The organism is Enterovibrio norvegicus FF-33, assembly GCF_000286835.2.
Classification (GTDB): Bacteria; Pseudomonadota; Gammaproteobacteria; order Enterobacterales; family Vibrionaceae; genus Enterovibrio; species Enterovibrio norvegicus_A.
Map to the genome: position 1 here is coordinate 393,071 of NZ_AJYD02000038.1, position 50,845 is coordinate 443,915.

At 46.5% G+C, this 50,845-nt stretch carries 44 protein-coding genes and 2 pseudogenes; 15 read left to right on the forward strand and 31 right to left on the reverse strand.

What is annotated here, in order from left to right:
• The first annotated feature begins 115 nt into the window (after positions 1–115).
• The 3 genes from A1OO_RS10025 to A1OO_RS10035 all read left to right on the forward strand — a co-directional run bounded on the left by A1OO_RS10025 (position 116) and on the right by A1OO_RS10035 (position 3,973).
• Positions 116–811 carry an aspartate/glutamate racemase family protein gene (locus A1OO_RS10025; protein WP_016962346.1) on the forward strand — a complete coding sequence of 232 codons (696 nt, stop codon included), beginning with the start codon at positions 116–118 and terminating at the stop codon, positions 809–811.
• A gap of 12 nt (positions 812–823) precedes the next feature.
• Positions 824–1,330 carry a GNAT family N-acetyltransferase gene (locus A1OO_RS10030; RefSeq protein WP_017002939.1) on the forward strand — a complete coding sequence of 169 codons (507 nt, stop codon included), beginning with the start codon at positions 824–826 and terminating at the stop codon, positions 1,328–1,330.
• Positions 1,331–1,657: 327 nt separating this feature from the next.
• On the forward strand, positions 1,658–3,973 hold the full coding sequence (locus A1OO_RS10035; RefSeq protein WP_017002940.1) for a methyl-accepting chemotaxis protein: 2,316 nt from the start codon (positions 1,658–1,660) through the stop codon (positions 3,971–3,973).
• Positions 3,974–4,068: 95 nt separating this feature from the next.
• Here the strand turns inward: A1OO_RS10035 and mukB are convergent, their stop codons facing one another.
• From mukB to cmoM, 4 genes are read right to left on the reverse strand one after another with little or no spacing between them, the layout of a single operon-like run.
• Positions 4,069–8,529 carry a chromosome partition protein MukB gene (gene mukB, locus A1OO_RS10040; protein WP_017002941.1) on the reverse strand — a complete coding sequence of 1,487 codons (4,461 nt, stop codon included), beginning with the start codon at positions 8,527–8,529 and terminating at the stop codon, positions 4,069–4,071.
• Positions 8,526–9,260, reverse strand: coding sequence for a chromosome partition protein MukE (gene mukE / locus A1OO_RS10045; protein ID WP_017002942.1), 735 nt, complete (start codon positions 9,258–9,260; stop codon positions 8,526–8,528). The genes mukB and mukE overlap by 4 nt, the downstream gene beginning before the upstream one ends.
• Positions 9,241–10,563, reverse strand: a complete 1,323-nt coding sequence (gene mukF / locus A1OO_RS10050; RefSeq protein WP_016962353.1) for a chromosome partition protein MukF — start codon at positions 10,561–10,563, stop codon at positions 9,241–9,243. Before mukF ends, mukE begins: the two co-directional genes overlap by 20 nt.
• Before the next feature lie 26 nt (positions 10,564–10,589).
• A complete protein-coding gene (gene cmoM / locus A1OO_RS10055) occupies positions 10,590–11,372 on the reverse strand; it encodes a tRNA uridine 5-oxyacetic acid(34) methyltransferase CmoM (RefSeq protein WP_026023799.1) in 783 nt (260 codons plus the stop codon).
• Positions 11,373–11,484: 112 nt separating this feature from the next.
• Here cmoM and elyC point away from each other — a divergent pair, with 112 nt between their 5' ends.
• Positions 11,485–12,330 (forward strand): envelope biogenesis factor ElyC, encoded by an 846-nt coding sequence (elyC, locus tag A1OO_RS10060; protein WP_017002943.1) that lies wholly within the window; start codon positions 11,485–11,487, stop codon positions 12,328–12,330.
• Positions 12,331–12,469: 139 nt separating this feature from the next.
• On the opposite strand, the gene kdsB is transcribed toward elyC, so the two are convergent.
• The 5 genes and pseudogenes from kdsB to A1OO_RS10085 all read right to left on the reverse strand — a co-directional run bounded on the left by kdsB (position 12,470) and on the right by A1OO_RS10085 (position 18,528).
• Positions 12,470–13,222 (reverse strand): 3-deoxy-manno-octulosonate cytidylyltransferase, encoded by a 753-nt coding sequence (gene kdsB, locus A1OO_RS10065; protein WP_016962358.1) that lies wholly within the window; start codon positions 13,220–13,222, stop codon positions 12,470–12,472.
• Entirely contained in the window at positions 13,219–13,401 is a 183-nt protein-coding gene (locus A1OO_RS10070; RefSeq protein ID WP_016962359.1) for a Trm112 family protein, read from the reverse strand. Before A1OO_RS10070 ends, kdsB begins: the two co-directional genes overlap by 4 nt.
• Positions 13,382–14,413, reverse strand: a complete 1,032-nt coding sequence (lpxK, locus tag A1OO_RS10075; RefSeq protein ID WP_017002944.1) for a tetraacyldisaccharide 4'-kinase — start codon at positions 14,411–14,413, stop codon at positions 13,382–13,384. Before lpxK ends, A1OO_RS10070 begins: the two co-directional genes overlap by 20 nt.
• 3 nt (positions 14,414–14,416) lie before the next feature.
• Positions 14,417–16,171: a lipid A ABC transporter ATP-binding protein/permease MsbA gene (gene msbA / locus A1OO_RS10080; protein ID WP_016962362.1), complete on the reverse strand. Its 1,755-nt coding sequence runs from the start codon at positions 16,169–16,171 to the stop codon at positions 14,417–14,419.
• A gap of 35 nt (positions 16,172–16,206) precedes the next feature.
• A pseudogene (locus tag A1OO_RS10085) lies at positions 16,207–18,528 on the reverse strand (DNA internalization-related competence protein ComEC/Rec2).
• Between the two features lie 32 nt (positions 18,529–18,560).
• Between A1OO_RS10085 and A1OO_RS10090 the strand changes: the two are divergent.
• Positions 18,561–19,118, forward strand: a complete 558-nt coding sequence (locus A1OO_RS10090; protein ID WP_016962364.1) for a DUF2062 domain-containing protein — start codon at positions 18,561–18,563, stop codon at positions 19,116–19,118.
• Between the two features lie 187 nt (positions 19,119–19,305).
• Here the strand turns inward: A1OO_RS10090 and lolE are convergent, their stop codons facing one another.
• The 3 genes from lolE to lolC are packed head-to-tail and all read right to left on the reverse strand — an operon-like array spanning position 19,306 to position 22,440.
• The gene (lolE, locus tag A1OO_RS10095; protein WP_017002947.1) at positions 19,306–20,550 is read right to left on the reverse strand and encodes a lipoprotein-releasing ABC transporter permease subunit LolE; all 1,245 of its coding nucleotides are present in this window, start codon (positions 20,548–20,550) and stop codon (positions 19,306–19,308) included.
• A complete protein-coding gene (gene lolD, locus A1OO_RS10100) occupies positions 20,547–21,251 on the reverse strand; it encodes a lipoprotein-releasing ABC transporter ATP-binding protein LolD (RefSeq protein WP_016962366.1) in 705 nt (234 codons plus the stop codon). Before lolD ends, lolE begins: the two co-directional genes overlap by 4 nt.
• Complete coding sequence (gene lolC / locus A1OO_RS10105) at positions 21,244–22,440, reverse strand: lipoprotein-releasing ABC transporter permease subunit LolC (protein ID WP_016962367.1); 1,197 nt, start codon at positions 22,438–22,440, stop codon at positions 21,244–21,246. Before lolC ends, lolD begins: the two co-directional genes overlap by 8 nt.
• 341 nt (positions 22,441–22,781) lie before the next feature.
• Here lolC and A1OO_RS10110 point away from each other — a divergent pair, with 341 nt between their 5' ends.
• The 5 genes from A1OO_RS10110 to A1OO_RS10130 all read left to right on the forward strand — a co-directional run bounded on the left by A1OO_RS10110 (position 22,782) and on the right by A1OO_RS10130 (position 31,030).
• Positions 22,782–23,348, forward strand: a complete 567-nt coding sequence (locus A1OO_RS10110; protein ID WP_016962368.1) for a PilZ domain-containing protein — start codon at positions 22,782–22,784, stop codon at positions 23,346–23,348.
• A 10-nt stretch (positions 23,349–23,358) separates the two neighbouring features.
• Positions 23,359–26,823, forward strand: a complete 3,465-nt coding sequence (gene mfd / locus A1OO_RS10115) for a transcription-repair coupling factor (protein ID WP_016962369.1) — start codon at positions 23,359–23,361, stop codon at positions 26,821–26,823.
• A gap of 36 nt (positions 26,824–26,859) precedes the next feature.
• Entirely contained in the window at positions 26,860–27,672 is an 813-nt protein-coding gene (locus A1OO_RS10120; RefSeq protein WP_016962370.1) for a peptidoglycan binding protein CsiV, read from the forward strand.
• Between the two features lie 97 nt (positions 27,673–27,769).
• Positions 27,770–28,348, forward strand: coding sequence for a GNAT family N-acetyltransferase (locus A1OO_RS10125; RefSeq protein WP_016962371.1), 579 nt, complete (start codon positions 27,770–27,772; stop codon positions 28,346–28,348).
• A gap of 285 nt (positions 28,349–28,633) precedes the next feature.
• On the forward strand, positions 28,634–31,030 hold the full coding sequence (locus tag A1OO_RS10130) for a bifunctional diguanylate cyclase/phosphodiesterase (RefSeq protein ID WP_017002948.1): 2,397 nt from the start codon (positions 28,634–28,636) through the stop codon (positions 31,028–31,030).
• Positions 31,031–31,071: 41 nt separating this feature from the next.
• On the opposite strand, the gene A1OO_RS10135 is transcribed toward A1OO_RS10130, so the two are convergent.
• The 8 genes from A1OO_RS10135 to hinT all read right to left on the reverse strand — a co-directional run bounded on the left by A1OO_RS10135 (position 31,072) and on the right by hinT (position 37,965).
• A complete protein-coding gene (locus A1OO_RS10135) occupies positions 31,072–32,364 on the reverse strand; it encodes an NAD(P)/FAD-dependent oxidoreductase (protein ID WP_016962373.1) in 1,293 nt (430 codons plus the stop codon).
• Positions 32,365–32,757: 393 nt separating this feature from the next.
• A complete protein-coding gene (gene ycfP, locus A1OO_RS10140) occupies positions 32,758–33,300 on the reverse strand; it encodes an alpha/beta hydrolase YcfP (protein ID WP_017002949.1) in 543 nt (180 codons plus the stop codon).
• Between the two features lie 137 nt (positions 33,301–33,437).
• Positions 33,438–34,292: a DUF6279 family lipoprotein gene (locus A1OO_RS10145; protein ID WP_016962375.1), complete on the reverse strand. Its 855-nt coding sequence runs from the start codon at positions 34,290–34,292 to the stop codon at positions 33,438–33,440.
• Positions 34,293–34,313: 21 nt separating this feature from the next.
• Entirely contained in the window at positions 34,314–35,156 is an 843-nt protein-coding gene (locus tag A1OO_RS10150) for a phosphotransferase (RefSeq protein ID WP_017002950.1), read from the reverse strand.
• A 3-nt stretch (positions 35,157–35,159) separates the two neighbouring features.
• Positions 35,160–35,750 (reverse strand): penicillin-binding protein activator LpoB, encoded by a 591-nt coding sequence (lpoB, locus tag A1OO_RS10155; protein WP_016962377.1) that lies wholly within the window; start codon positions 35,748–35,750, stop codon positions 35,160–35,162.
• A 33-nt stretch (positions 35,751–35,783) separates the two neighbouring features.
• On the reverse strand, positions 35,784–36,170 hold the full coding sequence (locus tag A1OO_RS10160; protein ID WP_016962378.1) for a YcfL family protein: 387 nt from the start codon (positions 36,168–36,170) through the stop codon (positions 35,784–35,786).
• On the reverse strand, positions 36,170–37,615 hold the full coding sequence (locus A1OO_RS10165; RefSeq protein ID WP_017002951.1) for a COG3014 family protein: 1,446 nt from the start codon (positions 37,613–37,615) through the stop codon (positions 36,170–36,172). The genes A1OO_RS10160 and A1OO_RS10165 overlap by 1 nt, the downstream gene beginning before the upstream one ends.
• Complete coding sequence (gene hinT / locus A1OO_RS10170; protein WP_016962380.1) at positions 37,615–37,965, reverse strand: purine nucleoside phosphoramidase; 351 nt, start codon at positions 37,963–37,965, stop codon at positions 37,615–37,617. The genes A1OO_RS10165 and hinT overlap by 1 nt, the downstream gene beginning before the upstream one ends.
• A 440-nt stretch (positions 37,966–38,405) precedes the next feature.
• Between hinT and A1OO_RS10175 the strand changes: the two genes are divergently transcribed.
• The 3 genes from A1OO_RS10175 (at position 38,406) to A1OO_RS10185 (ending at position 42,817) form a co-directional block, all read left to right on the forward strand.
• On the forward strand, positions 38,406–40,409 hold the full coding sequence (locus A1OO_RS10175; protein ID WP_016962381.1) for a methyl-accepting chemotaxis protein: 2,004 nt from the start codon (positions 38,406–38,408) through the stop codon (positions 40,407–40,409).
• Between the two features lie 560 nt (positions 40,410–40,969).
• Positions 40,970–41,845 carry a glycosyl hydrolase family 17 protein gene (locus A1OO_RS10180; RefSeq protein WP_016962383.1) on the forward strand — a complete coding sequence of 292 codons (876 nt, stop codon included), beginning with the start codon at positions 40,970–40,972 and terminating at the stop codon, positions 41,843–41,845.
• Between the two features lie 66 nt (positions 41,846–41,911).
• The gene (locus A1OO_RS10185; protein ID WP_016962384.1) at positions 41,912–42,817 is read left to right on the forward strand and encodes a glycosyl hydrolase family 17 protein; all 906 of its coding nucleotides are present in this window, start codon (positions 41,912–41,914) and stop codon (positions 42,815–42,817) included.
• A gap of 140 nt (positions 42,818–42,957) precedes the next feature.
• Here A1OO_RS10185 and A1OO_RS10190 read toward each other — a convergent pair whose 3' ends face one another.
• The 9 genes from A1OO_RS10190 to A1OO_RS10225 all read right to left on the reverse strand — a co-directional run bounded on the left by A1OO_RS10190 (position 42,958) and on the right by A1OO_RS10225 (position 47,912).
• The gene (locus tag A1OO_RS10190) at positions 42,958–43,260 is read right to left on the reverse strand and encodes a YkgJ family cysteine cluster protein (RefSeq protein WP_083248057.1); all 303 of its coding nucleotides are present in this window, start codon (positions 43,258–43,260) and stop codon (positions 42,958–42,960) included.
• 113 nt (positions 43,261–43,373) lie between these two features.
• Positions 43,374–44,126 carry a DNA alkylation repair protein gene (locus tag A1OO_RS10200; protein ID WP_017002952.1) on the reverse strand — a complete coding sequence of 251 codons (753 nt, stop codon included), beginning with the start codon at positions 44,124–44,126 and terminating at the stop codon, positions 43,374–43,376.
• Between the two features lie 71 nt (positions 44,127–44,197).
• Positions 44,198–44,530, reverse strand: a complete 333-nt coding sequence (locus A1OO_RS10205) for a hypothetical protein (protein ID WP_017002953.1) — start codon at positions 44,528–44,530, stop codon at positions 44,198–44,200.
• Positions 44,531–44,591: 61 nt separating this feature from the next.
• Positions 44,592–44,840: a nucleotidyltransferase family protein gene (locus tag A1OO_RS23880; protein WP_347230838.1), complete on the reverse strand. Its 249-nt coding sequence runs from the start codon at positions 44,838–44,840 to the stop codon at positions 44,592–44,594.
• A gap of 117 nt (positions 44,841–44,957) precedes the next feature.
• Entirely contained in the window at positions 44,958–45,992 is a 1,035-nt protein-coding gene (locus tag A1OO_RS10210) for a hypothetical protein (protein WP_241819086.1), read from the reverse strand.
• Between the two features lie 71 nt (positions 45,993–46,063).
• On the reverse strand, positions 46,064–46,228 hold the full coding sequence (locus A1OO_RS23450) for a hypothetical protein (RefSeq protein ID WP_158008859.1): 165 nt from the start codon (positions 46,226–46,228) through the stop codon (positions 46,064–46,066).
• Between the two features lie 129 nt (positions 46,229–46,357).
• Complete coding sequence (locus A1OO_RS10215) at positions 46,358–46,675, reverse strand: hypothetical protein (protein ID WP_016962390.1); 318 nt, start codon at positions 46,673–46,675, stop codon at positions 46,358–46,360.
• A gap of 130 nt (positions 46,676–46,805) precedes the next feature.
• Positions 46,806–47,186: an MmcQ/YjbR family DNA-binding protein gene (locus tag A1OO_RS10220; RefSeq protein WP_016962391.1), complete on the reverse strand. Its 381-nt coding sequence runs from the start codon at positions 47,184–47,186 to the stop codon at positions 46,806–46,808.
• Positions 47,187–47,537: 351 nt separating this feature from the next.
• Positions 47,538–47,912, reverse strand: coding sequence for a VOC family protein (locus tag A1OO_RS10225; protein ID WP_017002956.1), 375 nt, complete (start codon positions 47,910–47,912; stop codon positions 47,538–47,540).
• A gap of 324 nt (positions 47,913–48,236) precedes the next feature.
• On the opposite strand from A1OO_RS10225, the gene A1OO_RS22995 reads away from it, so the two are divergent.
• Both A1OO_RS22995 and A1OO_RS23000 read left to right on the forward strand, forming a co-directional pair.
• The gene (locus A1OO_RS22995; RefSeq protein WP_241819087.1) at positions 48,237–48,620 is read left to right on the forward strand and encodes a transposase; all 384 of its coding nucleotides are present in this window, start codon (positions 48,237–48,239) and stop codon (positions 48,618–48,620) included.
• Between the two features lie 19 nt (positions 48,621–48,639).
• Positions 48,640–48,969 (forward strand): annotated as a pseudogene (locus A1OO_RS23000) (transposase zinc-binding domain-containing protein); the annotation flags it as partial.
• A gap of 223 nt (positions 48,970–49,192) precedes the next feature.
• On the opposite strand, the gene A1OO_RS10240 reads toward A1OO_RS23000, so the two are convergent.
• Both A1OO_RS10240 and A1OO_RS10250 read right to left on the reverse strand, forming a co-directional pair.
• Entirely contained in the window at positions 49,193–49,726 is a 534-nt protein-coding gene (locus tag A1OO_RS10240; protein WP_016961533.1) for a GNAT family N-acetyltransferase, read from the reverse strand.
• Positions 49,727–50,243: 517 nt separating this feature from the next.
• Positions 50,244–50,693 (reverse strand): hypothetical protein, encoded by a 450-nt coding sequence (locus A1OO_RS10250; protein ID WP_016961536.1) that lies wholly within the window; start codon positions 50,691–50,693, stop codon positions 50,244–50,246.
• Between the last annotated feature and the right edge of the window lie 152 nt (positions 50,694–50,845).

The following is a 50,845-nucleotide window of genomic DNA, read 5'->3' on the forward strand; positions in this document are numbered from 1 at the left end:
TATCAGTGTCTTTTCGGAAATTATATGGTATTTACTACGAAGTGTGAGCTTCATAATCACACTCGAGCAAGGAATCATCAAGGGTTCGCCTAAGCAGAACATAGGGACGCGCACAATGAAAATAATTGGTTTGATAGGCGGCATGAGTTGGGAGTCGACCGCGACCTATTATCGACTCCTCAATCAGATGACCAAAGACACACTGGGCGGCCATCATTCGTCGAAAATAGTGCTCAGCAGTGTCGATTTCGCAGAAATTGAAGCACTCCAGCGCGCAGGAGATTGGGATGCTTCCGCTCAGATTTTGGCGAAAGAAGCGCAAAAACTAGAAGCTGCTGGTGCTGAGTTTGTCATGATTGGCACCAACACCATGCACAAAGTTGCGCCTGCCGTGCAAGAAGCCATTACTGTTCCCTTACTGCACATCGCCGACGCAACCGCGGACAGGCTAAAAATCGACGGCATTCAACATGTAGGATTGCTGGGCACACGATTTACGATGTCTCAGCCTTTTTATAAAGAACGGCTCATTGCGCAAGGGATTAAAGTCACGGTGCCACCGGAGTGGCATCAAGACATCGTTCACGAGATCATCTACCAAGAACTTTGCCAAGGTAAGGTATCAGCGCACTCGCGCAAGCAGTACTTGTCTGTGATGGATGACCTCAAAGCGCAAGGGGTTGAAGCCGTCATTTTGGGTTGCACAGAAATTGGCTTGTTAGTACAACAAAAACACACCTCAATGCCGCTTTATGACACGACCGAATTACATGCAGCAGCGGCTGTAAAGCTTGCGCTAAAAGAACGCTAAGGGAGTAAGAACGTGACAATTAGAAATGCGACTATTGCCGATCTCGACGCGATTAACGCGATTTACAACCACTATGTGTTAGAGACTGCCATTACGTTTGACTATGACACTTGGTCACCAGAGCGACGATTAGCGTGGTTTGAAAAGCTTACGCATAGCGATGGCTATTACCATGTATTAGTGAAGGAAGATCCTGAAGATGAGGTTATCGGGTTTGCATATAACGGCGAATTTCGTGAAAAACTGGCATACAAAATCAGCAGCGAAATGACTATTTACCTCCACCATGAATGTCGTGCGAAAGGGTCAGGTTCTGAGTTAATGACAGCATTGCTGGAAAAAATGGATGCCTCACCTATTCGCCGCGCCTATTCTGTGATTACCCTCCCCAACCCTGCCTCCCTGCGTTTGCATGAAAAGTTTGGCTTTAAACAAGTGGGATTATTAACCGACACTGGCTATAAATTTGAGCAATATTACTCTGTCGCAATATTAGAGAAATCAACACATCATCAGTAAGTTAATTCCTACTTGTTTTAATCTCTTTTATTTCATCAGGCACGTACACTGTAACGTGCCTATTTTAATTGACGACACCACCCAGATTTATCGACAAGCACACAAACAACCCGCCCTCAAAAAATGACAAACTCATATTATTTGTCATTTAAATTCTCATATTGCAATTTTAAAACTCTCACTCATAAAAATAAACACCATGTAATTCATGTTGTTAAATTTCTTCTGTAAGAAAAACCATTGAATCAACAATATTGGGGTAAAAGTTCCCTACAATTACAGAGTGTCACATCTGCAATTTTTGTTTAATTATTAGGGCATGGCAGCATGAACATATCCACAAAAATTAAAACCGCTTTTGTCGCCATGAGCGCTGCAGCCGTCATTGCAACGGCAGCATTACTAACAATTACGGCAAGCGAAACATCAAGCGCTGCGCTTGAACATCAAATCCAAAATCAATTGATGTCCGCTCGTGAAGTAAAAAAATCGGAAATAGAACGCTACTTCAACACCATCTCTCAGCAGCTAACTAACCTCGCGAATTCCACCATGACAGAAGACGCGATGATTCAGTTTTCGACGAGTTTTCAAAGCGTCACGACCGAAGCCGAATTAGTGCCAGATCAAGCCGATACACTTAAAAATTATTATGTGAATGACTTCGGTAGTACCTTCACAGAGACGAACGGTAAGCCATCTAATGCACTTGCAAATCTAGGTGCTATTGGTCTCAATGGGAAGCTGCTTCAACAAGCTTATATCGGACTAAATTCGCACCCTCTAGGTAACAAGCATTTACTGGATAAAGCTGCTGACGGTACGACGTATAGTGAAGTTCATGATGTTTTCCACTCCAATTACCGCACCTTCCTTGAATCTTTCGGTTACTACGATATTTTCATGGTCGACAATTCGGGCAATGTCGTTTATTCGGTGTTTAAAGAACTCGACTACGCCACCAATCTTATTGATGGCCCATACAAAACCAGTGGATTAGCAGAAGCCTTTGCAGGCGCAAGAAACCTTAATAAAGGTGCATTCAACTTTGTCGACTATGCACCTTACTACCCTTCATATGACAGCCCTGCTTCGTTCATCGCCACCCCAGTCGTTCGAAATGGCACCAACATTGGTGTGCTGATATTCCAAATGCCTATCGACAGCATTAACGCCATCATGACCTACGACGGTAATTGGGAGCTCGACGGTATGGGAACCACTGGCGAAAGCTTCATTGTTGGTCCAGATAATCTAATCCGCTCGCAAGCTCGAATGCTGGTAGAAAACAAAGAACGCTACCTCGACATGCTCCGTACTTCGGGTGTTCCCGCGGAGACTGTCAATCGCATCGGTTTAACTGAATCTTCTTCCGGGCAACAAAGTATCCGCTCAGTCCATACCAATGCTGCTTTACAGGGCGAATCAGGCTTTATTTCAGGTCTGAATCACGCCGGGAAACATGTATTCGCTGCTTATCGTCCTATATCGATACTAGGAAAAAACTGGGCGCTAGTAGCTGAAATTGAAACGGCGGAAGCCCTGTCCAGAGTCAATGAGTTGCATACGTCATTGGAGAGAATCGCATTGATGGTTGGAACAGCATTGATACTGCTTTCTCTCATCATTGCCTGGATGATTTCAGGGAGTATTAGCAAACCTATTACTGAGTTGACCACGAGTATTTCACACATTGCCAAAACTCACGATTTGACGATTCGGCTGAAGGAAACAGGAAAAGATGAAATTGCTGAGTTGTCGAAATCCATGAATATGATGTTGGAAGACTTTCTCGACGTCATTAAAGGCGCTGATACCGCAGTCAAAGCCCTAGGGATGGCTTCAGATAACATTCAGAATAACATCAATACCATGCGGAAAGAGGTCGACCTACAAGCCGCTAATTCAAATCAGGTCGCGACAGCCGCCACACAAATGAGCGCGTCGATTACCGAGGTGGCTAGTTTTGCCAATAACGCCTCTGAATCATCAGAAAACGTGGTTCAATCAGTTCGTCAAAGTGCTGATGTGGGGCAGCAATTAGTCAGTGAGATTTCGCAGCTATCTAATCGCATGGGTGATGCGACTGAGTCCATGGAGCAACTGTCGGCGGAAAGTAACTCTATCGGGTCTGTGCTCGATGTGATCCAGGGAATCGCAGAGCAGACAAATCTTCTTGCTTTGAATGCGGCAATCGAAGCCGCCCGCGCCGGCGAACAAGGCAGAGGGTTTGCTGTGGTGGCTGACGAAGTGCGCTCATTAGCTATTCGTACACAAACATCCACAGAAGAGATCCGCGCAAAGGTCGAATCGTTGCAGAAAGAAACCAACAAAGTGGTTACTGGCATTAGTGGCGCCAATCAGTTTGTCGCCAGCAGCGTGGATAATTGCAATAAAAACAATAAGATGCTTGAAGAGATTGCGAGTATGATGACGGGCATTAATGACATGAACACGCAAATTGCCACTGCCGCCAATGAGCAATCTACGGTCACGGAAGACATCACGATTAACGTGAATAATATTGCGCGTTCAGCGGAGTCCGTCTCTGACCGAACCCACGATACCGATAACACCGCTCAAAGCATTAACACGCAGGCGCACAAGTTAACTGAGCAGATTGGTATGTTTAAAATTGCTTAGTCCTAACCAAGAAAATTTAGGACTACGCCAAAAAAAGATGAAAAATAGATAAAAAAAGGCCAGCATCGATGCTGGCCTTTTCGATTTCTAGTGGTCTAGTCAACCGCTTCTAAGGTTTCCTGTATTGGCGAGTTCAACTTAGAGACCTCACCAAAACCGCGCAGGCCCACCACATGTACATGTTCTTTATCGTTAAAGATCTTACGCACCAATTTGTACGTTGTACCTTGCTCTGGGCTGATGTTTTCAGGTGCTGCGATAAGAAGCTGCATGTCTAGACGATGGCATAGCTCGAACAGGGTCGAGATAGACTTCGCATCCAAACGGGCTGCTTCATCAAGGAATAGTAGACGACAAGGAATAACATCTTTACCGCGTAGACGGCGAGATTCCTCTTCCCAACTCTGTACCACCATCAACAAGATGGCCTGACCCGTACCAATCGCTTCACCGGTCGACAACGCACCGGATTCAGCACGTAACCAACCGTCAGTGCCACGGTTAACTTCAATACCGAGCTCAAGATAGTTACGGTAATCCAGCAACTCTTCGCCTAGGATCTGCGGCGAACGCTGACCCATATCGATATGCGGATTCAAACGCTGGAACAACTTCGCCATCGCTTCCGAGAAAGTCAAACGGTTGTTGCCGAACAAATCTTGATGTTGTTCGGCATTTTCAGCCAATCCAGCAAGGAGTTGTGCGTGAGTATCACGAATGGATACGTTAAGACGTACGCCTTTGACCTGACCAAAACCTATGTTCGACAAACCTTGGTTCAACAAACGAATGCGGTTCTGTTCACGCTGAATGGTTTTACGAATAATATTCGCCACCGATTCAGAGCTGATCGCCAAGCGCTTCTCGCGCTGGGTAAGCTCTTCAGTGAGGCGACCCAGTTCCACTTCCATTTCTTCGATCGCTTCGACAGGATCGTCTGTACGGATAATGTCGTGGCGAATGCGCTCACGAAGATGCTGATAAACCGCCACGTAGAACAACACTTTTCGCTCAGGACGTGCCATGTCTTCCGACGCGCGCAATGCATCACGCAATGTTTCATTGTCTGCAACAGCGAGACGCAACGCACCGAGTGATTTATCTGACAATGAACGCAGTTCATCGGCTGACATGTAAGCCATTTCACGGCGGTTAAGTTGCTTTTCAACGCCGCTGCTACGCGCAATTTTAAGTACTTCCACCCAACCCGCTTTGGCGTTAACCACGAAAGTACGCAAGTCAGAATACTCTTTGCTCACTTTCTTCAGCGTTTTGAGCAGCGACTTCATTTCCAGTTCAATGGAAGTGAGGCCTTTTTCAAGTTCACTCTTACGTTGACGAGACTGAGACAGTTGCGCATTCAATTCATCACGACGAATGCGGGCACGTTCTTCTGCTTCAACATCGGCGCGAACACCAAGTTCAACCAATTCACGCTTGAATTCTGCCACCGTTTCTTGCTTCGCTTGATGAGAGCTTTTCAGTGATGCTAGCAGTTGGTTGTATTGGTTAACTTGATCGCGAACCTGTTTAACGTGCTCACGTGAACGAGCACGCGCACGTTCAGCATCAATCAATTTCGCTTTCAGCTGTTCATTCAGCTCACTGCTCTTATCAAGCAGTGCGACGGCATCTTGATAACCGAAGTGATGACGACGCTCGACCAAATCAGACAGCGCAAACAGCTTCTTCTTGAGAAGTTGCAACGCCTGATCAGCCTGCAAATACGATTCATTCAGTGCATCAAATTGTTCTGGGTCAGCGTCCAGAGCCGACACTAGCGGCTCTAGCTCAGCCAGCGCTTTACCGTGTTCACGGGTAAAGTGACGCGCTTCGTCCGCTTGCGACAAACGCAGTACCAACTCTTGAAGGCGCGCTTCAATCGTTTCGTCTTCCAGTGCATTCACCACATGCTGAAGCTTGTTCAGCAGCGCGATGGCTTCTTTTGCACCAGTTAGCTGACTACGAACCTGTTGTTCGTTATCACGCAGTTGACCTAATTGACGCTGAACGCTGTTGCGTTGTTCGCGCAATGCTTTCAATGCGGCTTCTGGATCTTCGTTAAACGCCACGTTCATGTGGTGAGAAACGAACTGGTTAAAACTTTGGCTCAAACGCTGTAGCTTCTGCGCATCAAAAGAGGCTTTTGCGTAGTCTTCTACCAACTCTTCACGCTTCTCACGCAGATTCTCTAGGCGATGTTCACGCGCAGCGCGACCAAACAACGGCACTTTCGGGAAACGAGAATAGCGAAGCTGGCGGTCATTAAGGTGAACGCAAACCGCCCCATCCATTTCGTCTGCATCAAAAACGTTATCGTCAAAACCGTCAGTCTCACCTTCAATCACATAAAGATCATCTGGGCAATCATCGATATCAACCAGTTTCTCTTTAATGCCTTTCAGATCAGGAACCACAATGGCATGACGCGCCGGGCCGTACAACGCAGAAAAGTACGGCGCATCTTCCATCGTGATGTCATCGTAAATCTCAGAAAGCAGCGTACCACCCAGGGTGTCGGCCAGTGATTGCAAACGCGCATCGCCGCTGCCACCCGGTTGTGCCAAACGTTCAATTTCCGCTTCTAGTGCTTGTTTCTCAGCAGCCAGCTTGTCGCGGGTATCCAATGTTTGACGCTCTTTCACCATCACTTTTTGCATTGTGTCGAGAACGGCTTGGTTGTCGTACAAGGTTTCGCCAGACTGATCCGCTAGCTTTTCTAATGCTTCTTGCGCTGCGATCCATGCAGGCGCGACTTTTTCGAAATCAGCGACTTTGACGTTAATTTCGTTCTCGTTTCGTTGCAATTCGCGTACTTTTTCAGCTTGCTCGCCAACCGCTTCTTCAGCTGTCTCTAGACGTGCTTGCTGACGCGCCATTTCCAACTCGGCCAACTCTTCTGACTCAACCGCCGTATTAAACTGACGCTGATATTGCTCAGACAGTGTTTTTGCCTGCTGGAAGCTACGCATTTGACGCTCAAGGTCGCGATGCTGTGCACTCAACTGATCGGTATTGTTAGCAAGGTTTGCAAACTCACGGCCTTTGGTCATCACTTCACGCGCTTTAACACCCGCATCTTGACGTGATACATCACCCGCAATGCTGCGCACTATTGCTAAACCACGTTCAAATTGTTTTGCTGCCGCCGATGACAAATCCAGCTTGTGTTTCAAGCTAAGCAGTTCGCTGGTTTGCGTTTCTTCGTCGGCTTTAAGTGCACCCAGTATTTCAGCGGCATTGTGCTGCTGAAGTGCATCATTGCCTGTCAAATCTTGCGCTTTCTCGAGCGCTTTAACAGCCTGTTGATACTGAAGCGCACGGGTTTGCTGCATATCCAGCGCTTGTTGATAATCCGCCAGTTGCGTTTTTAGGCTATCAACTTCTTCTTCGCTGAGATGGGCTTGCTCTTCGGCGATCGCCAGTTGTTCAGTGGCTTCTTCCACCACCATCATTTGTTCTTCAAGACGAACCGCAAGCTCTTCCAAATCTTCTTGGTAGCGCTCGACTTTCTCTTGTTGGCGAACGGCTGTCTGAACCAATTGCAGGTGATCAGACGCCGCTTGATAATCTTGCTCTAAGTGAGCTTGACCGTCTGTTAACACATCAAGTTCGTCGGTCATGCGACCAAACGTACCTTGAAAATCATTAAGCTGACGACGAGAACCCAGTAGCTCACCACGACGTTGCAATGCCAGCTCGAGTTTCTTACGACGCTCGTTGGCATGACGCATGTAGTCAGACGCCACATAGTTGGTCGATTCAGTGATCAGGTGCTTGAACAAATCACGGTCACGTTGCGTCAGCTTGATGGCTTCTAGCGTCATGCGGTTTTCGCGAAGCGCCACTTCCATATCTTGGAACGCTTTCTTCACACCACCGTTTTGCGGCAACAGATAATCACGCAGTGATTTGGTGATCGCACTTGAAATACCACCATAAAGCGAGGCTTCAATCAGGCGATAGAACTTAGAACGGTCGGTTTGATTACGCAGCTTTTTCGGCAATGCGCCAAGCTCAAACATTTGCGCGTGATAATCAGTCACAGACGTAAACGCTTTGTAGTGCGCGGTTTCGTATTCTGCTAACGAATCTTTGACGTCGTTTAACTGGCGCACACGCACCTGATTAGCCGACACGTTCTCAATCAAAATGTCGGTTGGCTTAACGTGTGAAGGCAAGCCTTGAATGATGAAAGGTTTAATATCGACCTTTTTGTCACGACCCGCTACTTGCTGCAAACGCACACCAAACAGAACGCGTTGATTGCGTGAGTTCACCACATCAAGCGCTGCGTAACAGGCACCCGGTTTGAGTTTGCCGTGTAAGCCTTTATCACGAGACGCCGTTGAACTGCCCGCTTCCGTGGTGTTACGGAAGTGAAGCAGGCTTTGGTCTGGGATCATGGCTGTGATAAATGCGGCCATCGTGGTCGATTTACCGGCACCGTTACCCCCTGACAGCGTGGTGACCAGATTATCAATGTCAAAGGTGCGGGCAAAGAAGCCGTTCCAGTTGACCATGGTCAGCGATTGAAATTTACCGCGCTGGATCATGCTTGAACCTCCTGATCATCGATTGTTGATTCGTCGACTTCAAACTCATCGTTCTCTTCATCATTGAGCAGGCTCGACTGCGCATGTTCTTGCAAGTGAACAACGGCTTCGCCATCTCGAATCAAACGCAATTGCGCTTCACGAGCATCATCACCAGAACGTACGTCTGCACCAAAGCGGAATGTGGCTTCACTAACGCGGAATTTTCCGCTCTCACCAATTGGCACAATCATGCCGAGGCGACGAAGACGGCGCAGTGCCGTTTTCACCTTGTCATACAACTTGTCACGATCAAGGTCTGAACCGCTGGCGCGCAATGTCACCAACTTCATCAGTTTTTTCTCATCCGCCAAGCTGAGGAGTTCATCAAATAACTCTTGGGTGGTGAAAATACCTTCCTGCGCCAAACGTTCAGGGCTCAGGTAAAGGAAACACAACACCTTACCCACCAGCATGTCTAGCTCAGACAGAACACTTCGGCCTATCAATGAAGTAGAACGAGGACGCAGGTAGAAAAAGCCTTCTGGCGCACGCACTAATTCAGCGTTGTAGCGCTGATAAAAATGCTGCAGCGGCATTTCAAACTCAATCAGATAAGCGTGGTTATCCAAATCTTCGCTGGCAATATGGCGGCCAGCACGCAGCGTGCTATCCAATGCAGGAAACAAAGGATTGGCAATCGCTTTCGCCAGTTCCTCTGGCATAAATTCTTCAATATTTATCGATGACATTCGCTTGTACCTTGGCTCCATATTCGTTAATTGCCTGCCAATCCGGTTGGATCGCGTTTAGATCAGATTGTGAATAACCCAGGCGTACGGCCTGATTAATCACGATTCGAGCCAAATCAAAATGGCGTGCTTGTGGGTGTTGAGCCAGATAGTTTTTCAAAACAACGCCCAAATCGATGCCTTCGCCTGTCGTACGATGGCGAGATAACATGTCACCGATTTGATCGCCCAATTGGTCGCTAACCACAGTGAGTTCTTCAAACTCGACCTCTGCGGGCATTTCGCCCATCACTTCGTCATCACGAAGCACTAACGCCTCATCACGCATATCACGTAGGCGCTCGGCATCCGCATAGGTCAGGAACCACGGGCTATCGAAGTATTCTGTCACCGACTGACGTAAACGCTGGCTAAACGCGCGGTTTTTGTCCATGTCGATGGCATTACGAATAAATTTGTGTACGTGGCGGTCGTAACCGATCCACAGGTCAATCGCTTGCTGGCCCCAGTTAATAATGCGATCTAGCTTCATTTGCAGGTTGTAGAGCATGGCATCAACGAAATCGAGATCGTCGCGACCGAGCACTTGTTCCTGAATATTCAGAAGCTGGGTTTGCAATTGATCACCCGCAGATTGCAAGGTGTCTTGCAGTTCACGCAGCGTGCTGGAGGTTTCATTCAGCAATTGCTCACAGTTGGCAATGGCGGCTTGCCAGTCTTGGTTTAACAGCTCAGCAATATCGCTTTTTACTTTCTGCTGCTGTTCGTCCATGGTGCGCTGATTCAAGTCGATACGGTCGAAAATCTCGGCCACAGAGTACTTGAGCACGCCATAAACATTTTTGCGCCAAAAGTCTGCATCGCCATCTTCAGAAGCCGCCGACAATGCTTTGTCGATCTCGTCTGCAACCATTGAAAGCTGAATGGACAGCTTCAATGAGCTGTATTCGCGATGACGCGCGTAATAATCGCTGATACCCAGTGCAAGCGGTGTAAGACGATAGATGCTCGCACCGTCTGTCAGTTCGCTGGTAAAGCGACTGATCAGGCGGCTACGCACCAAATCGTTAATGGCATTGTTCGCGCGAAAGGCAATCGTTTCGCTAGCTTGATCGAATTGGTCACTCACAATGCGAAATGCATCGACAAGTTCCCCTTCCCCTAGCTCCTCCTCATATCGCTCGCTGCTTAAGACTGCAACGGCAAGGAGAAATGCCAGCCGTTCCGGCGGCAGATTGAGAGAGAAGTCGTTCTGTTTCACCCAACCAACCAACTCAGGAACAGTCTGAGAGAATTCGCTCATCCGTAATCCTTGTTGTCTATTTCTAATTATTTATCGAGAGGTCTTTGCGCCCAAACATGGATGTAGCGACCTAACGATATAAAAGGTTCCTGACGGCAGAGCTTTTGCTCCATCGCCACAACCTGTTCAAAGGTGTATTCGCCCATTCTTGTGTCTTTCATATAGTCATGGAACGTGCGTACACCGCTTTTTCCCAAAATAGTAAACCCAGCCTCTTCTATCCACTGGTAAACATCTTCAGGTGGAAGACCTTTTTGAGGCTGAAGCTTGAAGCGTTTTCTGTGCGGCATCCCCTCTTCCACATGGGTGAGGTTGCCGCAAATCAAATTCTTGAACAGCAGGCCATTTTGGTTGTAGAACATCACTGACGCAATGCCACCAGGCTTTACTTGCGAAAGTATGACATTCAGCGCTTCATGCGGATCAGCCAACCATTCCATCACTGCATGAAAAAGCACCAAGTCGGCCTTTTTATCCATATGCTGTGCGATTTCCTGCACGGGCGCATGAACGAAGCGATAGTGCGGCAGAAGCCCTGCCGCATCGATATCTTTTTCCGCCAACTCGAGCATCTGTGAAGAAAGATCACACAAGGTGACGTGATGACCGCGCAGGGCGACTTGCTGCGAAAGCTGCGCCAACCCGCCTCCGGCATCCAAAATGTCCAGTGGTTTGGATTCACCCAGCCGTCTTAAAATTGATTCGAGATCTTGCCAAACAACGGCTTGGCGGATTTCTCCCTTGCCGGAACCGTAAATGTTTTTAACAAATTTGTGGGCAATGTCGTCGAAATTTCTATCCTCAGTCACAGCGCCTTCGTTATCATATTCAGTAAGGGGGTTATTTTCGCATAAGACTGCCGTTAATAAAGGTTTGTTGTACTTATTGGCCCCTGTTTGACTATATTTCGGGCGACATTTCATGTTTGAACTAAAAAAACTCGTATCAACTTTACTGATGCCCCTGCCTGCGCTACTGCTTATCGGATTTTTTGGCCTTTTTTTGATTTGGTTCACGCAGCGTAAAGGGTTCGGCTCGTTCTTAGTATTTGTTTCACTATTGTTAATCGGACTGGTGTCTTTCCAGCCATTATCTTCATCGCTGTTAATGAAGTTAGAAAGACAACACACCCAGTTTCTCGCCCCAGAAGAACCTGTCGAATACGTCATGGTGCTGGGACACGGACATGTTGTAGATGATGAGATACCGCCAACGTCAGAATTGTCACGTGTGGCACTGATGCGATTGGTGGAAGGCATTCGTATTCACTTTATGTATCCAACGTCAAAACTGATCCTATCTGGCTATGATGGCGGATATGAAGTGAGCCATGCTCGTATGCTGGCCCGCGTTGCAATGGCAATGGGTGTGAATAAGAACAATATTCTCTTGCTGGAAACCGCAAAGGACACGTGGGAGGAGGCATTTCAAGCAGCGTCGGTGGTCGGTCAAAGCAATTTGGTGCTAGTGACATCCGCGAGCCATATGCCTCGTGCACTGTATGACTTCCAAACTGCTGGCCTAGATCCTATTCCGGCGCCAACAAATTACATGGCACAGAAAGAGATTCAGCAACCTTGGATAAAATACAGTCCTCGTGCGCAGTATCTCGAACAATTTGAACGCTTCTGGCATGAGCGCTTAGGGCAGTTATGGCAACGTCTACGCGATAAAGTCGCGCAGCAGCAAGATGAGTTTCAGGGTGACCCTGTGACCTCTCCAGAGACTGCTCCTGACCTTCAACTTGAATCCGTGCCAGCAAACTAAATGGTTATAACAAGCTGTAAACGAAAAAAAGAGCTGCCCTGAGGCAGCTCTTTTTTATTGTTAGCCTTGCTTGTGGCTGGCGCGTTTTACGTGTCACACGTTACCCAAAACCTGTTACCCGAAACCTCTGCTGCAGCCTCTAAAGGTTTGCAACGAACTCACGCACTGCTTCAAGATCTTCTGGCGTATCTACCCCTGCTGGCGGCACTTCAATCGCGACATCAACGTGGATTTTTTCGCCATACCAAAGTACGCGCAGTTGCTCCAAACACTCAATGTGCTCAATCGGGCTCGGTGCCCAGTTGATGTAGGTGTTAATAAAGCCTGCACGATAACCGTAGATACCAATATGGCGTTTGAGATTATGGTGAATTTCAGCAGGCACTTTGGCGAAATTATCGCGATCCCATGGGATAGACGCACGGCTGAAATACAATGCATAGCCGTCTTTGTCCGTCACCACTTTCACCGCATTCGGATTGAACACGTCATCGGCGTGATCAATGTTCACGGCAAGTGTGGCCATCGGTGCTTCGCTTTTGGCAAGGTTCTCTGCAACCTGGCGAATCACACTCGGCGGAATGAGTGGCTCATCGCCCTGAACATTGATAATGATCTCGTTCGCATCGAGATTATATTTTTCAACAACTTCAGCAAGACGCTCAGTACCAGATTGGTGATCTTCACGGGTCATGCACACTTCTGCACCAAAGGCATTTGCAGCATCAACAATACGCTGATCATCGGTTGCGATAATCACTTTGTCGGCACCCGACTTCATGGCTTGCTCGTAAACCCATTGGATCATGGGTTTGCCGCCAATATCTACCAGCGGCTTTGCAGGTAAACGACTGGACGCGTACCGAGCAGGGATCACCACGGTGAATTTCATTGCTTAACCTCGTCCGATGACATTTCACGCGCTTCCGTCGTTAGCATCACAGGAATGCCATCGCAGATCGGATACGCCAAACGGTCAAACTTACAAACCAACTCATTCTTTTCTTTGTTGTAGTTGAGCTTTCCCTTACACGCAGGGCAAGCGACGATTTCAAGCAGTCGGTGATCCATATCCATCCTTCACTTTCTTAATGGTATTTATTACGTTGGCAGTATCGTCCGCATTGAAACTCGCATCAACGGGCAAATACCACCAATTCTCAATTTCTGGGTGCTGTTGCAACATTGCGCGGCATTTGACGGCATCTTTTTCTGTCATCAGTAAATGCTCGCCTTTCTGCGCTAACGCCGCGAGTTGATCAAACTCAAAGGCTTTGTGGTCTGCGAACGGCTCACAATGAATAAGTGTCAGCCCTAGATCGTTAAGCGTATTGAAAAATCGTTGAGGGTTACCAATACCGGCCATCGCCACCGCATTATTGATACTGCTGGCGACGATGCGTTGACCCGTTTTCAGGTTAACCAACTCGCAGGGGGCTAACGTCATGGCTATTTCACCAGACGATACCGAAGTGCCATTGCAAATGACAAAGTCTACGTCGTTTAGACGATCAGTTTGCTCTCGCAGTGGTCCAAGCGGCATGTAGTAACCATTGCCGAAGCGTCTCTCGCCATCGACAACCACAAACTCAATGTCTCGCGCCAATTTATAGTGTTGAAGCCCGTCATCAGTGATCACGATATCAACACCAAGAGGCAGCAGCGCTTTAACGGCATCACTACGAACAGGTGAAATTGCAACCGGTGCGCCAGTGCGTTGATAGATCAACACAGGCTCATCGCCGGCGATATCGGTGCTGGTTTTATCATTGAGCACTAATGGATAATGTGTTGCTTTGCCGCCATAGCCACGAGACACCACGCCCGGATTCATTCCCAAGGCTTTTAGTTGCTCCACCAGCCAAATAACAACAGGGGTTTTTCCATTGCCACCGACTGTGATGTTGCCCACCACGATGACAGGAACTGGGGCTTTATAAGCGCCATTGCTATCATCAAGAAATGCCTTGCGACGCTGACGAGCAATGGCACCAAACACCTTGCTCAGCGGCCACAGCAGTGGCGCGCCAATCCATCCTAGCGGGTGGTTTTCAAACCAAATTTTATCTACCAAACCCGCCAAGCGTTAATCTCCAAACTGGATTCGGTATAGTTGCGCATAAGCACCGTCTTTTTCCATCAACGCGGTATGGTTACCGCGTTCAACAATTTCGCCTTCATCGACCACCAAAATTTCATCGGCGTTTTCAATGGTCGACAAACGGTGTGCAATGACCAATACGGTGCGATCTTTTTGCAGCTCGTCAAGGGCTGCCTGAATCGCGCGTTCAGATTCCGTATCCAGTGCTGAGGTCGCTTCATCGAGGATCAGTACAGGTGCATCGCGTAACAAGGCACGTGCAATCGCAATGCGCTGACGCTGACCACCAGATAAGCTCACCCCGTTTTCACCAATAACCGTATCAAAACCTTGTTCCATGTTTTGAATGAAATCACTCGCGTAAGCCAGCTCTGCGGCGCGTTCTATTTCTTCCCGCGTGTATTCGCCTGCTGCGGCATACGCGATATTATTGGCGATACTATCGTTAAACAAGTGAACATTTTGAGAAACAATGGCTACCTGATCACGAAGGTTATTCAGGGTGTAATCCTCAATTCGCACGTTATCAATCGTGATATCGCCGCCATTAATATCATAAAAACGCGTCAGCAAATTGGCGATGGTACTTTTGCCTGAACCTGAGCGCCCAACTAGGGCTAAGGTTTTGCCGGCTTCCAGCTCAAAACTCACTTTGTTCAATGCTGGGGTATCTTTGGTTGGATAAGTAAACACCACATCTTTGACATGGATGTCCCCTTTCACACGTGCAACTTCATGGCTACCGTTGTCTTTCTCAGTTTCCATTTCCATCAATTCAAACAAGCTGTTACACGCCGCCATACCACGTTGGAACTGTGATGTCACATTGGTCAGTGCCTTCAAAGGGCGCATCAAACCAAACATCGCACCAAACACCACTGCAAATGTACCCGCAGTCAACTCTGAGCGAATAGCCTCAGTGTTTGCCAGCATGAGAACCACAACAAGCGCAAAAGAGGCGATAAGCTGGATAACAGGGTTAGCAATGGCCTGCGCTGACACCAACTTCATGGTTTGCTGACGCATACCATTACTGACATCTTCAAAGCGTGCTTTTTCAACTTCCTGACCACCAAAGCTCAATACCACTTTATGGCCTTTCAGCATTTGCTCTGCTGACGAGGTCACTGACCCCATGGCTTCTTGCATATTGGATGAAATTTTACGGAAGCGTTTTGATACAAAACCAATCGCCCACGCTACCACAGGTGCGATGACGAGTAAGATTGCCGAAAGTTCCCAGCTGTAGTAGAACATCAGGGTCATCAAACCAATGATTGACGCACCTTCACGAACAAGACTGACCAATGCGCCACTGGTGGCGTTAGCAACTTGTTCTGAGTCATAAGTGATGCGCGACAGCAATGCACCGGAAGATTCTTTATCAAAGAAGCTCACAGGCATCTTCATAAAATGGTTAAACATGCGACGGCGCATCACCATCACGACGTTACCGGACACCCAAGAAAGACCGTAGGTGGAAACGAAACTGGATGCGCCTCGAATGAGCATTAGGCCAACAAGATAAAAAGGCATCATCTTAAGGAAATCACCATCAACGCTGTCGTAGGTAAAGCCTTCATCGAGCAACGGCTTTATCATAGAGAGCATCAAGGTGTCACTTGCCGCGTTGATCACCAACGCGATGATGGCAACCACCAACCCTAGTTTGTAATTGGCAATATAGGGCCACAGTGCTTTGAACGTTTCCCGAGTGGTTTTATCTTGGTAATTTGACATTTTATTTGCTTATATTTCTGCAAGTAGCGGGCATTCTACTCTTTTCTTTTGGGTGCTCCAAACTTCTTACGGTACCAATATGGCTCCAGATCAAGACGATGACTAAGAACACGCCACCCCTTGCTGGAAAAACGCACACTCACCTGACCATGCTTACCTGTTTCGTACCACGCGATATTTCGCTGATGATAGCGGGCGACAACGTCAGGATTTGGCAAATTCCAGGGTGTATATCGCCCCGTCGAAGCAATAGCTGCCTTTGGGCGAACATGGTCAATGAATAATGCTGAAGAAGAGGTTTTGCTACCGTGGTGGGGAACGATGAGGACTTGAGCATCCAGGTCATCATTTTGCTCAACCAAATAGTCCTCACCTTTGGCCGGTAAATCTCCCGTCAACAAAACTGCGTTCTCCCCATCCGAGACACGAATAACACAGGAGTCGGGATTTCTCGCCTCATCGACAAGCATCAGTGGATACAACACGTCGAAATCCAGCCCTTTCCAACGCCATGTCTCTCCACGTTTACAAGGCAGAAACGCCGCGTTATTTTCACTGGCTCTCACCCATTGAGGGCCTATTTGAGCGATCACCCATTCAGCACCGCCCGCATGGTCATTATCACGGTGACTTAGAATAAGCCCCACCAACGCGCTTCCTCGGGATTGCAGAACGGAATAAACAACACTTTCTGCGATGCTGCTCGATGTCCATGCCGCGCCTGTGTCGTACAGAATTGCCTCGCCGTCTTTTTCAATCAATACCGCCAAGCCATGACCAACATCAAGTACATCGACGCGCCAATCAGCATTGTTGTTAGTGCTTCTGCCCCATGTCAGCAGAATCATGGCGACAACACCCAATAGCACCAAAGACCGCCTCACGTTCAACATCGTGACTAACACAACAAAGAGAATAACAACCATCAACCACATACCTGACAGTCGCCCAATCTCCAGCCATCCCAAGGCGACGGTATCTAAAGCCAACAACAAAGGAGACAAAGAAAGGTCAGCCGCAGTCCATACCCAAGTGGCAGGCATAAACGGCGAAAGTATCAGCGCTATCAAAATAAGAGGAACAGTGACCAAGCTAACGAGAGGGACTGCGATCAGGTTGTAAACAATGGCGGTCATGCTTATGCCACCAAACCACGCCCACATAAACGGCAACATGCCGAGCGTGAGAAAAACCTGCATTCGCCACAGCAAAAGAAAGTAGCGTTTAATCAACGCACACGATGTTGCTAACCCCCCGCCTTTACTTCCATCGATGTCCTCACCTGTCATATCTTTATCTTCACGTCTCTCGCCAGTCATAGACATGATACAAAGCACAAACACTGCGCCAAAAGAAAGCCAAAAGCTGGCAGAAAAAATCGATAGCGGATCGGAAATTAATACCACCGTCAGCACAATCAAGAAGGTGTTAAAAGGACTGACGCTGAACCCGGTCTAACGAACCAACGAAAAGGTCACTAGCGCAATCAATGCGCGCTGTGCCGTCATAGTAAAACCGGCCACCCATGCATATCCGAATGCACACAATAGCCCCACCAATGCGGCTAACCACAGCGCATTGTCACGGCGACGGACAATCGGTAATAACAGCTTAGTGACCCTGTCACCAAAAAAGAACGCCAGTCCAATATGAAGGCCAGAAATAGCCAACAGGTGCGCAAGCCCTGTATCTCTGAGTTGTGTCCAATCAACGCGTTGAAGCAACGAGCGCTCACCAAATGCAAGTGCCACCAAATATCGCGACGACGGTAAATTCCCTAACTCAATTTGTATTTTTTCAAATAGCTGCTGCCGATATGAGGAAGTATCGTCTATGATCTTTGCGGTGAGCACGGTGCCTTTGGAATGAATGTGTCGAGACAAAAAATAGGTCTCTGCATCAAAGCCTGCTTCGTTCAAGCGTCCATACGGCTCTCGCAATCTTGCCGTGATTTCCCAGCGCTGTCCTTGCTTTACAGGTTCTTCACTTCGCCAGTAAAGTCGCACCCGAAACGTCTCAAAAGTGGTCAGTTTGCGTCCATTCACTGTGTCCACATCAAAGATTACACTTGTTTGCAATTTTTCAGTGGTAAAAAGGCTGCCAACTTTCCCTGCTATGGTAGTATTCTGAGCCACTGTCAGAGCGGAAATGGTTTTGTATTTAAACAGTGCCGCAGAGCTGGATGCCACTAGACAGCCAAGGGTGAGACCAATGAAAAACACGGAAACGTGCTTTCTTAGGGCGAGCAGAATGACAAGAAAAAAGAAAGAAGCCACCGCCAAGGTGCTGATTTCTGGAATGTCTGGCCACCATTTGAGCGTGACTATAGCCACCACGATACCGAGCAATACTTTCATGCTGGTATCGATTCCGTGTGAAAAGAATACCTATGCCAAGAAAAATATTTAAAAAGTTTCTTCCCAGACACGACGTGATTCGCAAACAAAAAGCGCTCGCGGTCTTTGGCAATCTGCTTTATGACCCGAACCTTTGGTGCTTGAATCGACGCTCTGCATCCGGTGCATTCGCCGTTGGCCTTTTTATGGCTTTTATTCCCCTTCCCAGCCAAATGATCATGGCGGCAGGTCTTGCCATCATGTTTGGGGTTAATTTGCCCCTGTCGATTGCGTTGGTTTGGATCACCAACCCCATCACCATGCCTGTGATTTTTTATGGCTCCTACAAGGTGGGAGCATGGTTGCTGGGAACACCCAATATTCATTTTCATTTTGAACTGACGTGGGATTTCCTGTTTAGTCAAATGAATCAGATTGGCCCTCCATTCCTGCTCGGTTGTTTAGTCTGTGGGATTTTCTTTGCCATCGTTGGCTATTTTGGTGTTCAAGGGCTTTGGCGTTATTCAGTCGTAAGAAGCTGGCAAAAACGTCGTTTGCGATTACCAAAAATGAAATCACTAAAGAGAAAGAGCCGAGACATACCTGAGTAACCTCACAGTCAATGAGCACTCAGCAGCAGATACAAAAATACCCCGCAATGGCGGGGTATTTTTTTAATTATTCATCGGCTGCGACAGATTAGACGCTGTTATATCTATTCTCTGTAACTTGATGATATATCAATGGGATATCATCGAAGTAATCAAAAGACTTGGTGCATAATCTATTCACTAAACACTACCTCGCACTCAATACCGATGCCGGTTGTAGTTTGCAGGCACGTTGAGCCGGATACCACGTCGCCAAAAGACTCAACACCACCGCTGTCACAGACACCATCAACACATCGCTGTAATGCAGTTCAGTCGGCAAGAAGTCCACAAAGTAGATGTCGCCTGAGAGAAAGTCTTGCCCCGTTAAGCGTTCAATGCCGCCCACGATAGTGGTGAGATTAAGCGCAATCAAGCACCCTGCCACCGAGCCAATCAAGCTACCAAACAAACCAGACAGCAAGCCATGCCAGACGAAAATAGATCGAATCAATCCATCTTTTGCGCCCATGGTACGCAACACAGCCACGTCTGCTGCGCGGTCTTTCACCGCCATCATGAGCGTCGAAACAATGTTAAAACAGGCGACGCCGATCACGAGCACCATGACCAGATACATAATGGCTCGCACCATTTGGATATCGCGATAAAGGAAGCCGTATTCCTGCGTCCAGTTTTTAAGGTACACATACTCTTTCAGCGTTTGGCCCACCTCACGCACAATGCTTCTGGCATCCAAAGGATCGCTCAGTTTCAACGCCACGCCAGATACCGCTTCACCCATGCCAAGGTATTGCTGTGCATCTTGAATTGGAATTAAGGCCAGCCCGTGATCGACCTGTCCTCCCAAGCTCAGAATCCCCGATACTTGGAGGCGAATACGTTTTGGCGCTCGCAGCTTAAGCTCAGGATCAGGAGAAGGCACCAGCGCGGTGAGCCAGTCGCCTTTTTTAACCTTCAACGCATCAGCAATGCCTTTACCCAGCACAACTGAATTATTTCCTGCCGTGAGTGACGCCCAGCCATCCCCCAGTACATAGTCGCTAATACTGCTGACGTTGGCTTCTTGTGACGGGTCGATCCCACGGAGCTGAACGGGCTTAAGGTTTACACCTTTTTCCAACAGCGCCGTCAAGGTGACATAAGGCGCTCCCGCCACCACTCGTGGATTCGCAACGGCGGTTTCTTGCATTTCTTCCCACGCATTGACGGGTGTATTCACGCCCTCAAGTTGCGCATGTGGGATCACGGCTAACACGCGATTATTCAGCTCGCGCTCAAAACCATTCATGGCTGACAGCCCAACAATGATCACCATCACGCCCACCGAGATACCAATCATGGAAGACACAGAGATAAATGACACCAGCTTGTTGCGGCGCTTCGCTTTACTGAATCGACGCCCAATAAACAGCGCTAACGGTTCAATCATGGTGCGACGGCCTCTGGCTGTTGCTGCTCAACAAACTGACCATCCAACATCGATAACTGCCGATCCATCTTGCTCGCCAGTTCCTTATCGTGCGTGACCACCAAGAATGCCGTATTAAATTCACGATTTAGCTGACGCATCAAATCATAAATATCTAACGCCGTTTTATGATCGAGATTGCCGGTCGGCTCATCAGCCAGCACCAACGCAGGACGATTAACCACGGCGCGCGCAATCGCAACACGCTGGCGCTCACCGCCAGACAGTTCGGAAGGTCTGTGCTCTGCGCGATGCGCCATACTCACCGCTTCCAGTATCTCCAATGCACGGCGCTTTGCTTCCACCGGTTTTTCTCCGCCAATCATCAACGGCATCGCCACATTTTCCAACGCGGTAAAATCCGCCAAAAGATGATGGAACTGGTAAATAAAACCGATATTACGATTGCGCAGTGTGGCCTGCTCAGAGGCGCGCATTTTGATCAAATCTTTCCCATCAAAATGCACCGTACCTTCAGTCAAGGTATCCAATGCACCCAATATGTGGAGCAAGGTGCTCTTACCTGAGCCAGACGCACCCACAATCGCTACCAGTTCGCCTTTATCAATCGAAAAAGACACACCTTTCAACACCTGAGTATTCAACTCGCCTTCTTGATAGGTTTTAACGACGTTTGAACAGGTTAACAATGCATTACTCATAGCGAAGCGCCTCAGCTGGACGAACAGAAGCCGCCTTAAATGACGGGAACAAAGTAGCAAGAAGACTGAGCACAATCGCGCCCAAGACAACAGATAGAATCTGTTCAGGTTTCACAACAACAGGCAGTGCTATGCCGTTACCTAGCAAGCTAACATTAAAAAGGTGCATAATTTCATTGATGTTAATGGCCAACAGCGTACCCGACAGACCACCAAGCATGGCGCCAATCACACCACTGCTCGCCCCCTGAACCACGAAAAGCGCCACGATGTTTTTCTGGGTCATGCCTTGTGTTTTCAATATCGCCACTTCCGATTGCTTTTCCATTACGACCATAATCAATGCTGAAATGATGTTAAATGCCGCCACCAAGATGATCAGGCTTAGCATTAAGCCCATCATGTTTTTTTCCATCTTCACCGCTTGGAATAACTCGCCGCGCAGTTCTCGCCAATCTGACCATTCATAACCCATGGTTTCTGCCACTTGCTTAAGAGTCGGCACGTCGAATGGGTCTGTGATGAAAAGACGAAGATCGGCAGGTTGTGAGCGAGGTAGGCGCATCAATCTCGCCACATCATTCAAGTTGGCAAACATAAGTTGACCGTCAACATCCGTTGCAGTGTCATAGATACCAGTGACAGTAAAATTTCGCTGAGAAGGGATACGCCCCACAGGCGTAAACTGACTTGCACTCGTGATCATCACACGGACCTTATCGCCGACTGAAACGTCTAGCGAGCGCGCGGTTTTTCGCCCCAGCACAAGGTTATAACTGCCCGGAAGCAACTGATCAAATGAGCCTCGAACCATAAACTCTCGAATAGGTTCAGGACTACCAGGGTCAACACCCAACAAGCGTCCTGCTCCGATAGATACAGGGCTTTGCACCACCGCATCCGTGCTCACGATGGGCGCAGTATCAACCACACTCTCCCACTTAGCGATCGTATTAACATCCGGCGCTAACTCTGAGTCACCAGAAATAACCGCTTGAGGAATGACCCCCAAAATACGGTGTTTCAGTTGCCCTTCGAAGCCATTCATCACGGATAACACAGTGATCAACGCCATCACACCAATTGTGATACCTGCGGTCGACATGTACGACACAAACCGCCCAAACTTATCACCTGATCGCCCGCGCAGATAACGCAGACCAATAAACACCGATAACGGGTGAAACATAAATTGAATTCTCAACGAGTGATTCAGTCTGCTTGGTAGACACCCAAGTATAAACACCGCAGCAGACCGTTAAATTTCGAGTGTAATGAGTTGCAAGAATACCTTTTAGGTCAGCGGATTGCCACGAAACGCCGACTCACAATCAGCGGTTAGGCGCTTTTTCGGGCAAATCGTTCCATTCTTCTTAAACCTTTGACCCCATCCGCTCTTGCGAAACAAAACGAAAGCGGCATATACCCGATTTCTTCCCTCAAAACTGGAAACGGCGTTATTCGCGTAGAAACATGCATAATGGGTCAGTTTGGGTATAATCAACAGATTACAAAGCATTAGGATACATCATGAGTCAAGAGCAATACTTTTCCGTGCATGCGCACCTAAAAATCAATGTTGAAGAATTAGGTGACGGCGAGCAGGTGCCTTCAGAGGTAGAGTTTGGTCGTGAAATCCCCGTTGCGTTTCGTATCGCCAGCCAATGTGGCGACATTGACAGTAGCGTCGAAAAGGAAATTCACGCGCTACGCCATGATGATGGCCATGCACTGAGTAAATATCTTATTGCTCAGAATGAAAAAATTAATTTGCTCCTCGGTTTTATGCTGGCTCAACAAGATAATCCAAAACTGCGCTATCAAACCGAAACCTTCGGTGCGAGCAGCCTGACTTTCATTGCAAAGAAAGCTTTTCAAAAAGGCCAACATATTCGCCTTAAACTCTTTCTTGAGAACCCACCCTCAGCAATTTACTGTTACGGTAGCGTTTATGGCTGCAAAGAGAAAAATGGTAAATACGCCGTGGGCATGAAATACATTCGCCTTCAAGAAGAAGACCGAGATGTGCTGATACGTGCTGCATTGCATCAACAGCAGAAACTCCTCCGACAGCGCGCATTAGAACGAGATAATTAAGCCCCGACTCATGACAGACAACGCTTTATTTGATTTGCCTGCACCAACCAAAGCAGGTGACACACGTGTTATTGCCAATCTTCTTGGCGCTTCACTGCCTTTAACCATTGCCAATCTGGCTGACCAGCAGCATAGGTTCATGCTGCTCGTTGTACCAGATAACCAAACGGCCCTTAGATTACAGCCCGAAATCCAACAATTCACCGGGCAAGCGTGCCATGTGTTCCCCGATTGGGAAACGCTGCCTTATGACAATTTCTCGCCGCATCAAGACATTATTTCAGATCGTATCGCACGCCTTTATCAATTGTCCCAGCAAACCGCTGGCATATTGATTATTCCCGTTTCCACTTTGCTGCAACGCGTTATGCCACGCTCCTTCTTGGTTCAACATGCGCTCATGGTGAAAAAAGGCGATGTACTTTCTCTTGAGAAATTGCGCTATAAGCTCGAGCTTTCTGGCTATCGCCACGTTGACCAAGTAATCCAGCACGGCGAATATGCAAGCCGCGGTTCGATACTTGACCTGTTCCCGATGGGCTCAAACCAACCGTATCGTATCGATTTCTTTGATGATGAAATCGACACCATTCGAGAGTTCGATCCTGAGAATCAGCGTTCGACGCAAGAGCTTGAGCACATTAACTTACTTCCCGCTCACGAATTCCCAACCGATGACGACGCCGTTGAGCAATTCCGTGTGCGTTGGCGAGAGCGTTTTGAAGCGCGACGCGAACCCGAATCTATCTATCAACAAGTCAGCAAGAAAACATGGCCCGCAGGTATCGAATACTGGCAACCTTTGTTTTTTGAACAGACAGAAACGCTGTTTGATTATCTGCCTGACGATACGCTACTGCTCACCAAAGGTGACCTAGAAGCTGCAACAAAACAATTCCTGACCGACGCCGAGTATCGTTTCGATCAACGTCGCGTTGATCCGCTTCGCCCTTTGCTTCCGCCGATCGATATTTGGCAAAACGTTGAAGAATTGTTTGGTGCGTTTAAAGCCTACCCCCGTATCAAACTCGACATTGGTACAACAGAGCAAAAAGCAGGTCGGTTTAATGCCCCGGTAAAACTGCTGCCAGAACTGACCGTCAATCAGCAACTCAAAGAGCCATTGGGTACACTGCGTAAGTTCACAGAAGATTTCAAAGGCAAGATTGTGTTCTCAGTGGAAACGGAGGGACGCCGTGAAGCCATGCTGGATCTGCTCGCGCGGATCAAAATTCGCCCACTAGTTTGCACCACATTAGACGAAGCGCTCAATGCGCCAACGCCTTACGCCATGATTGTCGGCCCTGCCGAAATAGGCTTTGTCGCTGAAAGTCCAGATTTTGCGCTCATTTGTGAAAGTAACTTGCTGGGTGAACGCGTCATTCAACAGCGTCGCCGTGGCGATAAAAAAGCCACTACCAACAATGACACCATGATCCGAAATCTAGCAGAATTGCAGATTGGACAGCCAGTTGTTCACCTTGAACACGGTGTTGGGCGCTACTTAGGCTTACAAACACTCGAAGCGGGTGGCATTGAAACCGAATACGTCACGTTGGAATACCAGCAAGGCGCGAAACTTTACGTGCCTGTCGCTTCATTGCACCTGATCAGCCGCTACAGTGGTGGTGCAGAAGAAACCGCCCCACTGCATCGCCTTGGTGGCGAAGTATGGGAAAAAGCACGGAAAAAAGCAGCAGAGAAAGTCAGAGATGTCGCCGCAGAGCTTCTCGATGTTTATGCCAAGCGCGCGACCAAAGTCGGTTTTGCCTTTAAACATGATCGTGAAGCCTATTTAGATTTCTGTACCGGCTTCCCGTTTGAAGAAACGCCCGATCAAACCCAAGCGATAAATGCTGTTTTATCAGACATGTGCCAACCTCTTGCCATGGATCGCTTAGTGTGTGGTGATGTCGGCTTTGGTAAAACCGAAGTCGCAATGCGCGCAACTTTCCTCGCCGTAAATAACGCCAAACAAGTCGCTATTCTCGTGCCGACTACCCTGCTCGCTCAGCAGCATTTTGAAAACTTCCGTGACCGCTTCGCTAACCAGCCCGTTCGTGTCGAAGTGCTTTCACGCTTTAAATCCGCGAAAGAGCAAAAAGCGATCATGGCAGATTGTGCAGAAGGTAAAGTCGACATCTTGATCGGCACACACAAGCTCCTACAAAGTGATGTGAAATATAACGATCTGGGTTTACTGATTGTCGATGAAGAACATCGATTCGGTGTACGTCAAAAAGAAAAAGTGAAAGCGATGCGCGCAGATGTCGATATCTTAACGCTCACCGCCACGCCAATCCCTCGCACCTTAAACATGGCCATGAGCGGCATGCGTGATTTGTCGATCATCGCCACACCACCGTCACGCCGACTGGCGATCAAAACCTTTGTTCGTGAGCGGGACAATGCCACGATCAGAGAATCACTGCTTCGCGAAATCATGCGTGGTGGCCAAGTTTATTTCCTTCACAATGATGTCGACAGTATTGAAAAAACCGCCGACGAACTTGCAGAACTCGTACCAGAAGCACGCATTACCGTGGCACATGGGCAAATGCGTGAACGCGAACTCGAGCGCATCATGTCGGATTTCTACCACCAGCGTTTCAATGTATTGGTGTGTACCACCATCATCGAAACGGGTATTGACGTCCCGACAGCGAACACCATTTTGATGGATCGCGCAGACCGTTTAGGCCTCGCGCAGTTGCACCAATTGCGCGGGCGTGTCGGTCGTTCACACCATCAGGCCTATGCTTACCTGCTCACCCCGCATCCAAAACGCATGACGAAAGATGCTGTTAAGCGTCTTGAAGCCATTTCATCGTTGGAAGATTTGGGCGCTGGTTTCACCTTGGCAACCCATGATTTAGAAATTCGTGGGGCAGGTGAATTACTGGGCGAAGAACAAAGCGGACAAATTCACTCGGTAGGTTTCACGCTATACATGGAGATGCTGGAGCAAGCGGTAGAAGCACTCAAAGATGGCAAAGAACCGTCTTTAGAAGATTTGCTGAACCAACAAACCGATGTTGAATTACGCCTACCTGCGTTACTACCCGACAGCTATATTCCTGATATCAATACCCGACTGTCGCTTTACAAGCGAATTGCAGGCACACGCTCTCAGGATGACGTTGAAGAATTGCGCGTTGAACTGATCGACCGTTTTGGTCTTCTACCGGATGCCGCATCGAACCTATTAAAGGTGCAGCAAATCAAACTAGATGCAGCGAAACTGGGTGTACGTAAGATAGATGCCCACGACAAAGGCGGTGTGATCGAGTTTAACCAAAACGCCCAAATTGATCCCGGCTTCCTAGTGGGTCTGTTACAATCGCACCCAACTCGATATCGCTTCGACGGACCTACCAAGCTCAAAATTGTCGAATCATTGACTGATCGCAGAGCACGGGTCGAGTTTGTCGAAACACTACTGATTCAATTTGCTGACAACCTATTGGTCGCCTGAGAACAGGCGACGAGATGCTATTAACGGAGTAATGCTTTGAAAAAGCTAATTTTCCTGCTGCTGTGCACCATTAGCTGGCCATCAATCGCAGAACGTTGGTTTGACGTTGAAGTGATTGTATTTAAACGCAACCAGAGCCCTGATAACGTTCAGGAAAACTGGCCGGATTCGCAACCTAACATCAATTTCTCTAATGCGGTTTCTGTGTTCGACTCGGCCACACTATCAGCAAGAGGGATCCAATTGCTGCCAAAGAGTGATTGGCAATTGAATGCGGAATACAACAGATTAGCCAATCATGCTGGTTTCAAACCTCTCTTGCATACCGCTTGGCGTCAGAATGACGGCAGCAAGAATGCCATGCCAAAATTGCGTTTCACCGCAGGCAAAAACTATGGCAAGGAATACTACACTGATGGCACAGCCAAAGATGCGCCGCTAAACACCACTACTGGCTACGCGGGCGAAGAAAAACAAAGCGGCTCGATGTATGAGCTAGACGGTTTTATTCGTGTTTACGTTCAGCACTATCTGTTCATTGAAACCGACCTCGTGCTTCGCGAGCCTGGTGAGCGAAAAGTCCTGCAAGATGTCAACGAAGTGGCTGCACCGCTAGCAAACCAGCCAGAAACTGAGTTGGACGGCATCATGACTGATGGCACTCAAATCACCGAAACGGGTGATACTAGCCAATTCGCTGGCTTCCAGAAGCTTGAGCGTACTTATGCAATTGAAAAATATCTCAAGCCCTATTCCTTCGAGCAAAAGCGCAGAATGCGCAGTGGTGAAATCCACTACCTTGATCACCCACTTATGGGACTGATTATTCAAGTTACTCGCGCCGAATAAACACCGTTAACAACGCCCTCTCATGAGGGCGTTGTTTTAAAGCACCAATCTATACTGATCTATCTCTGCTTTAACTTGGACTCCCCATTGACCATAGATGACTGCGGTATACACCATGCAAGCTAACTTGGAATTTCAAACAGAGCGCCTTCTTCTGCGTGCGCTAAATCGAATCGATGTCATTGCTTTGCGCGATGCGATTAGCCAATCTTCAGATACCGTGGGGCCTTGGCTTGATTGGTGCCATGAAGGGTTTGATGATTTAGATGCTGAAGCTTGGATAAACCGAAGCCGTCAAGGTTGGCTCACGGGCAGCAGCTTCGAACTGGCTGCATTTGAAATAGAGACAGGCACTCTCGTTGGTTGCATTTACATCTCGAGCATAGACAGCGTCGCGAACATGGCAAATTTAGGATATTGGATAGCGACCGCTTCTCAAGGCCGAGGCTATGCACATGAAGCCTCTGAAATTGCTGCAACCCTCGCCTTTAGCCATTTGTTGTTAACCCGACTCGAACTCGTGATGGACCCTGCTAACCAAGCCAGTATCCGTATTGCAGAAAAGCTTGGGGCGACTTACGAATGCAAAGCGAGAAATCGTTACATGTATGACGGGTCGCCTAAAGAAGGCTTGGTGTATAGCTTGATACCCGAAGACATTTTGCGTTCTCACTAAATCTCATTTGCGCTTTAACCTTCTATCGTGCCAATCAACATATCCCCATCTATTAATATCTAAGGATTCTCGGGCATTGCGCTTCATCGCAACTTCTCACTACAACGTCCAAAGCGTGATACATCGCCCCCTCCAGGATTATTTCCAATACATTGATTTATATAAATAAAAAATAGAAGAATGGAAAAGTGGAAAACGCTGTCACGTAACTGAAATCATATCTGAACGAAACTGTCACAGTGATTCTTATAATTGAGAGTATCAGCACCACTTGGTTCATGTTCGATGAAAAATATATTCTCTAAAAAGCTTCACTGGATCATCTGCGCTATCGGCACCGTTATCGCCATATGCAGTGGCATTTCAGTCAACTATCTTGAAGCCGAAAAACGTCAAAGTACGTTCAATACATTGATAGAGCAAAAGCTCAAAGTACTCGAGAAAGCGTTTTTCTCCTTTAATGAACTGCAGTTAACCGCACAGTTGTACTTCCAGAGCAGTGAAAGTCTAGATAAAGAAAAATTCCAGCAATTCCTTGCCAGCAGCACCCGAGAAGGGTCTGGCATTCATTCGGTTTTCTGGCTTCCGAAGGTGGCCAAGGTTTCCAGCTCCCAATTTGAAGACCAAGTGATAAACACAGAAGGCCAAAGTTACGTCGGGTACAAACTGTTCCCCCAAACCACCGACAATTGTTCATGGTCTCTGAACGATTTCACCTTCCCAGTGTTGTATGTGTCACCGCAAAATCAGGCAGAAAACTACATAGGTTGGCGAGCAGAATCTACGTGTCAATTTGCTTATGCGATGGAAAGAGCTTTCTTTCAGCGACGACCTGAAGCCAGTTTTTTTGTTCAGGACACGGGAAGCGGTGTTCGTCTTTTTTCCGCGGTAATGAACAACGAGAAACTACGTGGCTACCTTGTTACTTCCATCTACTTTGATTCATTCTTTGCCGCCATCTGGCCTGACTATAAGACACTCGATAATCTACATATTTCGGTGATGCCTCAATTTAGCGCTAAAGGTGACGCATCTTCGCTTCTCTTTTCATCCGGCGATGAGTCAACATCATCTCCGGATGTTCATACCGAAACCGTGCGTCATTTGGTTAAAATCCCCGGCAGTGAAGAGGGACTTTGGATTGCCTTCGCACATACCAATCAGAACTTCATGGGGTATCGATACAGCATTATCATGACAGTACTTGGTATCCTATTAACGTTTGCGACGAGTGTTTGTGTATGGTCGTATTCCAGCCGGCTTGAACTGGCAAATCGATTGGTTAAGGAGCAAACCAAAAAGCTGCGTTTTCAGGCCTATCACGATAACCTCACTTCACTCAACAACAGACTCGCACTTGAAAAGAGACTCAAGCAGGAACAATTGCAGCTACAACTTGGTGAAAGTGACGGCTTTTCAATCCTTTTCATCGACCTTGATAGGTTCAAACAGGTGAACGACTCTCTTGGGCATCTTATCGGTGATAAGCTTTTGCAGGCGGTGGCAGAAAGAATTTATTTTGCAACGCCAGAAAAGCATCGCAGTTTCCGTTTTGGTGGGGACGAGTTTGTTGTTTGTTTAAGTGGCATCGTCGACCAAGAAAGCGCCCGTCGTTTCGCCAACACATACCGTGACGCGCTCGATCAGCCCTACATGATTGACGGACATAACATTCAGGTCGGTGCAAGTATCGGCATCTCAAGAATTACCGAATATCGATTTACCTTGTTGGACATTATTCAACAAGCGGATATCGCGATGTATCACGCGAAAGCAAGTGGTGAAGCTATCACCTTTTATAACGAGAAGATGCTCAAGCGCATTCAAACTCGTTTCAATATTGAACAAGAACTCTCTTATGCCATCGATAACAAACAGTTCTCTCTCGTCTTCCAGCCAATATGTAGAGGGGAAAATGTCGCCCATTTTGAGGCACTACTTCGATGGAACCACCCAACGCTTGGCAATATCTCTCCGATGGATTTCATCTCAATTGCCGAAGACACTAACCAAATTCATGCGCTTGGTCGCTGGGTACTGAACAACGTTTGTGGCTTGTTGGCCCAATGGAAAAAAATCGCCGAAAATGATCACTTTCCAGGGATCACGGTGAACGTATCGCCAAAACAACTCAATGACCCTACATTTATTGGCTTCGTTAAGACATTGCTGGAAACACATGCGATACCCCATCAAAAGCTGGGCATTGAGATTACCGAATCCATATTGATGGAAGATGGAAAAACCACTGCTGCGTCGCTATCTGAGCTAAAACATATCGGAATACGCCTTTATCTTGACGACTTCGGCACTGGGTACTCGTCTCTCGCGGTGCTACAACAATATGCATTTGATGTATTGAAGATAGACAGGCACTTTATTACCAGCATCCACGGAGAAGAAGATAAATCATCCACCTTATGTGCCGCTATTATCCAGTTGTCGCGAGTATTGGGACTAGAGGTCGTTGCCGAAGGCGTTGAAACTGACGAACAGTTGACTTGGCTCAACGCGCAAGGCTGTGAGTATATCCAAGGCTACATTAAATCCAAACCATTGCCTGTTGAAAAATTATCCGCATGGCACCCAGCATGCCAAGCAATAGAACCTAGCAGTCTAAAAATCAGTCGCCCAACACACCCACGCTTAACATCGCTGAACCCAGCCAACAATCAGGTATAATAAAAGCGGCTAATCAGCCGCTTAATATTCAATATTAGATTTTAGTGCAGTTTCAACGACGGTCGAAGCACGCGGTTAATTCGACTCACAACCATCATCAATCCGGTTTTTAACACCCCATGAAGCGCGATTTGATGCATGCGATATAGCGAAATGTATACCAGACGCGCAAGCCGCCCCTCAACCATCATTGAGCCACTAGTCAGGTTACCCATCAAGCTACCCACGGTAGAAAAACGACTGAGTGACACTAAAGACCCATGATCTTTGTAGATATAAGGTTTCAACTCACGGTCGGTGATTTTCGCTACGATGTTTGAGAAACAACGACTGGCCATCTGGTGCGCTGACTGAGCGCGCGGAGGCACCATGGTGCCATCAGCTTGCTCGCATGCTGCACAATCCCCTAACACGAAGATATCGTCGTCACGCGTAGTTTGCAGTGTAGGTTTCACCACTAACTGATTAATACGGTTAGTTTCAAGCCCTGCGATCTCTTTCAGAAAATCTGGCGCTTTAATGCCTGCTGCCCATACCATGATTTGCGCTGAGATCTTGTCGCCATCTTTGGTCGTCAAACCATCTTCTTCCGCTTTCACAACCATGGTCGCGGTGCGCACATTTACACCTAACTTGATCAATTCTTGCTGCGCTGCACCTGAAATCCGCGGTGGCAATGCAGGAAGAATGCGCTCGCCCGCCTCCACCAAGGTCACGTTCAGCTTAGAACTGTCTAAGTCTTTGAAACCATAGTTGTGCAGTTCTTTAATCGCATTGTGAAGTTCTGCTGAGAGCTCAACACCCGTCGCGCCACCACCAACAATCGCGATATCCACAGAGCCATTGCCAGATTTTGCATGAAGTTTTAAGAACTCGTTGTTCATTTCATTTCGGAAACGACGTGCTTGTTCTGGGCTGTCTAGGAAAATGCAGTGATCACGAACACCTTCCGTGTTGAAGTCATTGGATGTAGAGCCAATCGCCATCACAAGAATGTCATAACTTAACTCACGCTCAGGCATCAACAGTTCGCCATCTTCGTCATCGTGCAACGCTGCCAATTGAATGGTTTTATTGTCACGATCGATGTTAGCCAAACTGCCTAACTGAAAGTCAAAGTAATGGTTTCTCGCGTGTGCACGATAGCTGATCGCATCCACGCCTTCATCCAATGAACCAGTCGCTACTTCATGCAACAGAGGCTTCCATAAATGGCTTGCCTTACGATCAACAAGAGTGACCTTGGCGCGTCCCTTACGTCCAAGTGTGCGGCCTAGTTTGGTTGCCAATTCCAGGCCACCGGCACCGCCACCGACTACGATAATTTTGGTCACGATTACTTCCTCACCATGATTTTAATACGAAAAAATTGTGCTACATCCCGCGTTAGTGACGCGTGATGAAAGAAAAGGTGTATGTAGGAGGTGAGGTAAAATCTTGATCGCATGAGGTGGTGTGAGTAACAGATTTTTTATTCATTTTGGTTCTGTTCTCGCGCTATTTGTTTTTAGTGTTTTGCGCTCAACGTCACGATCAATAAGTCGAATCCATTATACAGATCACTTGATCTCAATCAATTTTTATATCTGTGAATGCATGCCAAATGCAGTGAAAACGTTCAATTCAGTTGGGATTAACGATGTTTGATAACGTGATGAAAACACAAAGGACATGAGCTGTAACAACTCATGTCCTTTGTGTGAATGTCCCAAAAGTAAACCTGAATATTAAGCTTGCTCTTTAAACGCTTTTATTGCCTGAAGATGATGAGAAATGCTCTTGAATTTGTGCCCCTGCACTTCATCCCAAATAATTTCATAATATGGACTAAGTGTGGATTTGCTGCGTGAATTATCCAGTAACTCGTCGTTTGTCGATAAAACGACTAAACAACGACCTGCATTTTTAACACGGAAATCTTCAACACATTTTGTGCCGATATCAGCATACTCTTCGGGCCTATCAATTCGGCCTTCCATGTTCTCTTGTGGGAACAGGTTTGGGTTGAATATCACCTGCTTTAAACCAGTAAGAAAACCAATACGTTCAGACCAATAACCACCAAGACCCACGCCGCATATTATCGGATGCTTGTCGTCAGACAGTTCAATGTGCTTGCTGACTTCTTTGAGCAAATGCTGCATATCGTGTTTGGGATGAAGTGTGCTGTAGCTAATGAAACGAACATCTGGGTCAATGAACTGAAGTTGCATGACCTTTTCGTGGTTTCCTGGGCTTGTTGAATCAAAGCCATGAAGATAGATAATCACTGAAACTCCTTCTCACACTCGTATGGCAAACGCCAGTTTCTGCCTTGCTGATATCACAATCTATCACGCATTCACACACATTAGTTAAGGTTAAAGATCAAAGCCTCGAGAGGGTCAATAAATTCGTCATGCATTGGTTAAGGTTTCGTCACGCTGGCAATATCATCACTGAGCGAAGTCAATTTTTCCCTTAACGCCTTCCGCTGCTTATCGGTGAGATTACGATCGATTCGCTGAAGCAATTCATAACGTCGACCTATATAGATAGCCATATCATTCTTATATTCATCACTCTGAAAATGTATCAGCCGAGTGAAATAGGCATTGAGCCGCTGCGCTAGATCTGGTGCTTTTCGGTTGGTGATAATATTGGCGAATTCCGCCACCAGCTCGTCACGAATGTCATAAAACACCGGACGCATTTCTATCTGATAGGTTGCCATTTCAAGCAACTGAAGCTGTTGCTTTTTGTTGACCGTATCAACCCAAAATTCCGCACGCTCCACTAAGCGATCTTGTCGCCGCTCTCGTTGTTCTCCCAACGTTCCCTTCTTCGCTTCTTCGACGCCTTCGTCAATTTTGTCATTCATTGTGCTCAGCCACTGAGCGGCCTGCTCATCACTCAATGAACGAATAAGATTAACGAGCGCAGGCGTTAAGCCTTCTACTGATGCATTGACCCTTTCATTCGCGCGCTGATGGTATGCGCCTATCTGCGAATAAGACAGCGGCTTGACCGTGTCGCGCCTCAGTTGATTCAGTAATGCTTGAATTTGTGGCAATTCAGTCTGACGGTGCCATTCATGGAAAGCGTCCAGATCTTGATCGAGCTGTTTTTGCTGAGAAGATGTCATGTCCACATAGTCAGACAGATAGTAGTCAATCCAAAACGGCAGCGTGTTGTAGGCAAACTGATTGGTACAGGCAGCAAGAGAAAACGCAGCAAGAGCAGCGAAAAACAGATTTCGGATTGGATGATGTCGTCGTTTCATCTGTACCTCTTTGGTGCGCGTTTACTGTAATAGACTGTCTTTCAATACAGAGGTAAAACACAACGCTCGGTCTTGATAAAGGGGCTGTCCATATAATTGGTAGCCCAGTGAAAACCACAGTACGCCTAGATAATATGCCACAGGTAGCCAGCGGGCACAGGTTTCCTGCCATAGCGCCACGTTATCCATACGTCGTATTCGACAATAATGATTCACCAAGGTTTCAAGTTCGATATCATTGGCAAGCGAAGTCATCACCAAATCTAGAGCAGGATCGCCTAATGCTGCGTATTCCCAATCAATAATTTTTAGTTCACCTGCTGGGCATTTAATCAGATTGTAATAGCCCAAATCGTAATGACAGGTAGTCAGCGCAAGTTCACTTTTGAATGCATGATGCTGAAAGTGACAATGAATAGCCTTGATGTCGTCTGAAATCAACGTGGGGGAAAGATGACTGAAGTAGTGGAGACCTTTCTCAAAGGGGTCGAATCGATTGGCTAGCAGCGGGAGATCGTGGACCTTTGCCTGCAATATTGCTATTGAATCCAGCGCAATGCCATCAAGCACCTCACCTTGTACCCAAGCATTAAGCAAACCATCCGAATACAGCGCGATGGGCGATGCGGCAAGCCCACTTTCGGACGCAATCAGCAGAGCGTCATGCTCATGCTGACGGCTCAAACCAAACACCTTGGTGGCTTCGCTTTTTGGCCGCCAAACAAACTGCCGACCATCTGACGCAGAAAGTTTCATACAACGGTTACTCAGACCACCATCAAGCAATTGGGCGTCGTGAATAATAAAATCAGGCCGCAGTCTTTGAATAACTGCGACCTTTTCTTGTTCAGCGTAAAGCGACAAGGACTACCATCCAATCAAAGACTTTGACTGTTTTTTACGGATTTCTGTCTCGTCAGCCCATTCGATCAAGCCAGACTCAAGATCCATCAAACGCATGGTCATCTTGTAATAAACATCTTGGTCGCTACCCGCGCTCTTATTGATGCTTGATAGATTGCCGTACAGCATGTATTGCGCGCCGACCATTTTACCAAACTGAATCGCCGTACCTGGGTTTACCAGAGCATCGTTATTCTGGAAATCAAGCTGGTCACGAACCGCTTCAACACGGGTCATATCAACAAAACGGAACTTGCCCGACTTCAACATACGCGTGCTGATAGAATCAGTGATGGATTCCGTGTCGATGTGCTCGGCCGTTTTGTTCTTAATAGATTCGACAAACACAATCGGTCGGCTATCACGCGTAATCGCTGCAACCGCACCAGAAGTCAGCATGCTGTCTGTCATTTCTACAGCGATTTTTTGCAGATCTGTCGAACCAAACTCAATGGTGGTTGTTTCCACTTCTTGAGCATCACCGTAGCTCACCTTTTGTGAACACCCACCCATGATGAGTGCAACACCCATCAGCGCAATCACGCTTTTATTCATTCTACTTACCTGTCAATTTGATTAATGGACGTTTCACTGCACGTTACGCAGTGACACGCGAAAATTCTTCGCATCAGGGTTCAATGCCACACCTTGAAGTGTGATCGAATCACCACCGTAAATGGTGAACTGTCGCCACGGCGATTTACCGCTGTCGACTTCCAAGCCTTGTGCGTCATACCAGTTAAAACGGTATTGAAGATTCTGAGCATCACCGCTTTTGTTGGTCACCTTTACCTGTGCCAATAAGCGCTCGTTCACTTCGCTGGTTTTAGCATTGCCAAATTCCAGTGATTTACCCAGCACAGCGTTACCCAAAACCACATTCTGGTTACTGCTATCTATGCTGATTCCGGATGTATTAGCTGCACACCCTGACAATACTAACGCCGCTGATAGCAACATCACCGCATATCGCATCATATTCCTCCTAAAATCCCTTGCCAATGAACCACTTTCCCACCTTGTCGGGACAGCCATACCAAGGTTGTTTTACCCGGTTGAAGCGAGACTTCGATAGATTGACCATCAACCGTCATAGCATGTTTGCCGGCCGAATACATGCCACTGTATACACCCGCACTTTCAGGCAACGTTTGCCAACTGCGCGTATCCGGTTGCTCACTCAACACATTAAAAATGTTGGCGACCAAATTGCCAACACCACTTTCGTCCTTTTCAGACAGAGACTTGCGCATTTCGTTTTTCGCCACAACCCGCAAAATCTGTCGAACACTCATTGCAGGCATCGCTTCATTCAAGGCTTGTTGAGCCATGGCATTTACATTGACCACCGCCTCTGGCATCACATCTGATTCATCAATGTGAAATGACTTCTGAGGCCTAGCACTAAAAGAAGTGTAATACGGAAGTGCCAAGCTGTAGGTTTCTAGGTTGCCATTTCGGTCTGAAAACCAGATAGGTAAACGCCAATCCTGACGAGCATTAACAATACCTTGCTCATTAATCACCACGAGTTGAGATTGGCTATTCAAAGGCCGTTGGTATTTCCCATAACGTTGTTCAAGCAGTTTAAGGTCGTTTTTACGCCCCTGCTTGAACGCAACACGCATAGCGGCACTGGCGACAAATTGATTGTCAGGTGCAACTGCCAACGCTCGGCTGAAATCAATGAACGCGCCGTTAAGGCTCCCTTCCGCTTCATACAACAATGCTGACAGATAAAAAAGATACCCATTTTGCACTGCACCAAGCATTGAGCCAGCATCAGGATAGCGAGATAACACTGCGCCAACATTATCAGAAATGCCGTTTTTCTGGGCCGAAGCCGTCGCATTCTTCAATTCTGACTCTCGAAGTTTACGCGCGTCTTCTTGAACCTGATTAGCACGACGAGCTTCCACCAACGCTGCCGTTAAATCACCTTGCTGCACATAGCCCAGCATCATATACAGATGCAAGAACCCCAGCTCGTAATCCGGCGGTGAATACGTCAACATATTGTCGTTGGTCAGCAGTGACCCCGCTTGATTAAACCCTTCAGAAATTTGAATCATCGCTTGCTGTTGTTGCTCTCTCGCCGCGAGATCTGCTTGGTCAAATCCACCTTTACTAGCAGCACTATCCCCTGCGAGCAAGGCCAATCGACCGCGCTCCATACCATCCAACAGTTCACCATCGACGGACTCTGGCAGGGTTTCCAACGCTTGCGCATATTCCCCTTGAGAAGCCAATAAATGAGTTTGCTTTAAGCCGGCAGAGTAATGACTGAACAAGCCTTGGACTGACAAATTGGCACAGCCAATTAGCCCAACACTTAGTAGGCCAACCAAAATATGTTTTTTATTCAATGCGCTAAGAGCCCTGAGCAATACGACAGGGGCTTGCAAAATTCGATGATTCATTAGCCGAGAAGCAACGGGCCTAATGGACGACCGCCTAGTAGGTGCATATGAATATGATACACCTCCTGACCACCGTGATTATTACAGTTCATGATGAGGCGATAGCCATTTTCAGCAATGCCTTCTTCTTCTGCTAGCTTGCGAGCCACGGTAAACATACGACCCATTGCCGCTTCGTCATCCGCTTCGATATCGTTCACGGTTGGGATCAGTTTGTTTGGGATAATAAGCATATGGCTTGGCGCGCGGGGATTGATGTCACGGAAGGCAGTAACAAGATCGTCCTGATAAACGATGTCTGCTGGGATTTCCCTACGGATAATTTTACTGAATATTGTTTCTTCAGCCACGGGCAGCTCCAAATGAATGATTTCATGAAGATGTCAGTATGCTAGAGACAAACACATTGAGCAATAATGAACAGTGTTTTTATCCAATTCAATCGAGGCGTCTGTCCCGATTTTTACTTTTCGTTACAAAACGGCGTGATTTGATGATGGGTAGCTAAATGCACCTATCAATCATCAGTCACTTATTAACCACTTTCTCAACAAATTTGCGTCGCACTTCAAAGACTCGAAATGCCGACACATTTTAATCATAAAGTTTTTGAAATACTTGCGGATGATAAGAATAGCGATGTGTTAGAAGTCATCAATCAACTTTTTTAGTAATGGAAGAAAGTATGGTTAGCGACCATCAATCACCTTCTGTTGTAACACTTTAGCGGCTCGCAATGTTGGGCAGCATTTCTGGGAGACATTAGCCTGTGGCTAGTGGGAGGAAACAAATGGCTAAAAAACGACAGAGTTCTGTCATTCGTCGAATGTATGCAGGTTTCGCGGTACTGGCCGTCAGCTTAATCGCAACCAATACATTGAACCTAAACAGTTCTCAAAATATTCACGAACAACTCGAGGTCGTCACTTCGAAAGCCTTGCCCTTAGTTTCAATGTCGAACGAAGCCAGCGTTAGCCTTCTCGCCGCAGACAAGGTTTTTAAAGACTACCTAACCAGTGGCAATAAAACCGATAGTCAGCAAGTGCTCGACAAATTTGAAGCCGCCAGACAAAAATTCGGTGTGGCACTGGGTAACCTGTATCAAGCAACCTCAAGCCAACAAGGATTGGGCGACCAACTCGAAACTCTACGTGAGATTGAAAAACGCTACTTTGCTGAAGCGTCCCTGGCTATGAGTAACTTTCAGCGCCAACAAGCGGCAAAAGAAAACGGTATAAAAGCGGCACGACAATTCCAGCGAATGAACACAGCCCTTGCGCTTGGTATGCAAGACTTTGTCGCAAACAATGGTTCAACCACCCTAAAGATCATTTCAAAAACGTACTTCAAGAAACTACAAGAAACTGAAACTCATACCTCAGATGCGCTAGCAAGTAACAAGTTAAACGATGTCACCAAAGCCATTTCAGGCAACAAACGTAGTGTGAAACAGCTCAACTACTCGTTCAAATCCCTGACATCTCAATTGCCAGATCTCAAGGAGAAATTCCAAAAAGACCTCGATGCGTTTACTTATGACGTCAGCCGTGAAGGCGGCGTGTTGGATCAACATTATGCCTATTTGGTGGCAACCAATGAGCTTTACGACAACATCGGTAACTTAGCCCTTGAAGTTGATAATGCCATGTCCATTCTCGACCAATTTCGTGAACAAGCCGACGGCGTAATGCTCTCTTCTATCGAACAGGCCAACGCTTCGTTCCAAAATGGCGTACGACAAACCATCTTTATCGGTGTGTTGATTCTAGCTATTACCTTCTTTATCGGCTGGCATATTGCCCGAAGCGTTCGTAAACCACTGAGCAGCACGCTAGCCGTTCTAGAAGCCATCACTGAAGGCGACATGACCCAACGCATCGAAGTGAAAGAACACAATGAGTTTGGCCAATTAGCGGATCACATCAATACCTTGGCGGCGAACCTTCAAGGCATCTTGAAACAACTGAGGGATGCGGCAGAAGATCAAGCGCAAGTGGCGGCGGAGAACCAATCCACCACCCAAACAGCCAAGGCACAACTCAACGAGCAACGCCAACAAACTACGGCCGTTGCGGCAGCGATGACACAAATGGAACACTCCGTTCGAGATGTGGCAAGTAGCGCGCAACAAACCATGGACAAAGTGATGGAAGTGAGTGATGCCGCTGCGAAAGGTCGTGAAATCATGACGCGCAGTATCAGCACCACTCACCAGCTTTCAACTCGCTTAGATGACTCGGTGAACGTCGTTTCTTCTTTGCAAGAGATGACATCCAATATCGAAACCATCTTGGATGTGATCAGCAACATTGCTGACCAAACTAACTTGTTGGCCCTTAACGCCGCCATTGAAGCAGCGCGAGCCGGTGAGCAAGGGCGAGGCTTTGCCGTTGTTGCCGATGAAGTACGTGTGCTTGCTAAACGAACATCAGACTCCACGTCTGAAATCGAAGAGATGATTAGCAAGCTACAAACACAATCAAGTGAAGCCGTCGCCGTCATGCAGGAATGTGTCGATGAGATGAGCCACAGCGTGACACAGGCTTCAGATGCTAACTCTGCCATGGAAGAAATTGAATCTATCATCATGATGATCAGTGACATGAGTAGCCAGATTGCACAAGCTGCAACAGAGCAGCGCACGACATCTGCAGATATCGCACGTAACGTGGAACACATCAGCTTCATTGCCGATAGCAGTTACAGCGCCATGCAAAACGTTGCGGGGGCCAGTGAGCGATTAGATAAACAAGCCGTTAGCCAGAATGAACTGGTGCATAAGTTTACGGTGTAGCATTTCTGGCGGGCATGGAAACGTGCCCGTTCTTTTCGCATTAAATTCCCTTTCTCCCCTTTCATTGAAATAAATTGAACTGTCTGCCATTCATCTCAACAACTTCGTTCACACACTAAACAAATACAAGTCCAATATTCGCGTTAGCCAATCTCAACTTTGTATAGATACCTCATCATTTCGGTCAGTTAGCTGTGCATAGAAACCCGCTATTTTTGATGATTTTCTAAGCGCTTTTCTGCATAAAATTCACCGCTGCACCGCCACAATTAACTCTATGTTTTTCAAGCATTTTCACCAATACATATGCGCCCAAACACTTACCAGCAAAAGTTAACATCAATAAAACAACAAATGTGATCCATGTTTACCTTCGCAATATTGTTGGTTGTGTTATGTGCAGCTTGTGGCAAAAATCAAAAAGAAAGCGCTTTCTTTTGCTGTTCTAATGCAACACGTTGAATTGCTCATAAGATGAAATCTGCGCGTAAAAAAACATAAGTCGCTGAATAATAATGCGATATAACAGTAGGATAGCGATATCCAGAGGGAGTCAGACAGTGTCCAGCAGAATCAGCCACCTTTCGTATCACAACGGCGATGGGTTAATTGAGTTGAAAAAGAAAACGCGCCAGATCGTGGATAACAAAATTCATGGTATTTCCTTCAGTCCATACATCGATGGACAAGGTCCGGGTTCTGAGATCAGCGAAGCGCAGATCCACGAAAGATTGAAAATTATTGTTCCCCATGTGAATTGGGTGCGTTCATTTTCCTGCACGGAAGGACACGAGAACATTCCCAAGATCGCCAAAGAATATGGTCTAAAAACCATGGTCGGCGTATGGATTGATCACGACAAAGAAAAGAACGAAATTGAATTTATTAACGCGATTGAAGTAGCGAAAGCGGGTCATGTTGATGTTTTAGCCATCGGCAATGAAGTGTTGTTGCGCGGTGACCTGTCAGAAGACGATTTGATTGATTACATCAACCGTGCAAAAGAAGCACTGCCCAATGTAGAAGTGGGATATGTCGACGCCTACTTCCTGTTTGAAAACCACCCCCGCGTGACTGACGCTTGTCAGGTGGTCATGACCAATTGCTACCCTTTCTGGGAAGGCTGTCCGGCAGACTTTGCTGTGCCTTACATGAAAGAGATGTACCACCGCGCAATGAAAGTTGGAAATGGCAAACGCGTCATTGTCTCTGAGACAGGTTGGCCAAATCAAGGTGTCGCTGAACGTGGCGCCATTCCATCCGAAATGAATGCAATGAAATACTTTATCGACACCTTTGCTTGGGCAGAGGAAGAAAACATCGAAGTCTTCTATTTCTCATCTTTTGACGAAGCATGGAAAGTTGAAGACGAAGGTGCAGTCGGTGCCTATTGGGGGCTTTGGGACAAAGACGGCAATTTTAAGTACAACGCTTAATCAATGCATTCTCCGAATCGTCTTGTTCTATCTAACTATAAGTAATAAGAGAAAAGGTAAAATGCTATGGAATACAGAAACGCTATTTGTTATTCAGGATATCGTGAAGGGCAAAACCCGCGCGAAGGGATTTACCCGTCGTATAACCAAGTGAAGGAAGACTTGTTAATTCTCTCAAAGAACTGGTCTGCCCTACGCCTTTATGACTGCAGCACACATGCGCGCTTAGTCTTAGATGTTATTCAAAACGAAGGTCTGGATTTTAAAGTCATGCTGGGCGCAGATGTCGCCGCAGAGATGAATAATCCAGGTTGCCCTTGGGGAGCGCAATTCAGCGAAGAAGAATTGCAAGCAAACCGCGAAGCCAACGAGCAAGAGATTGAACGACTGATCGATCTTGCTAACGCTTACCCAGATACCGTTGGCTACGTGTCTGTCGGCAATGAGGCGAGCGTCGAGTGGACAGACCATTTGATTTCAGTAGAGAAGCTGGTTGAACACGTAAAGCGTGTGAAAGCTGAAATTTCACAGCCTGTCACTTTCTGCGAAAACTATGTTCCTTGGACATACAAACTGGATGAGCTAGTTGCAGAGTTGGATTTTATCTCCCTGCACACTTATCCGGTTTGGGAATACAAAACCATCGATGATGCGCTGGGATACACAAAGGATAACTACTTTGCTGTTGCAAACCGCTACCCTGACAAGCCAGTGATCATCACAGAAGCAGGTTGGGCGACTGCCTCTAATGGCCGTGGTATAGAGGCATGGAATGCATCTGAGGAAATTCAAGCCGCTTACTATGAGCAATTATTGGATTGGACACGAAGCGAAAAGATCCTGACTTTCGTGTTTGAAGCTTTCGATGAACCATGGAAAGGCGATGCACACCCTGAAGAGCCTGAGAAGCATTGGGGTTTGTTCAAAGAAGACCGCACGCCTAAGTTGGTCATGCAAGGGCTGTTTGGCTAAATACACGGCTTACAGCTGCAACTAAGCGACATATTAAAATGGGCAGATTATTCTGCCCATTATTTTTGCGCCTGTTTGTTGCGCCTATCAATTCGTGTAATTCGGCTTGGCGTTTAAAACCTGTGCAAAGGACATCGACACTATAGAGAATCCAGTTCTGCCCTTTCGTCTCTGCATTCCCAAGAACCCATTTCAAACTCTCGACAAATCCACGGGCGATTTTCATAAATCGTGCACATATATGTCTCGCGGTCTAATGCTGAACACCAGCCATCATCCAAGCGCAACATCGTTTCACCCCCCCATTTATCGAAAGCAATATGCTCTTCAGGAACGCCCGTGTCAGTGATGATCATGACCTCCAAGCGACAGCAACAAGCTCGACAGTTTGAACAGGAAACTTCGGGGGGATTAACATTCTTAATTGGTATAGTCGTGGACATGGACATGGACATCTTCGTACAACTCAATTACGGCATAATACTCCAAAATCGAGCCCATTTTTCGAAATTCGTGGTTCAGCAGCACTAGTAACAATAAGTGCATGAAAAAATGATTATTTAGTCAGTGCAAGTAACCTCATTCTACTTTCAGCATCTAATTTCTCGATTGCATAGCGAATGGTTGGCCTTGTCATTTTGGCAAAATTGTTCTCGATATATGTGATGACATCATCTTTATGGTGCATAGATGTCACCTTAAGCAACCATCCAACGCTTTTTTGAACAAAAACATCGTCATCGCTAAGTAACAGATCACACTGCTGAAAGATAAGATCTTTATCTAAGCAGTAAACAGACTTACCCACCTTCCGCTTAACAAACTTCACCCAAGCCACATTACTTGCACGTCTACACCAAGATACGTTCGAATGCGCCCATCGCTGTGTTGTCACAATCAAATGCGGCCGAGCTAGCATGAACTGGTAAAGCGTTTTAATGCACAGATCATCGACGTGAGACCAGTTTGACGCGTAGTTTTCTAGCCAAAATTCAAAACGTAATATCAGATCGTCGTCATAATTTTTCTTGACGAGTTTGTTTATCAACCCAAAAGCCACTAACACGTCTTCACTGTACTCTGCGTTTTCTAACAAATACTCAGTAACACACAGTACTTCCGCCGCACTCAACGCCTTATGCTCAACGTGAAAATCATCAATAACACGCTTTATGTCTGATGCAGACGCCCCGATGCAATGAATTCCTTCGGGGAAATAGCGGCGACTTGATTCCGCTTTTTCAGGCGAACTTAAGCATTTGAGCGCCCTCTTTAATTCTTCTACATATGACAGATACGGATTCTTCATTTCTTAAGGGCAAACCATCAAATTAATTCCTAGCAGTAGGCAACATTTTCAGGCTAACGAATGGTCAATACTCAGAGCCTTTCCGCCCATCTGCCATTGTTATCTCTGCTGCAATTCTCTTCCGTATCATATGCGATAAAGTTAGTGCCAACATTGATACCAGCACCAGTCAGACTCTTTTGAATCAGAGCATTAAAGCGTTGAAAATGGTTGCTCTGCTCAAAATCATTTAGGCTACTGTTTGTATCGAATACACAGACCACCTTCAGGCTTTTAGGGAAATTTGAGTAATCCACCAAATGCGTTAACCACTGAAACCCCGCCAATTCTTGAAGTGCGGTGTCACACACATTGGTCAGCACTTCCCTAATCTGATTATCTAATTTTTTGTCGGTTTTACGCATATCTACATCATGACCTTACGCAATTGAAAGAGTTATACCTAAGCAACGTCAACCTGCTTGCTCAGCGAGAGGTTGTTTGGGTATAACACCTCATGATTTTATCTATTTCACCTACCCGGCACTCGTTATTTAGAGGGGTTGGAACAGCTTCTTGATGAAGATGATCCCAGACCAAATTGCGAACAAAACCCGCAGGCAGAAAGCAATGCGCAAGATTGCGATTGTGGACGCAATTGATAGCCTTAACCCTCAACGCATCTTCAGGTATTAGCTTGACTCTTTTCTTCGCAAACAAACGAAACTCACCCAAATGACAACGATATCAAACAGGACAACTTTAACACGAAAACAAGCAATCATCTGTGCGCTGAGAGTAACAAGATAACCTCAAAGAGCACCATTCAGCGTCGTTCATCTCGCTCAAAACTTAGTAACGCGATGCATCCGTTAATTGTGTTGTCATCCATTGTGAGTACAACGAAATGACAGTGTCTATATCCTTCGTGGTATAAAATTTTTTTTCAACATCATCTAATACACATTCCAATTCGTTTGCTCGACACAGATGTAGCGTCCAGAAGTAGGCGAACTTTCTCACATGAGGTTCAATGACATTTTCCACTGATAAATTAGATACCGTATATTCATTTTTCGATTCTTCAAACTTTATATCGGTGGCTTTCTCATAATAATCAAAACGATTTTTGAAATTCCCCTGATAGTAAAATTCAACCCTTTGACTGAGAGACATACCCCCGTCTATCGATTGATGAAAAACGCCATATCCATCAACATCACCATATAAATCAGACCCACTAGAATAGCCATGAAAGTATTGTTGCAACGAATCGAAATGAGGTCTCGTTTTGAGGCCATATTCTGATAAGACACTACCAATATCACCAACCCAACTAATTGAATCTGCCACAGAAATACCACTTAAATCATCAATACCTGTATCAATTGATGGATATGATAATGCGTTAATTAGTGCCCATACATGCGTGACATCAATAGCGTTGCCGTGGGGGTCCTTGAAAACAATGTTCCCTTTCTTCAAGATGCTGATCACAGAAGGCGAAACCCCCTTATCAACTGATGCTGGTTCTATGTCAATGGAACCAATGAGTAGAAGGTCCCATAACTTACTGTTGTAATGTGTTTTTCTCAGCCGTGCAGCAGTTACTTTCCAATCGTCATCAGGATAAGCACTTTCAACCGCCTTAATGAGATCAATAACCTCTTCAAGTGATTTAGTTTCAGGAGCACTCATAAGGTGTGCTTTGCTATCGCTAGGCATCCCCCAAACTCTATCTATTGCGTTATGATTATGCGTGTTACTCCCTTTAACTTGACTCTGAATTTTCTCATCAGCATTAACACTTGTTACTACTAGATATATCAATGTAATGATGACTCGTCTTGTTAACACACGAACCGTGCTTCTATTTGTCATCACCATTATTTACTCCTTGAGTTTTTACGCTAATAGATTTAACGCATCTATGTACAAACAATGACTGTCACAATACTTCAATCATGGGTGTCATGCTGCCTACCGGAAGAAAATAGAATGCCACCGTACTTAACCTCTTCCGATACAGATGGAATCGTTTTGTTAATGCGTTTTCTAACAGACTCAACCGTAGCGTATTGGTCGCCGTCTTGAAGGCGAATATCATCCAATTGCTTGAACACTCTTTGTCGTCATGGTGCGGCCCACTCTAACGAAAATCCAACAGTAGACGATAACTTAAAGATAGCTAAAAGGCTGACACTCACGCTGGATCTAAGCATTGGTAACATGCCCTGAACGCTTTGACATACTCACTTTTCTAAAGACAGCACAACTTGCAGGACGACGGTTTCGGGTTGCTCTTCAAAAACTGTCCGAAGTGATTTGTTTACTTGCTCTTCAAGCGATGAAATGGTTTGGCTACCAACATCTGAAGCACTGACATTCACGGTGACTTGTTGAAGCACGTCATTGCGAATATTCCAACCGACCTGAGCCTTCCAGCCATAATTGCTTTGTATAAGACGCTCTAGCTTGGCCTGTTTTTGTGACATTTCTTGTACATGCTTCGCAAGATCGCATCCAGATAAAGCCAATATGAGCATTAGAACCATTGAAGTTTTCTTCATGTGAAATCCTTTTGAACACAACGTCGCTTTAGGGGCGAAAAATGCTAGATCCATTCTGAAAAGCCACTTTAAACGCCAAAGGTTGAAATGAAAAATTGCGGGGGTGACACCGTTCATCTCGAAAACATAGTCATGAACATGGTTGATTTGACTGACTTATACCTAACTCTTGCTGTTTACGCTTACTTAGACCACTAGCAACAATCCGGTAGGATTCTGATAGGTAGTACTTCAAATCGTCGTCTAGCTCACCAGATGTTTCTGTCTGCTGTATCCACTTCATGCCCCGGCTAGCAAAATAAGGCGCAGGTCGATACCCATCGTAATGACTCAGAAATTCGTAGTTCAAGTTTGATGTTTTAAAGGTGAACGCTGCTTGAGAGTTGCCACTCCAACCACCGACAGCGAATACTTTATCACCCACCTTCCATACATCCGAATTACCCCATTGAACAACATGACTCGTCCCTGCGAATGAGCCACAAAAATGGTTGAATTCATCATAGTTCATTCCAACTTCCCTCTATAAGCACATAACTTCCTTTTTTCGCGACCTTAAAGACACCGTTAAACATACCTTGATACTCATTGACCCATGCCCGCCAGCTTAACCCGCTGGCTTAACTGGAAAGTGAACAACCAAGTTGCTGACGCCTAGTCTGGCCCTGTCACATGAATGACAGGCAGCCGTGAGACCGCAGTAAGAGACCCTCTATATGTGTTTGCCGTAAGCAACGACTTAATGGCTCAAATAACGACGCAAAGTGAATGACTTTGTTGTTCGAAAGCAGTGACTGCTTACGCAGTCATAAAGACAGCCATGCCTCTTGACCGGAGAGGGGCTCATATGTGTTAGGTGTAATCACTCAGACTCCCAAGGTGAACAAATGTCAATTAGGCAACCATTTGGGTCTTTTACCAGAAAGCGGCGTTGCCCGTAAAATTCATTGCGAGGTTCATGCAAAATAGGTAACCCCATAGTTAATGCAGTCTGGTAAGTGGCATCAACATCCTTTACTACGAAGGTGACGTACATACCGGTTGGGGGTTTTTGATAATCTCTGGGTACAAGATCGTGATTCCTCTGAATAATTCCATATTCAATTTCCGAATCTTCTGGAGAGCAAAGTTGCACATACCAATCGCTGTCGTACTTCACATTGAAGCCAAGTAGCTCAACATAAAATTCTTTGCTTTTTTGTAAATCGTCAGAGCATATATTTGTCAGTATTCTCATAACTATCCTTTGACAGCTAACGTTGTGATCTAGCAAATCCCCTCATAATTCCTTTTCTAAACAATGAGAAAGACGCGCATCGACCCTTTTGATCTAATGAATTTCGCCAAAACCACATTCCAATAAAAGGAATGAACAATGCGCGATATTCAAATTCTACAAGATACTCTACAAAATCAGTGTCCCACTATTCATAAAAAACGACTTCACTCTCTGATACTTGCGAGTCGACCGATTGCTTGGTAATGCCATAAAGAACTCTATCCCAATGCAAACAACAAACCCGCCTATCTGGGCACTTGCCAACTCGCACGCCGCTCTCCTTTGGCTTGTCATGCTCATCTTGTTAAACAGGCACCGAAAGGACGGAAAGCGCAACGTCATACCCGTACCAGCAAGAAGCATACGGCGTCTCGTCTCTTTGACAAAAGCGCAAACGCGCCGTGGATGCTGGTGACTAATATCCCCAATGACACGCTAAACGCGATTCAGATAACACGCTTATATGCAAAGAGAATGCAGATAGAGGAAGCGTTCCGCGACTTAAAAAGTCCCGCATATGGACTGGCTCTATGGCACAACCTAACGCGTTGTATCAAGCGCCTCAACATCTTGTTATTGATTGCGTTGCTGGCAGAGGTATTGATGTGGTGGAACGGTCTCATTGCGACAAAAGCAAAATGGCAATACGACTTTCAACGGGACTGACGATATTGTGGGAGGACGCATGAGCACCTTTCTTTCCTTGCTCAATCATCATGGCGCTGAACTCGAGCCAAGGCGCCTTAACCCAGATATCTCTCGTGCCATCATGGCCATGTCTCGCTGCCGAACAGGGGCATTAGGTCACGTGCAATGGGGTTGTCAGGGGTGTCACCATGATGACCGAACGCCGCTATCTTGTGGGCACCGTCATTGTCCGCAGTGTCAACACACCAACACCATGCAATGGCTGGCTCGGCAAGAGGCGAAGTTATTGCCGACACACTATTTTATGATCACTTTCACCGTGCCTGCCGAACTCAGAAAAATGGCTATCACACACGCGAGGTGTTTGTGTCACTGGCTCAGAGGAGGACGAACCGAGAAATACACGCACCGCTAACGTAAATCATTGAAGTAAATGGTTATCTATTAACTTCATGGCTACGCTCGTCCTGACAAAAGTGACGGGCGTAGATCCATCCTATGCTCATCCGAGCAATTTACTCAATAAAGAGGCGTCGGGCTTGTTCAACACCCGAATAAAGTGTCGGCTGCGCGACACTTATTCTTATTTGTTAGTTGTTTATTTGCAATAATTGCTGGTTACTTTCCCAGACATATAGCAAATCATTGATTTTTTCATCGCTACCTGGTGGTTGCCACAAATTCGTTTCTTGGTGCTTAGCGCCAATTCTATGGTAGAAACTTCGCGCATTTAGATTGTCTTCGAGGACTTCAAGGTATAAGCCTTTATTTTCAAATAACTCGTCAGCCCATTTGGCAATTAAGTACATTAATTGTTTACCAACGCCATTCCCTTGGGAAGATTTTGAAACATGTAAATTATCAACGAAAGTTCCCCATTTGGAGTTTTCATTTCCATAAGCGCAGATGAAACCACAAATTTGGTTATCTTTAGTAGCAATCAATACTCGCTGATTCTCTTTGGGACTAGATAAGCGACCTTCCCAAGATGCACGTCGCTCTTCCCAAACATCATTATCTAAAAAGTTATCAGGGAATATTCCTCGATACGATTCTCGCCAACTTTCAGCATGCAACTTAGCTAAGCTTTCTAAGTCATTTATATTAGCAATTCTGAACTGCATAAACTGGAATCTCCAATGACAACTAACGTCGTTTTAAGGGGCGTAAAACATTAGCTTCACGTAATAAAGCCACCGTACACGCCATAAGTTGATATAACAAAATTTGCGGGAATGTTTTTCGTCCGCCTTGAAAACCTTTGTTATAAAGCTGCCACCCAATCCGTTTGAATAGCCGAACCTCGCCTTTTGCCTTTGCAAGCAGCCCTTGGGATGCTTGGTCTTTTCTGGCCATTGATGGCTTGTTTGCAACACTTTCAATGGTGAGCGGCGATCCAAAACCAAACCGCTTTTTTGTTGAGAAAACCACTGTGGTTTGGCGCTCAAAGTCGCTGCTTACATGTAAGTAAAATTACAGCGTATAACGTCGCAATAACGGGCGCTTACCAAACCGCCCAAAACTGCTTAAAACCGCTTATTCACAACAGGTTAGACAACCGTCCGCAGTGACAAAGCGTCCCGTTGATTGTTTTGTTATATCAAGTATTTTCTCAACGCCACACATAACTAAAAATCAAACTTATTTGAATTCTACGTTAGAGACTTGAAGTCGAGAGGAGCTACTGTTTATGCATTTTCGCTCCACATTAACACCTATAACATGATATAAATACTTACCTTTTTGTCCCTCTGTCAGCAAAGTGAATTGAGCTATACCAAAAGGGTACTCAGTACTAATCACAACATGAGTAGACTGTAACTTTGCTAAAGAAACACTTTGGGCACTATTTTCAAGATGTTTGAAGGTTTTTCTTAGGCCAAAAGGTGATGTTGTTTCGCGAAATTGATCACATCCAAGCTTGTAGGCATTGCTGAAATCACCTTCCTGTTGTTCGCGCATAAATTCAAAAGCCACAAGACTGCTAGTTGCTTCTATTTCTTCCACGTATGACAACAACTCTTCTTTTTCAATGGCAATAACAGAGTTTGAAATAAGAAATATTATTAATAAGTACACATGCCTAATCATGTGGTTCTCCAATCTGATATAACGCCGCGTTAAGCGGACTAAAATTGTGGGTTATAATGTGTAGCGAAGCGAAACATAACCCACTGTTTTAGTTCCGTTTAAACGCCTTGTTGAACGAAGCCGCTATGCGGCAGAATAACACCACACCGCCT

Excerpts from the sequence above, each read along its gene's own strand:
- A1OO_RS10025 (WP_016962346.1), top strand. The coding sequence starts at position 116 with ATGAAAATAATTGGTTTGATAGGCGGCATGAGTTGGGAGTCGACCGCG.
- A1OO_RS10220 (WP_016962391.1), bottom strand. The coding sequence starts at position 47,186 with ATGAACTATGATGAATTCAACCATTTTTGTGGCTCATTCGCAGGGACG.
- lolE (WP_017002947.1), bottom strand. The coding sequence starts at position 20,550 with ATGATTGAACCGTTAGCGCTGTTTATTGGGCGTCGATTCAGTAAAGCG.
- A1OO_RS10190 (WP_083248057.1), bottom strand. The coding sequence starts at position 43,260 with ATGTCCACGACTATACCAATTAAGAATGTTAATCCCCCCGAAGTTTCC.
- mukB (WP_017002941.1), bottom strand. The coding sequence starts at position 8,529 with ATGATCCAGCGCGGTAAATTTCAATCGCTGACCATGGTCAACTGGAAC.
- A1OO_RS10125 (WP_016962371.1), top strand. The coding sequence starts at position 27,770 with ATGACTGCGGTATACACCATGCAAGCTAACTTGGAATTTCAAACAGAG.
- A1OO_RS10070 (WP_016962359.1), bottom strand. The coding sequence starts at position 13,401 with ATGGATCACCGACTGCTTGAAATCGTCGCTTGCCCTGCGTGTAAGGGA.
- A1OO_RS10205 (WP_017002953.1), bottom strand. The coding sequence starts at position 44,530 with ATGCGTAAAACCGACAAAAAATTAGATAATCAGATTAGGGAAGTGCTG.
- A1OO_RS10165 (WP_017002951.1), bottom strand. The coding sequence starts at position 37,615 with ATGAATCATCGAATTTTGCAAGCCCCTGTCGTATTGCTCAGGGCTCTT.
- A1OO_RS10130 (WP_017002948.1), top strand. The coding sequence starts at position 28,634 with ATGAAAAATATATTCTCTAAAAAGCTTCACTGGATCATCTGCGCTATC.
- msbA (WP_016962362.1), bottom strand. The coding sequence starts at position 16,171 with ATGTCAAATTACCAAGATAAAACCACTCGGGAAACGTTCAAAGCACTG.
- A1OO_RS10225 (WP_017002956.1), bottom strand. The coding sequence starts at position 47,912 with ATGAGAATACTGACAAATATATGCTCTGACGATTTACAAAAAAGCAAA.
- A1OO_RS10145 (WP_016962375.1), bottom strand. The coding sequence starts at position 34,292 with ATGAAACGACGACATCATCCAATCCGAAATCTGTTTTTCGCTGCTCTT.
- A1OO_RS10210 (WP_241819086.1), bottom strand. The coding sequence starts at position 45,992 with ATGGTGATGACAAATAGAAGCACGGTTCGTGTGTTAACAAGACGAGTC.
- mfd (WP_016962369.1), top strand. The coding sequence starts at position 23,359 with ATGACAGACAACGCTTTATTTGATTTGCCTGCACCAACCAAAGCAGGT.
- A1OO_RS10240 (WP_016961533.1), bottom strand. The coding sequence starts at position 49,726 with ATGCAGTTCAGAATTGCTAATATAAATGACTTAGAAAGCTTAGCTAAG.
- A1OO_RS10200 (WP_017002952.1), bottom strand. The coding sequence starts at position 44,126 with ATGAAGAATCCGTATCTGTCATATGTAGAAGAATTAAAGAGGGCGCTC.
- lolD (WP_016962366.1), bottom strand. The coding sequence starts at position 21,251 with ATGAGTAATGCATTGTTAACCTGTTCAAACGTCGTTAAAACCTATCAA.
- kdsB (WP_016962358.1), bottom strand. The coding sequence starts at position 13,222 with ATGAAATTCACCGTGGTGATCCCTGCTCGGTACGCGTCCAGTCGTTTA.
- elyC (WP_017002943.1), top strand. The coding sequence starts at position 11,485 with ATGTTTGAACTAAAAAAACTCGTATCAACTTTACTGATGCCCCTGCCT.
- A1OO_RS10160 (WP_016962378.1), bottom strand. The coding sequence starts at position 36,170 with ATGCGATATGCGGTGATGTTGCTATCAGCGGCGTTAGTATTGTCAGGG.
- A1OO_RS10250 (WP_016961536.1), bottom strand. The coding sequence starts at position 50,693 with ATGATTAGGCATGTGTACTTATTAATAATATTTCTTATTTCAAACTCT.
- lpoB (WP_016962377.1), bottom strand. The coding sequence starts at position 35,750 with ATGAATAAAAGCGTGATTGCGCTGATGGGTGTTGCACTCATCATGGGT.
- A1OO_RS10215 (WP_016962390.1), bottom strand. The coding sequence starts at position 46,675 with ATGAAGAAAACTTCAATGGTTCTAATGCTCATATTGGCTTTATCTGGA.
- A1OO_RS10090 (WP_016962364.1), top strand. The coding sequence starts at position 18,561 with ATGCCAAGAAAAATATTTAAAAAGTTTCTTCCCAGACACGACGTGATT.
- A1OO_RS10035 (WP_017002940.1), top strand. The coding sequence starts at position 1,658 with ATGAACATATCCACAAAAATTAAAACCGCTTTTGTCGCCATGAGCGCT.
- A1OO_RS10110 (WP_016962368.1), top strand. The coding sequence starts at position 22,782 with ATGAGTCAAGAGCAATACTTTTCCGTGCATGCGCACCTAAAAATCAAT.
- A1OO_RS10185 (WP_016962384.1), top strand. The coding sequence starts at position 41,912 with ATGGAATACAGAAACGCTATTTGTTATTCAGGATATCGTGAAGGGCAA.
- mukF (WP_016962353.1), bottom strand. The coding sequence starts at position 10,563 with ATGAGCGAATTCTCTCAGACTGTTCCTGAGTTGGTTGGTTGGGTGAAA.
- A1OO_RS10175 (WP_016962381.1), top strand. The coding sequence starts at position 38,406 with ATGGCTAAAAAACGACAGAGTTCTGTCATTCGTCGAATGTATGCAGGT.
- lolC (WP_016962367.1), bottom strand. The coding sequence starts at position 22,440 with ATGTTTCACCCGTTATCGGTGTTTATTGGTCTGCGTTATCTGCGCGGG.
- mukE (WP_017002942.1), bottom strand. The coding sequence starts at position 9,260 with ATGTCATCGATAAATATTGAAGAATTTATGCCAGAGGAACTGGCGAAA.